This is a genomic window from Sphingomonas sp. SphC10 (assembly GCF_057004845.1).
Genome location: NZ_CM168044.1, coordinates 56254 through 113924 on the forward strand (window position 1 = coordinate 56254; position 57671 = coordinate 113924).

Annotated in this window: 41 protein-coding genes (2 of these 41 only partly in view); 23 read left to right on the forward strand and 18 right to left on the reverse strand. The window is 67.1% G+C overall.

Annotation, left to right across the window (positions count from 1 at the left end; all coding sequences use genetic code 11):
* Positions 1-1102 carry the 5' portion of a tryptophan halogenase family protein gene (locus ACWKSV_RS00290; protein ID WP_076715386.1) on the reverse strand. 368 nt of this gene lie to the left of the window's left edge, so the window shows 1102 of its 1470 coding nt (coding positions 1-1102); its start codon is at positions 1100-1102; the stop codon falls past the left edge of the window.
* The gene (locus tag ACWKSV_RS00295) at positions 1099-2616 is read right to left on the reverse strand and encodes a tryptophan halogenase family protein (RefSeq protein WP_076715388.1); all 1518 of its coding nucleotides are present in this window, start codon (positions 2614-2616) and stop codon (positions 1099-1101) included. The genes ACWKSV_RS00290 and ACWKSV_RS00295 overlap by 4 nt, the downstream gene beginning before the upstream one ends.
* A 253-nt stretch (positions 2617-2869) precedes the next feature.
* On the opposite strand from ACWKSV_RS00295, the gene ACWKSV_RS00300 reads away from it, so the two are divergent.
* Positions 2870-6307: a TonB-dependent receptor gene (locus ACWKSV_RS00300; protein ID WP_076717984.1), complete on the forward strand. Its 3438-nt coding sequence runs from the start codon at positions 2870-2872 to the stop codon at positions 6305-6307.
* Between the two features lie 253 nt (positions 6308-6560).
* Here ACWKSV_RS00300 and ACWKSV_RS00305 read toward each other — a convergent pair whose 3' ends face one another.
* The 3 genes from ACWKSV_RS00305 to ACWKSV_RS00315 all read right to left on the reverse strand — a co-directional run bounded on the left by ACWKSV_RS00305 (position 6561) and on the right by ACWKSV_RS00315 (position 11734).
* A complete protein-coding gene (locus ACWKSV_RS00305; RefSeq protein ID WP_076715389.1) occupies positions 6561-7139 on the reverse strand; it encodes a carbohydrate binding domain-containing protein in 579 nt (192 codons plus the stop codon).
* Positions 7140-7244: 105 nt separating this feature from the next.
* Entirely contained in the window at positions 7245-9602 is a 2358-nt protein-coding gene (locus tag ACWKSV_RS00310) for a glycoside hydrolase family 31 protein (RefSeq protein ID WP_083706576.1), read from the reverse strand.
* An 83-nt stretch (positions 9603-9685) separates the two neighbouring features.
* A complete protein-coding gene (locus ACWKSV_RS00315; protein WP_076715391.1) occupies positions 9686-11734 on the reverse strand; it encodes a phosphocholine-specific phospholipase C in 2049 nt (682 codons plus the stop codon).
* Positions 11735-12033: 299 nt separating this feature from the next.
* Here ACWKSV_RS00315 and ACWKSV_RS00320 point away from each other — a divergent pair, with 299 nt between their 5' ends.
* From ACWKSV_RS00320 to ACWKSV_RS00350, 7 genes are all read left to right on the forward strand, one after another.
* Positions 12034-12885 carry a TorF family putative porin gene (locus tag ACWKSV_RS00320; RefSeq protein WP_076715392.1) on the forward strand — a complete coding sequence of 284 codons (852 nt, stop codon included), beginning with the start codon at positions 12034-12036 and terminating at the stop codon, positions 12883-12885.
* A gap of 109 nt (positions 12886-12994) precedes the next feature.
* Positions 12995-13084, forward strand: coding sequence for a K(+)-transporting ATPase subunit F (gene kdpF, locus ACWKSV_RS00325; RefSeq protein WP_037531783.1), 90 nt, complete (start codon positions 12995-12997; stop codon positions 13082-13084).
* Positions 13085-13097: 13 nt separating this feature from the next.
* Positions 13098-14801 carry a potassium-transporting ATPase subunit KdpA gene (kdpA, locus tag ACWKSV_RS00330; RefSeq protein WP_076715394.1) on the forward strand — a complete coding sequence of 568 codons (1704 nt, stop codon included), beginning with the start codon at positions 13098-13100 and terminating at the stop codon, positions 14799-14801.
* A 15-nt stretch (positions 14802-14816) separates the two neighbouring features.
* Complete coding sequence (gene kdpB, locus ACWKSV_RS00335; protein WP_076715395.1) at positions 14817-16853, forward strand: potassium-transporting ATPase subunit KdpB; 2037 nt, start codon at positions 14817-14819, stop codon at positions 16851-16853.
* Between the two features lie 54 nt (positions 16854-16907).
* Positions 16908-17480: a potassium-transporting ATPase subunit KdpC gene (gene kdpC / locus ACWKSV_RS00340; RefSeq protein WP_076715397.1), complete on the forward strand. Its 573-nt coding sequence runs from the start codon at positions 16908-16910 to the stop codon at positions 17478-17480.
* On the forward strand, positions 17477-20158 hold the full coding sequence (locus tag ACWKSV_RS00345) for a DUF4118 domain-containing protein (protein WP_076715398.1): 2682 nt from the start codon (positions 17477-17479) through the stop codon (positions 20156-20158). Before kdpC ends, ACWKSV_RS00345 begins: the two co-directional genes overlap by 4 nt.
* Positions 20158-20841, forward strand: coding sequence for a response regulator transcription factor (locus tag ACWKSV_RS00350; RefSeq protein WP_076715400.1), 684 nt, complete (start codon positions 20158-20160; stop codon positions 20839-20841). Before ACWKSV_RS00345 ends, ACWKSV_RS00350 begins: the two co-directional genes overlap by 1 nt.
* Positions 20842-21011: 170 nt before the next feature.
* Here ACWKSV_RS00350 and map read toward each other — a convergent pair whose 3' ends face one another.
* The 6 genes from map to ACWKSV_RS00380 form a co-directional block, all read right to left on the reverse strand.
* Complete coding sequence (map, locus tag ACWKSV_RS00355) at positions 21012-21776, reverse strand: type I methionyl aminopeptidase (RefSeq protein ID WP_076715401.1); 765 nt, start codon at positions 21774-21776, stop codon at positions 21012-21014.
* 1 nt (position 21777) lies between these two features.
* Positions 21778-21984, reverse strand: coding sequence for a ParD-like family protein (locus ACWKSV_RS00360; RefSeq protein ID WP_056439147.1), 207 nt, complete (start codon positions 21982-21984; stop codon positions 21778-21780).
* Between the two features lie 43 nt (positions 21985-22027).
* A complete protein-coding gene (locus tag ACWKSV_RS00365; protein WP_076715403.1) occupies positions 22028-22387 on the reverse strand; it encodes a YbaN family protein in 360 nt (119 codons plus the stop codon).
* A gap of 204 nt (positions 22388-22591) precedes the next feature.
* The gene (locus tag ACWKSV_RS00370) at positions 22592-24700 is read right to left on the reverse strand and encodes a S9 family peptidase (RefSeq protein WP_076715404.1); all 2109 of its coding nucleotides are present in this window, start codon (positions 24698-24700) and stop codon (positions 22592-22594) included.
* Between the two features lie 60 nt (positions 24701-24760).
* On the reverse strand, positions 24761-25927 hold the full coding sequence (gene nhaA, locus ACWKSV_RS00375; protein WP_076717987.1) for a Na+/H+ antiporter NhaA: 1167 nt from the start codon (positions 25925-25927) through the stop codon (positions 24761-24763).
* Between the two features lie 208 nt (positions 25928-26135).
* The gene (locus tag ACWKSV_RS00380; RefSeq protein ID WP_076715406.1) at positions 26136-27155 is read right to left on the reverse strand and encodes an alpha/beta fold hydrolase; all 1020 of its coding nucleotides are present in this window, start codon (positions 27153-27155) and stop codon (positions 26136-26138) included.
* Positions 27156-27450: 295 nt separating this feature from the next.
* Between ACWKSV_RS00380 and ACWKSV_RS00385 the strand changes: the two genes are divergently transcribed.
* From ACWKSV_RS00385 to ACWKSV_RS00435, 11 genes are all read left to right on the forward strand, one after another.
* Entirely contained in the window at positions 27451-28935 is a 1485-nt protein-coding gene (locus ACWKSV_RS00385; RefSeq protein ID WP_076715407.1) for an MFS transporter, read from the forward strand.
* An 82-nt stretch (positions 28936-29017) separates the two neighbouring features.
* Entirely contained in the window at positions 29018-29785 is a 768-nt protein-coding gene (locus tag ACWKSV_RS00390; RefSeq protein ID WP_237243546.1) for an SDR family oxidoreductase, read from the forward strand.
* Positions 29782-30744 (forward strand): glycoside hydrolase family 130 protein, encoded by a 963-nt coding sequence (locus tag ACWKSV_RS00395; RefSeq protein WP_156884209.1) that lies wholly within the window; start codon positions 29782-29784, stop codon positions 30742-30744. The genes ACWKSV_RS00390 and ACWKSV_RS00395 overlap by 4 nt, the downstream gene beginning before the upstream one ends.
* 38 nt (positions 30745-30782) lie before the next feature.
* On the forward strand, positions 30783-34790 hold the full coding sequence (locus tag ACWKSV_RS00400; RefSeq protein ID WP_076715408.1) for a Pls/PosA family non-ribosomal peptide synthetase: 4008 nt from the start codon (positions 30783-30785) through the stop codon (positions 34788-34790).
* Positions 34787-35344, forward strand: a complete 558-nt coding sequence (locus ACWKSV_RS00405) for a 4'-phosphopantetheinyl transferase superfamily protein (RefSeq protein WP_076715410.1) — start codon at positions 34787-34789, stop codon at positions 35342-35344. Before ACWKSV_RS00400 ends, ACWKSV_RS00405 begins: the two co-directional genes overlap by 4 nt.
* Positions 35341-35895 (forward strand): GNAT family N-acetyltransferase, encoded by a 555-nt coding sequence (locus ACWKSV_RS00410; protein ID WP_076717992.1) that lies wholly within the window; start codon positions 35341-35343, stop codon positions 35893-35895. Before ACWKSV_RS00405 ends, ACWKSV_RS00410 begins: the two co-directional genes overlap by 4 nt.
* A 261-nt stretch (positions 35896-36156) precedes the next feature.
* Positions 36157-39561 (forward strand): S8 family serine peptidase, encoded by a 3405-nt coding sequence (locus ACWKSV_RS00415; RefSeq protein ID WP_216637082.1) that lies wholly within the window; start codon positions 36157-36159, stop codon positions 39559-39561.
* Between the two features lie 19 nt (positions 39562-39580).
* A complete protein-coding gene (locus ACWKSV_RS00420; protein WP_076715413.1) occupies positions 39581-39934 on the forward strand; it encodes a hypothetical protein in 354 nt (117 codons plus the stop codon).
* Positions 39935-40195: 261 nt separating this feature from the next.
* Positions 40196-40561: a hypothetical protein gene (locus ACWKSV_RS00425; protein ID WP_076715415.1), complete on the forward strand. Its 366-nt coding sequence runs from the start codon at positions 40196-40198 to the stop codon at positions 40559-40561.
* A 56-nt stretch (positions 40562-40617) separates the two neighbouring features.
* Positions 40618-40782, forward strand: coding sequence for a hypothetical protein (locus ACWKSV_RS00430; RefSeq protein ID WP_338469005.1), 165 nt, complete (start codon positions 40618-40620; stop codon positions 40780-40782).
* Positions 40783-40849: 67 nt separating this feature from the next.
* Complete coding sequence (locus ACWKSV_RS00435) at positions 40850-43054, forward strand: hypothetical protein (protein ID WP_191864756.1); 2205 nt, start codon at positions 40850-40852, stop codon at positions 43052-43054.
* Here the strand turns inward: ACWKSV_RS00435 and ACWKSV_RS00440 are convergent.
* The gene (locus ACWKSV_RS00440) at positions 43051-43914 is read right to left on the reverse strand and encodes an alpha/beta hydrolase (RefSeq protein ID WP_076715417.1); all 864 of its coding nucleotides are present in this window, start codon (positions 43912-43914) and stop codon (positions 43051-43053) included. The two genes, ACWKSV_RS00435 and ACWKSV_RS00440, sit on opposite strands and share 4 nt — an antisense overlap.
* Before the next feature lie 266 nt (positions 43915-44180).
* Between ACWKSV_RS00440 and ACWKSV_RS00445 the strand changes: the two genes are divergently transcribed.
* On the forward strand, positions 44181-46715 hold the full coding sequence (locus tag ACWKSV_RS00445; RefSeq protein WP_191864757.1) for a putative bifunctional diguanylate cyclase/phosphodiesterase: 2535 nt from the start codon (positions 44181-44183) through the stop codon (positions 46713-46715).
* A gap of 239 nt (positions 46716-46954) precedes the next feature.
* Here the strand turns inward: ACWKSV_RS00445 and ACWKSV_RS00450 are convergent, their stop codons facing one another.
* The 3 genes from ACWKSV_RS00450 to ACWKSV_RS00460 are packed head-to-tail and all read right to left on the reverse strand — an operon-like array spanning position 46955 to position 51148.
* Positions 46955-48406, reverse strand: coding sequence for a TolC family protein (locus ACWKSV_RS00450; RefSeq protein WP_156884212.1), 1452 nt, complete (start codon positions 48404-48406; stop codon positions 46955-46957).
* Positions 48403-49479 carry an efflux RND transporter periplasmic adaptor subunit gene (locus ACWKSV_RS00455; protein WP_056439184.1) on the reverse strand — a complete coding sequence of 359 codons (1077 nt, stop codon included), beginning with the start codon at positions 49477-49479 and terminating at the stop codon, positions 48403-48405. Before ACWKSV_RS00455 ends, ACWKSV_RS00450 begins: the two co-directional genes overlap by 4 nt.
* On the reverse strand, positions 49469-51148 hold the full coding sequence (locus ACWKSV_RS00460; RefSeq protein WP_076715420.1) for an ABC transporter transmembrane domain-containing protein: 1680 nt from the start codon (positions 51146-51148) through the stop codon (positions 49469-49471). The genes ACWKSV_RS00455 and ACWKSV_RS00460 overlap by 11 nt, the downstream gene beginning before the upstream one ends.
* A 198-nt stretch (positions 51149-51346) precedes the next feature.
* Between ACWKSV_RS00460 and ACWKSV_RS00465 the strand changes: the two genes are divergently transcribed.
* Positions 51347-52252: a hydrogen peroxide-inducible genes activator gene (locus ACWKSV_RS00465; protein ID WP_076715421.1), complete on the forward strand. Its 906-nt coding sequence runs from the start codon at positions 51347-51349 to the stop codon at positions 52250-52252.
* A 190-nt stretch (positions 52253-52442) separates the two neighbouring features.
* Here ACWKSV_RS00465 and ACWKSV_RS00470 read toward each other — a convergent pair whose 3' ends face one another.
* Both ACWKSV_RS00470 and ACWKSV_RS00475 read right to left on the reverse strand, forming a co-directional pair.
* Complete coding sequence (locus ACWKSV_RS00470; protein ID WP_483666826.1) at positions 52443-54251, reverse strand: methyl-accepting chemotaxis protein; 1809 nt, start codon at positions 54249-54251, stop codon at positions 52443-52445.
* Positions 54252-54792: 541 nt separating this feature from the next.
* Positions 54793-55854 (reverse strand): NAD-dependent epimerase/dehydratase family protein, encoded by a 1062-nt coding sequence (locus tag ACWKSV_RS00475; protein WP_191864758.1) that lies wholly within the window; start codon positions 55852-55854, stop codon positions 54793-54795.
* A 94-nt stretch (positions 55855-55948) separates the two neighbouring features.
* On the opposite strand from ACWKSV_RS00475, the gene ACWKSV_RS00480 reads away from it, so the two are divergent.
* Positions 55949-56329 (forward strand): winged helix-turn-helix transcriptional regulator, encoded by a 381-nt coding sequence (locus ACWKSV_RS00480; RefSeq protein WP_056439196.1) that lies wholly within the window; start codon positions 55949-55951, stop codon positions 56327-56329.
* 50 nt (positions 56330-56379) lie between these two features.
* Positions 56380-56652 carry a hypothetical protein gene (locus tag ACWKSV_RS00485; RefSeq protein WP_056439199.1) on the forward strand — a complete coding sequence of 91 codons (273 nt, stop codon included), beginning with the start codon at positions 56380-56382 and terminating at the stop codon, positions 56650-56652.
* Between the two features lie 14 nt (positions 56653-56666).
* On the opposite strand, the gene ACWKSV_RS00490 is transcribed toward ACWKSV_RS00485, so the two are convergent.
* On the reverse strand, positions 56667-57671 hold the end of the coding sequence (locus tag ACWKSV_RS00490; RefSeq protein WP_083706579.1) for a PAS domain S-box protein. 2346 nt of this gene lie beyond the right edge of the window; the window shows 1005 of its 3351 coding nt (coding positions 2347-3351); the start codon falls outside the window, past its right edge; its stop codon occupies positions 56667-56669.

Below are 57671 nucleotides of genomic sequence, written 5' to 3' on the forward strand. Positions count from 1 at the left end.
CCAGGGTCTGGCGGTTGAAGTCCGCGGCCTCGACCTCGGCCATGGCGGTGTCGGGCAGCATGGTGACGAGCCGGTCGATCGCACTCAGCGCCAGATGCAGATTGCACCATTCCAGCGGCTCGACCTGCGTTGCCGCGTCGCCGATCGCGATGCAGTTGCCGCGCCAGGCCCGGGCCCGCGTGCCGGGGCGGATGACGATGGGGGCGTCGACCACGGCCTGGTCACGTGCCAGCATCGCGGCGGCCTCGGCATTGGACAGAAGCGCGCTGCCATAGGCCATGCCGACCTGCTCGCCGCTCGACCAGCGCCAGCCTGCGGCATGGGCAGTCGCGGGCGTCAGCACCGGTGCCCCTTCGCCCGACACCTGCGTGCCCAGCAGCACGCGGTCGCAGGGCAGCCAGTCGCGCCAATCCTGCCACGCATCGTCGATGCTGCCACGCAGCAGCGCGGCGGGGCCGGTCGCGTCGATATAGAGATGCGCGGTTAGAGCCGCGCCATGCTGCACTGCGATAGCGGTCACATGGCCGGTCGCATCGACCTGCACCTGAGCGATCGAATCCGTGACCTCGCGGACCCCGACATGCAGAGCAAAAGCGCGCATCATCGCCACCTGGCGGGGGAGGTCGAGCGTCAGGCCATAGTCATGCCCGGCAAAGGGCGTGCCCGGTGACGGCGGCACGAAGCCGCCCGCTCGCGCCAGCTGCGCCGCCGGGCAATAGGCGTCGAACGGGGCTGCTCGGCCGTCGCGCATCGCGCGGACCCAATGGAGGTGAAACGCCGCCGGACCGATGGCATGGCCATAGCCGCCATAGGCATGGACATAGTCGGGCAGCCCCTCCGCCCAGCCGAAAAAGCGCGTGCCCAGCCGATAGCCCGCGCCGGTGCGCGTCACCCCGTTATCCTCGCTGATGCCCAGATCGGCATGGAAACCGGGCAGCGAGGGCAGGGTGCAGGCGATCCGGTCGGCGAGTGCGTCATGGGCAGCCGGGGTGGCGAGCAGCGTGACGTCCAGGAACGGTGCGCGGCGTTTCAGCGCGGCGGCGGCGCTCCAGGCGGTCAGACCGCTGCCCGCGACCAGCACATGGCGGATCGGCGCGCTCATGCTGCCGCCATCGGGCAATAGCGTTCCAGAAAGGCGCGGTGGTCGGGCCGCACGGCGACTTCGGCAGCGATCTCGCTGCGAAGCGATTGGACGGCCTGAACCAGATCGCCGGTCCCCGCCACATCGGCACGCGGGTCCCAGCCTTCGGGGACGATGCCCTGGCCCAGATACACCGCGATCCAGCTGGCATCCAGGAATACGCCCTCGCGATACTTCACCACCCGTCCGCGACGGCGCCACAGCTCCAGCTTTTCGCCCAGACTGTCGGGGATCGCCATGGTGCGGACATAGTCCCAGAAGGGTGAATCGTCGCGCGACGTGGCGTGGTAATGCAGGATCAGGAAGTCCCGGATCCGGTCATATTCCAGATCGATGACCCGGTTGAATTCGTCGCGGTCGGACGCATCCATCTGGCGGCCGGGGAACAGCTCGATCAGCGCGGTGATCGCCTGTTGCACCAGATAGATGCTGGTCGATTCGAGCGGTTCCAGGAAACCGCTGGCCAGCCCGATCGCGACGCAATTGCCGACCCAACTCCGCCGCCGTCGCCCCGCCTTGAAGCGCAGCAGGCGCGGCTCCGCCAGCTTCTCGCCCTCCACCGCTTCTTCCAGCGCGCGGGCGGCATCGCCGTCGCTGATGAAGTCGCTGGCATAGACATAGCCATTGCCGGTGCGGTGCTGGAGCGGGATGCGCCAGCGCCAGCCCGCAGGCATGGCGATTGCGCTGGTATAGGGGGTTACGGCCGTTTCGGTCCGGCACGGCATGGCGACGGCGCGGTCGGTCGGCAGCCATTTCGACCAGTCCTCGAACGGCTCGTCCAGCGTCTGGCCCAGCAGCAGCGAGCGGAAACCCGAGCAGTCGATGAACAGGTCGCCCTCGACCCGCTCGCCATCGGCCAGCGTGACCGAACGGATCAGCCCGCTCTCGCCGTCGCGCTCGACATCGACGACCATGCCCTCGGTGCGCACCGCACCCGCTTCCTCGGCCAGGCTGCGCAGATAGGGGGCGAACAACAGCGCATCAAATTGATAGGCATAGCCGAAAGTGGAAGTCAGGCCGCCCCGGCCCTGATCGGGGTGCTCGAACCGCGCCTCGCGCGCCAGGGTACAGGCATAGGATAGCTGGTCCAGCGGCGGCAGATCCTGTCCCTCGCCCGCCAGCCGCGACCAGTAATGGTGGAAATCGATCGCCCCCGCGCCGCGTCCGAACGTGCCGAAGGGGTGGATATAGCTGTCGCCGATCCGGCCCCAATCGCGAAACTCGATGCCCAGTTTGAAGGTGGCCCGGGTGCGCGCCATGAACTCCGCCTCGGGGATTCCCAGGCGTTCGTTGAAGGAGCGGATATGGGGCAGCGTCGCCTCGCCGACGCCGACGACACCGATCGCCTCGGACTCGATCAGGCGGACCGTGCATTGTCCCGAAAGAAGGCGAGTCAGGGCCGCGCCGGCCATCCAGCCCGCCGTACCGCCGCCCACAATGACGACCCGCACCACGTCGTTTGTCACTTTCGTCATCCACCCCCGACCCGGTGATTCCCGGGCCAATTTCTCATTTCATGCCGTGCGTTGGGTCCTGCCGCAATCCACCGACAGGGGGAGCGTGGCAGGAATGTCGCACCTTGTCCCGGATCGGACATTCTTTAAGTTAAACATCTTGTCGAAATGTTGCTGGTAGCGCAATCATGAGTCTGTGAAACGTGTCGAAAGGCACGATCGCGACCGAACCAAGCGACGCCATGGGGCGCGCGACAAGGGGGGGATGACCATCATGCGCAGCGCTGCGCCGCTCACTGCCAATGCCAATCGTTTTAATCGGCTCCTGCTCGGCGCTTCGGCCGGTGCTTTGTGCATCGCCGCGCTGACCACGCCCGCCTTCGCGCAGACGACCACCGATCCCGACCAGAGCGCCAGCTCGCCGACCGGCGCGGTCGCGGGCCAGGGTACGGCCGGCTCGGCCACGCCGCGCACCAGCGCCAGCGTCGAGGCCCCCGGCGCGCAGCCGCCCGCGGGCGATGACATCGACAGCGGCAAGGAAGTCGTCGTCACCGGCATCCGCCAGAGCCTGGCGAATGCGCAGTCGATCAAGCGCAACTCCGACACCGTCGTCGACGCGATCACCGCGTCCGATATCGGCGCGCTGCCCGACCGTTCGGTCACCGAAGCGCTCCAGCGCGTGCCCGGCGTGTCGATCAGCCGCTTCGCCGCCGCCAACGATCCCGACCACTTCTCGGTCGAAGGCTCGGGCGTCGCGGTGCGCGGCCTGACCTTCGTCCGTTCCGAGTTCAACGGGCGCGACACCTTCTCGGCCGGTATCGGCGGCCAGGCGATCAACTTCTCGGACGTCCCCGCCGAACTGCTCGGCTCGGTCGAGGTGTACAAGAACGCCACCGCCGAACTGATCGAGGGCGGCCTGGCCGGTACGGTCAACCTGAACACCCGCAAGCCCTTCGACAACAAGGGCTTCCACCTGGGCTTCACCGCCGAGGGCAATTACGGCGACTTCAAGAAGAAGTGGTCGCCGACCGGCTCGCTGTTCGTCAGCGATACCTGGGACACCGGTATCGGCCGTTTCGGCCTGCTCGGCAACGTGTCGTACTCGCGCGTGCAGAGCCGCGCGGACAGCATCCGCATCACCAACATCCAGACCCGCGACAACACGCTGGCGCTGGCGGCCAACTCGACCACGGCGCAGAATTGCCGCAACCCGCTGCCCGGCACGGTCGACCAGACCACGCTGCCCGTCGGCGGCGCGACCGGCTTTGCGTGCGGCGCGGCCAGCACGGCTGGCGCGGACGGCTTCCTCGACCCTGCCTCGCTGCGTTACGCCCCGATCGGTGGCCAGTTCGCGACGCAGGAATTCGATCGCAAGCGTGACGGCGTCGCGCTGGCCGGTCAGTGGCAGAGCACCGACGAGCGCACTGTACTGACCGCGCAGTTCCTGCGCACCCACACGGTCAACAACACCTCGGAGCGTACCTTCGAAACCGCGCCCGATCTGGCCGAATACAACACCTATCCGGTCGGCTGTCTCCAGAACAATTTGGGGCCTGCCAACTCGACGATCGCGCAGTGCCCGACCGGCTCGACGAAGAACTACACCTATGACGCGGGTGGCCTGTTCCAGTCGGGCTACATCACCGCGCCGGGCAACGGCTATCGTGCATCGTGCAGCGGCCAGGCGACCTGCTGGGTCCCCACCGGCGGCACGCAGCAGTCGCTGGCGCGTGGCATGACGCGTGACGAGAACACCGTCACCGACTTCGGCCTGAACCTGAAGACCGAGCTGAACGATCATCTGTCGATCAACCTGGACGGCGACTATACCCGCGCCAAGAAGACCAGCACCGATTTCCGTGTGTTCGGTTCGACCTTTGCCGACTCCGAGCTCGACCTGACGGGCAACCTGCCGGTCGTGATTCCGCACAAGCCCTCGACGCTCCAGGCGAGCTGGGCGACGCCGAACCCGACGCTGAACCAGCAGAACGACGCGCAGTATTTCGCCAACCGCAACGTCCAGTTCTGGCGTGCGGCGATGGATCACCTCGAAGAGAGCGTGGGTCGTGAATATGCGTTCAAGGCGGACGCCGATTACAAGTTCGACGATGGCAGCTTCTTCACGCACGTGAAGTTCGGTGCACGTTATGCCGACCGTTCGTCCGAAGTGCGCTACACCACCTATAACTGGGGTGCGCTGTCGGAAGTCTGGTCGGGCACGAACCCGGTGTCGTTCGCCCAGGCCCCCGGCCAGACCGAGCTCTACACCTTCCCGAACTTCTTCCGCGGCGCGACGAACGGCTCGCCCTCTGCCTATTATTATACCGGCGACTTGACCGGCAATTATCAGCAGTCGGCCGCCTATCTGCAGTCGATCGGCAATCTGTGGAAGACCGCCAACGGCTCGACCGCGACGACCTGGTCGCCGCTGGCGCAGCGTGCGGGCGTCGTTGCGGGTACGCCGTACCTGCCGTCCGAAATCCAGCTGGTGAAGCAGCAGGACAAGAACGCCTATGCGCAGCTGAACTTCGCCACGCCGGGCAACCTGTTCGGCAACGTGCGGATGAGCGGCAATGTCGGCGTGCGTTATGTCCTGACCGACGTCACCTCGGCCGGTTCGATCGGTGCACCGACGCAGCAGCAGACGGGTACGACGGACGCCTTCGCCACCCGCTGTGCGATCACGACCACGACCCGTCCGGACGGCACGGTCGTCACGGGTCGTCCGGCTGGTATCTGTCAGCTGGGTGAGGCCGCCTACAACAACATCGCCGCCTTCTCGACCGGCGTGACCTTGCCCGATACGGCGCGCAGCCAGTATCATTACTTCCTGCCCAGCGCGAACCTGAAGTTCGGCATCGGGCGCGACGTGGTGCTGCGTCTGGCGGCGTCGAAGGTCATGACCCGTCCGGACTTTGCGAACATCCGCAACTTCCTGCAGCTGGGCTTCGACGCCAATAGCGGTCAGATCACGGCGACGGCGGGCAACCCGTACCTCAAGCCCGCGACCGCGTGGCAGTTCGACGCCACCGTCGAGTGGTATTTCGCCCGCGTCGGTCAGCTGTCGGTCGACGTCTTCTACAAGTCGGTGAAGAACTTCTTCTACCAGTCGGTCACCAATCGGAACATCACCAGCAACGGAATCACCCAGTCGGTGCTGGTCCGCGGGCCCTCCAACTTTGACGGCACCGGCAAGATCAAGGGCGTCGAGGTTGCCTATCAGCAGACCTTCGACTTCCTGCCGGGTCTGCTCAGCGGGTTCGGTGCCAGCGGCAGCTACACCTATATCGACAGCTCGGGCCTGCCCAACTCGTTCCTGAACGGTGGCGCGCCAGCCAGCACGTCGAACATCAAGCCGGGCAACATCCCGCTTGAAGGTCTGTCGAAGCACACGGTCAACGCCGCGTTGTTCTACGAAAAGGGCCCGATCTCGCTGCGTGCGGCGTATAACTGGCGTTCCAAGTATCTGTTGACCCCGGCGGACGTGATCTTCCCGTACACCTCCATCTACCAGGATGCGGGCGGGCAGCTGGACGCGTCGGCGTTCATCAACCTGAACAAGTATCTGAAGATCGGCGTGCAGGGCGTGAACCTGGCCAATCAGGTCGTCCGGACCGAGCAGGCCTATATCAGCGGCTCGACCGCCACCGCGCCACGCTCGTACATCGTCAACGACCGCCGCTTCTCGTTCGCGCTTCGCGGCACCTTCTGATCGGGTTTACCGGCCGGACTCTTCGGGGTTCGGCCGGGATGGCCGACCAAAATACCGCCCGCTTCCATTTTGGAGGCGGGCGGTTTTTTTGATCGGGAAACCCCATCATCCGTTCAGCCTGAGCGAAGTCGAAGGCCAAGGGAGCACATCCGCCAAGAGGCGCGTCTGGGACGTGCACTTCGACTTCGCTCAGTGCGAACGGAGTGAGGAGCGGGAGCGGGTGGGGACGTACGCGCGCCGCCCGACCACCCGATCAGTTACGCGGCAGCCTCGACCGGTCGAACCCCGGCCCCAGGTCGATCAGGAACGCCGGTCCTACCTCGATCACCTGCTTGGCCCCGGCCAACTGCACCGAGATGTTCGCCTTGCCCGCCGCATAGGCCTGGGTCGCTACGCCCGAGACATAATAACGCTTCCAGCTCGGCCCGACCTGCACCGGTTCGGTCGCGATCGGAGTATAGGGCGCCTCGGAGCCGCCCGCGCCGACGGGGATCGTCACCGGCGCGGCGTCGGTGGCACCCGGCGCGCGCAGGAAGACCATGACCAGCATCGTGTCGCCCGCCGCGATCGGCTTGATCGTGGGATAGGCCGCACCGCTGTTCCAGGGATTAGCGCCCGCCTTGCTGACCTTGATCTGCACCGCATTGCCGCCGGGAACCTCGGGGGCAGGGACCTGCCTGGCGGTCTGGTTGGGGCCATAGGGGGCCCAGCCGATGCCGGGCGCATTGACCGCCTTGTCGAAGATACTGGGCTGAGCCGCCGCGCTGGGGGCCGTCTGAACGGCCAATCCCGCTGGCAGGGCCGCGATCAGCAGCGCCACACATCCGATCATGATCCTTCTCCTCCTCTTTCGGCCGGTTTGTCCGGTCCGTCCACAAAAACGATTGTATCCGATGGGTTAGGAAAAGCCCGGCCCCCTGGGGAGCCGGGCCTGATCTTACTGTCCGACGATCTTGACCAGGGGGTCGAGCGACTGGCCCGTGGGCAGTCGACCGCTGGCGGTCAGGCGGCGGGCGCTATCGTCCCAGCGCAATGTCGCGCTGCGTCCGCCCGTCTTGCGCCAGGCGTTGGTGGTGCCGTCATCGTCATAGAGGGTGAAGCTGGCATCGCGGCCCGGATAGACGCGGATGCTTTCCAGGTTTTGCGCGGTCGCGGTGCTGGGCACGGCCACGCCCATCGGCACGATCGAGCCTGCTCGCACGAACAGCGGAATATGGTCGATCGGGGCCGCCGCCTCGATCCACTGGCCGCCGCTGTAACGCTTGTCGGTCCACCAGTCATACCAGTCCGTGCCCGAGGGCAGATAGACGCGGCGCGACGTCTGGCCCTGTTCGGTGACGGGCGCGACCAGGAAGGCGGGGCCGAACATATATTCGTCGCCCAGATCCTTCACCGCCGGATCGTTGGGGAAGTCCATGAACAGCGCGCGCATGAAGGGCGCGCCGGTCTGGCTGGTCTGCCGCCCCAGCGCATAGAGATAGGGCATCAACGCGTAACGCAGCCGCAGCGTGTTCGCGAGAATGGGCTCGGCGGCGGTGCCATAATCCCACAGCGCGGTGCCCGGCCGCTGGCCATGGATGCGCAGCGTGGGCGTGAAGGCGTTATACTGGAACCAGCGGACGAACAGCTCCGGATAGTCGCGGTAGGACGGTGCCATCGCGGTCGCGCCTGTCGGGTCGACCAGCACCTGCGCTCGCGCCTCCGGCCCATTGGGCCATTGCCAGCCGCCCGTATCGCTGGACCAGTATGCGATGCCGCTGGCCGTCATGCCCAGGCCTGCGGGCACCTGCCGACGCAGCGCTTCCCAGTTGGACTGCACGTCCGACGACCAGAACAGGCAGCCATTGGCCTGCGTGCCCAGATAGGCGGCGCGGCACAGGATCATGTTGCGCTTGTCCGGCCGGTCGCGCGCCGATCCTTCGGCGACGCTGGAGGTATGGAGCAGCGGATAGACGTTGCGATAGCGATCGCCCGACCCGATGGCATAGAAATGCCCTTCCGGCACCAGGTCCGGCTCGGTCTCGTCCAGCCAGGCATAGTCGAAGCCCTGGGAAAAGATGTTGTCGCGGATCTTGCCCCAGAACCAGGCGCGCGCCTCCGGATTGGTGCTGTCGATCAGCGCGCCCGCGCGGTCGGACCGGATCGGCAGGCCGTCGACCGGATTGCCGTCCTTGTCCTTCATCAGCCAGCCCTTGGCGGCCAGCGTGTCGAACCAGCGGCTCTCGCGCTCGAAACGCGGCCAGATGCTGATGATGCTTTGCATCCCCATCGACTTGAGATGCGCGTTCATGCCCGCCGGATCGGGGAAGGCGGTGCGGTCGATGTCCAACTGCCCCATCCGCGTCCAGTAGAACCAGTCGAGCACCATGATGTCGAGCGGCAGGCCGCGCTTGCGATAGCCGTCGGCGATCTCGGTCAGCTGGCCTTGTGTCTCGTAGCGCGCCTTGCTCTGGATCAGGCCAAAGGCGGCCTTGGGCGGCAGCGGCGTCGCGCCGGTCAGGCGGGCGTAACCGGCGTACAGCTCGTCGGTGGTCTTGCCCGCGATCACGAAGAAGGACACACGCTCGCCGACATTCGAAGCGAATTTGGTTGCGTTCAATAGCCCCGGCGAGACGGTCGTGGCGGACGGATTGTCCCACAGGATCGCATAGCCCTTGTCCGTCACCATGAACGGCACGCAGACCGACTCGCCGCCAGGGCGGTCATAGTCGTGGCGGCAATCGATGGTCCGGCCGCGAAGGTCGAGAACGCCGTCCTGATATTGGCCCAGGCCGTAATAATGGGTGTCGGGCGTGTCGGAAAAGCTGGCGCCGACGCGGAAGGTCTTTTCGTCCGAGACGGTGTGCGGCGCCTTCTCCCAGCCGTTCATCCGAGTCAGCGGCTTGCCGTCGGCCCCTGCGAAGCTGATCGAAACGGGGGGCAGCGAGGGGGCGAAATAGCGCTCCATCTGGCTGGGCGGCTTGGGCCAGGGCTGGGCGGCGATGGTGACGGTCATGCCGGGCGCAGAGAAGACGTCGCCGCTGGCATCGGCGCGGTGCGACCAGCCGCTCGCGTCGGTTTTGGCGATCAGGCCATAGCCGGGCTTGGCCTCCGCCTCGGCGCGGTCGGTGGCGATGGTGACGCGGACGATGCCAGGGGCGTAAGGCTCGACCGAGACGAGCGCGCCGTTACGCTCGACGGTGGCAATCGGATCGGCCGCCAGGGCGACAGGCGCGACGCCCGCGAGCAGCGCGGATGCGGCGCAGGCCCACCGCCAACGACCGCCGGACACCGTGGCGCGCGCTTTGCCCCGCATGAAACATCCCCCCAATAACGAAAATCATTTGTGTGATCGCTACCCTATCGCTGCTCCATCGGGCGGGGAAGAGGAAATGGAGGTCAGGCGCGGAACGGGTCGCTGACCGTTGCACGGCCGGGCCGGTCATGGCGTCCGGCCAGCCGCAGGCGATAATGCGGGTCGCTGGCGCGGGTCAGCGTCACATCGTACCAGCCAAGATCGGCGTCGAGCGACCAGCGATGGCGACCGGGCCTGAGCGGGCGGTGTGAGGGCGGCGCCTTGCCGGGTTCGAGGCGGAGGATCGACAGGTCGTCCAGGCCGGGCGGGACGGTCAGGATCAGGCCATCGTCGCCGACGACGTGCTGCACATTGGCGGTTTCATCACGTCCGGCAAAATGACGGTGGAAGCCGTTCGGGCCGAGCACCCACAGGTCATGGGCGGTCGGCCACACATCCTCGATCTGCGTGCCTGCGGCCAGCACATAGCGGCGTGGCACCCGGTCGAGCGCGTGCCGGTCATAGACATGGAAGACCGCCCCCGCGCCCTCCGCCCGAAAGCGCAGCCGAGCGCCCGCCGGATCGACGATCCGTCGCACCTCAAGGCGATAGGGCAGGGGACGGGCGCGGCGGATACCGGGTTCCTGGGCAGGCGCACCGGGCGAGGCGGGAGCTTGCGGGCTGACCTGCCCCTTGATCGCGGCGGCGCGGTTGGCCTGCTCGCGCGGATCGGGCAGGCTGGGCGTCGCGGTATCGCTCCCGGCAAAGTCGAACGCACTGGTCAGGTCGCCGCACACCGCGCGCCGCCAGGCCGCGATATTGGGTTCGTGAAAGCCGAAGCGTGTCTCCAGGAAACGGATGACGCTGCTGTGGTCGAACGCTTCCGAATTGACCCAGCCGCCCCGGCTCCAGGGCGAGACGACATACATGGGCACGCGCGGGCCCAGGCCATAGGGGCGGCCGCGATAGGCGGGCTTGTCGACATCCGCGTCTCCGGTTGAGGCCATGTCATGATAAGCCCCCGCCAGATCGACGGTCGACCCGCCCAGCGCTTTGCCATCGGGCCCGCGCGACGGCGGGGCGGGCGGCGGGACATGGTCGAAAAAGCCGTCATTCTCGTCGAACATTACGAACAGCGCGGTGCGCGCCCACACCTTCGGATCGGCGGTCAGCGCGTCGAGCAGTTCGGCGGTATAGGCCGCGCCTTGCGCCGGACTGGAGGGGTTGGGATGCTCCGACCCGGCGGCGGTGGCGATGACATAGGACACCTGTGGCAAGCGCCCGGCCAGCACATCGGCCTTCAACGCGTCCAGCCCGCGCGTGGTCAGCGCCCGGTCCTTCAGCGCCGGATCGCCGCGCCCATGATACGCCTCGCGATAGGCGTGAAAGCCGACCAGCGGATTGTCGGTGAAATTGTCGGCCATGTCCTGATAGATGCGCCAGTCGATCCCCGCCGCCTGCATCCGTTCCGGCACGGTGGTCCAGCGATAGGGATCGGCCGCACCGCCATTCTCGGCAAAGCTGTCATGCGAATTGCCGATCGCCGGGCCGCCCGCCTGGCCGCCAGGGTCGTTGGTGCCGGTCCACAGGAACAGCCGGTTGGTATTGGTCCCCGTCTGCACCGCGCAGTGATAGGCGTCGCAGAGGGTGAAGGCCTCGGCCAGTGCGAATTGGAAGGGCAGGTCGGCACGGGCGTAATGACCCATGGCGCGCTGGTGCTTGGCTTCGGGCCAGTGCGCCATGCGGCCCTCGTCCCAGGCGGCCTGCGCGTCGGGCCAGGTGTGCGGTGTGCCCTCCATGCGCATCAAGGCGAATTCTCTCTCGGTGTCGAGGTGGAAGGGCGAGACGAGGCGGGGGCCGCCTTCGGCCTTGCGGTCGAGTTGCTGCCAGACGCTGCGGGGTTCGCCGTCCGATGACGCCACCGGGATGGGAAAGCGGTCCCCGAACCCACGCACGCCGCGCATCGTGCCGAAATAATGATCGAAGCCGCGATTTTCCTGCATCAGGATGACGACATGCTCGACGTCGCGGATCGTGCCGGTCCGCCGGTCGGGCGCGATGGCGGCGGCGCGGGCGATCGCGGGGGGCAGGGCGGCGGCACCGGTCAGGGCGGCACCGGCGGAGAGCAGGGAACGACGGGAGAAGGTGACCATGTCCCGCCATGGCCGAGATCGTTGACGTTTTGGTGACGTCCCATTCCTCCCCGGCACGGGGAGGTGGCAGTGCGGAGCACTGACGGAGGGGGGCTTCCTCATAGGACGTCCCTAGCGGCGATCCCCCTCCACCATGCTTCGCATTGTCCCCCTCCCCGTGCCGGGGAGGATATTCGCACTATATGCCGTCTATATGCGAAACCGGGGGATCGCCCTCGAATTGCTACGCCCCTCGGGCCTAATTGCTCGGCCCTGGAGGTCGCCTCACTCATCCCGGCGGCCTGTCCATAGGGGCATATATGAAGACCATCACCTTTTGCGCCGCCACGGCGCTGTTCGTGCTTCCGGGCGCCGCATCGGCGCAGACCGCCGAGACCGCGCCGCCGCCGCCCGTCACCGTCAGCGGATCGGCCGCGATCGTCTCCGACTATCGCCTGCGCGGCATCTCGCAGTCGGACGAGCATATGGCGGTTCAGGCGGGCATCACGGCGACCCATGAGAGCGGCATCTATGTCGGCACCTGGGCGTCGAACCTGGCGGGGTGGGGCACGTTCGGCGGCGCAAATATGGAGCTGGACCTGATCGGCGGGTACAAGACGAAGATCAGCCCGACCGGCACGCTGGACGTCGGGCTGACCTGGTACATGTATCCGGGCGGCGCGAACAAGACCGACTATGCCGAACCCTTCGCCAAGCTGTCGGGCACGACCGGTCCGGTCTCGCTGACCGCCGGTGTCGCCTACGCCCCCAAGCAGCAGGCGATCGGCAAGTGGTATAACAACGGCGCCAGCGCAGCGGCGGGCGTCTATGACCGTCCCGGCGCCAAGAGCGACAACCTCTATGTCTGGGGCGACGGCGCGGCGGCGATCACCGGTACGCCGTTCACCGCCAAGGCGCATATCGGCCATAGCTGGGGCATGGACGGCCTCGGCCCCAACGCCACCGCCCCGACGCCGACCGGCGACTATTGGGACTGGTCGCTGGGCGCGGACACGAGCTGGCATAACCTGACGCTGGGTCTGGCCTGGGTCGACACCAGCATTTCCGATCGCAAAGCCGCTTATCTGCGGCCGAGCTTCAGCAAGGGCCAGGACGGCACCGGCAATATCGCGGGCAGCACCTTCCTCGCCACCCTCACCGCCGGTTTCTGAGGAGCATCGCACATGGACGATCTGATCTGGCTGTTGGTCATGGCGGGGCTGGTGGCGGCGACGCTCGCCTATGCCCGCCTGTGCGACCATGCGTGAGGAGGGCTGAGCCATGACCCTCGACCTCTGGCTGGCGGCGCTGACCGCGCTCGGCCTTCTCGTCTATCTGGTGGCGGTGCTGATCCGTCCCGAACGCTTCTGAAGGAGGCGGCATCATGACGCTTCAAGGATGGGCCCTGATATTGGGCTTCGTCGCGATCCTGCTCGCGCTGACCAAGCCGGTCGGCGCGTGGCTGTTCGCGCTCTATGAGGGGCGGCGCACGCCCCTGCATGTCGTGCTCGGCCCCGTCGAGCGCGGTTTCTACAAGATGGCGGGCATCGACCCGAAGGCGCAGCAGGGCTGGCGCCGCTATGCGCTGCACATGCTGATCTTCAACGTCGCGTTGATGGTCTTCACCTATGCGGTGCTGCGCCTGCAATTCTACCTGCCCGGCAATCCGCAGGGGCTGGCCGGACTGACCCCGCATCTGGCGTTCAACACCGCGATCAGCTTCACCACCAACACCAACTGGCAGAGCTATGGCGGCGAGTCCACCATGTCGAACCTCAGCCAGATGCTCGGCCTGACCATCCACAACTTCCTGTCGGCGGCGACCGGCATCGCGCTGGCCTTTGCGCTGTTCCGGGGTTTTGCGGGGCGCGAGACGAAGCATCTCGGCAATTTCTGGGCCGATGTCACGCGCATCACCCTGTACCTGCTGCTGCCGCTCTGCATCGTCTACACGGTGTTCCTGATCGCCAGCGGCGTGCCGCAGACCATGGCGGGCGTCGTCAATGTCGACACGCTGGAGGGCGTGCGCCAGTCGATCCTGCTGGGTCCCGTGGCGAGCCAGGAAGCGATCAAGATGCTCGGCACCAATGGTGGCGGCTTCTTCAACGCCAACAGCGCGCATCCGTTCGAGAACCCGACCGCGCTGGTGAACTTCGTCCAGATGCTGTCGATCTTCGTCATCGGCTTCGGCCTGACCTGGTGCTTCGGCAAGGCGGTCGGCAATACGCGGCAGGGCTGGGCGATTCTGTCCGCGATGATCCTGCTGTTCCTGGGCGGCGCGGCGGTCTGCTACTGGGCGGAAGCGGCGGGCAACCCCGTGCTGCACCAACTGGGCGTCGCGGGCGGCAATATGGAGGGCAAGGAGGTACGCTTCGGCGTCACTGCTTCCGCCCTGTTCGCGGCCGTCACCACGGCGGCGTCGTGCGGCGCGGTCAATGCGATGCATGACAGCTTCACCGCGCTGGGCGGCATGATCCCGCTGTTCAACATGCAGTTGGGCGAGGTCGTCATCGGCGGCGTTGGTGCTGGCATCTACGGCTTCCTGCTGTTCGCCATCCTGGCGGTGTTCGTCGCAGGGCTCATGGTCGGGCGCACACCCGAATATGTCGGCAAGAAGATCGAGAGCCGCGAGGTGAAACTCGCCGTCCTCGCCATCGCCGTGCTGCCGCTGTTCATCCTGGGGCTGACCGCTTTGTCGTGCGTCACGGGGCAGGGGCTGGCGGGGCCGCTCAACAAGGGACCGCATGGTTTCGGCGAGATCCTCTACGCCTTCACCAGCGCGGTCGCGAACAACGGTTCGGCCTTTGGTGGCCTGACCGCCGCGACCCCTTGGTATGATGGCCTGCTGGGCGTCGCCATGTGGGTGGGCCGCTTCTTCATCATCGTGCCGATGCTCGCCATTGCCGGAAGCCTTGCCGCGAAAAAGCATGTCCCCGCCTCGGCCGGGTCCTTCCCGACCACGGGCGTGCTGTGGGTCGGTCTGCTCGTCGGCATCGTGCTGGTGCTGGGCGGCCTGACCTTCCTGCCGAGCCTCGCCCTCGGTCCCATCGCCGATCATCTCGCGATGATCCGCGGTCAACTCTTCTGATCGGGAGCGCCATTCATGGCCAATTCCCCTACCAAGAGCCTGTTCACCGCCGAGCTCGTGCTCCCGGCGATCAAGGCCTCGTTCGTCAAACTCAATCCCCGCGAGTTGATCCGCAACCCGGTGATGTTCGTGACCGCGGTGGTTGCCGCGCTGCTGACCGTCCTGCTCGTCGTCGGGCATGACGGGCTGACCACCGGCTTCAAGCTGCAACTGGTCGTCTGGCTGTGGCTGACCGTGTTGTTCGGCACCTTTGCCGAAGCCCTGGCGGAAGGGCGCGGCAAGGCGCAGGCGGCCTCGCTTCGCGCCGCCAAGGCCGAACTCACTGCCAAGCGGCTGAAGGGCGCTGGCCATGAGTGGGAGAATGTTCCCGCCAGCGCGCTCAAGATCGGCGACGTGGTGCTGGTCGAGACCGGCGACCTGATCCCCTCGGACGGCGAAGTCGTCGCGGGTGTGGCGAGCGTCAACGAAGCCGCGATCACCGGCGAGAGCGCGCCCGTCATCCGCGAGGCGGGCGGCGACCGTTCGGCGGTGACGGCGGGCACGCGCGTCATCTCTGATGAAATTCGCGTCAAGGTGACGGTCAATCCGGGCCAGGGTTTCCTCGACCGCATGATCGCGCTGGTCGAGGGCGCCGAACGGCAGAAGACCCCGAACGAGGTGGCGCTAACCATATTGCTCGTCGGCCTGACCATCATCTTCCTGATCGCGGTCGGCACCATTCCGGGCTTTGCCTCCTTCGCGGGGGGCAGCATCCCGGTGGCGATCCTGGCGGCTTTGCTCATCACCCTGATCCCCACGACCATCGCAGCGTTGCTGTCGGCGATCGGTATTGCGGGCATGGACCGGCTCGTCCGCTTCAACGTGCTCGCCAAGTCGGGTCGTGCGGTCGAGGCGGCGGGCGACGTCGACGTGCTGTTGCTCGACAAGACGGGCACCATCACCATCGGCGACCGCCAGGCGAGCGAGTTCCGCGCCGTCGGTGGCTCGGATGTCGATGCGCTGGCCGAGGCGGCGCTGATGGCGAGCCTGGCCGACGAGACGCCCGAAGGCCGCTCGATCGTCGTCCTGGCGCGCGAGCAGTTCAAGGTGTCGGTCGCCAGCCTGCCAGCGAACGCCGAGATCATCCCCTTCACCGCCCAGACCCGTATCTCGGGCGTGAGGATTGGTGATCGGCTGATCCAGAAGGGTGCGGTCGACTCGATCTTGCGCGCCCATCCGGGTGTGGGTGAGACAGCGGCGGCGACGCAGCTACGTCGCATCAGCGACGAGATCGCGCGGGCGGGCGGCACCCCGCTGGCGGTGGCGGAAAATGGCCGGTTGCTCGGCGCCATCTTCCTGAAGGATGTGGTCAAGGCGGGCATTCGCGAGCGCTTCGGCGAACTCCGTCGCATGGGCATCCGCACGGTGATGATCACGGGCGACAACCCCCTGACCGCCGCCGCCATCGCCGCCGAGGCGGGCGTGGACGACTTCCTCGCCCAGGCAACGCCGGAGGACAAGCTGGCGCTGATCCGTCAGGAACAGCAGGGCGGCAAGCTGGTCGCGATGTGCGGCGACGGCACCAACGATGCGCCGGCACTGGCGCAGGCGGATGTCGGCGTCGCGATGAACACCGGCACCCAGGCCGCGCGCGAGGCGGGCAACATGGTCGATCTGGACAGCGATCCGACCAAGCTGATCGAGGTCGTCGGCCTCGGCAAGCAGTTGCTGATGACGCGCGGCGCGCTGACGACCTTCTCGGTCGCCAATGACGTGGCGAAGTATTTCGCGATCATCCCGGCGATGTTCGTGGCGCTCTATCCGGGTCTCGGCGTGCTGAACGTCATGGGTCTGGCGACGCCGCAATCGGCGATCCTGAGCGCGATCATCTTCAACGCGCTGATCATCCCGCTGCTCGTGCCGCTGGCGCTGAAGGGCGTCGCCTACAAGCCGATGGGGGCGGGGCCGCTGCTCGCCCGCAACCTCGCCGTCTATGGCCTGGGCGGCCTGATCGCGCCGTTCGTCGGCATCAAGATCATCGACCTTGTGGTCGGTGGCCTCGGCCTCGCGTGAGTTGAGGATAACAGTCCCTCCCCTGAAGGGGAGGGGCTTGAGGAAGGAAATATCATGAACACGGACATTACCTCCGCATTTCGGCCCGCGATCGTCATGACGATCCTGTTCGCGATCCTGCTCGGCTTGGTCTATCCTCTGGCGATGACCGGCATCGGACAGGCGATCTTCCCGCATCAGGCGAATGGCAGTTTGGTCAAGGCGAATGGCCGGGTGATCGGCTCCGAGGTCGTCGGGCAGGCATTCACCAGCAACCGTTACTTCCAGACGCGACCCTCGGCGGCGGGCAAGGGCTATGATGGGCTGGCCTCGTCGGGTTCCAACCTCGGGCCGACCTCGCAGGCATTGGCCGACCGGGTGAAGGCCGATGTCGCCAAGCGTCGCGCCGAGGGTGTGATGGGCGGGATACCCGCCGACCTCGTCACCACCAGCGGTTCGGGTCTCGACCCCGATCTGTCGCCCGAAGCCGCACTGGCGCAGGCCGCCCGCATCGCCCGCGTCCGGGGCCTGGGTGTCGAGCAGGTTCGCGCGCTGGTCGTCGCGAAGACCGAGGACTCGGTGCTGGGTGACCCGCATGTCAACGTCCTCGCCCTCAATCGCGCACTGGACGCCGCTTCCAAGCCATGACGGCAGGCGAGCCGCGCCCCGACCCCGATGCCCTGCTGCGCGCCGCCGAGCGTGAGGGGCGCGGCCGCCTGAAAATCTTTCTCGGGGCGGCACCCGGCGTCGGCAAGACGTTCGAGATGCTGTCCGAGGGCGCCGCCCGCCGTCGCGACGGCGTCGATGTCGTCGTGGCGGTCGTGGAAACCCATGGCCGCGTCGAGACCGAGGCGCTGGTCCGGGGGCAGGAGGTCATGCCGCGCCGTGCCGTCCCCTATGAGGGGCGGACGCTGCACGAGATGGACATCGACGCGGTCCTGGATCGCGCACCCCGTCTCGCACTGGTCGACGAACTGGCGCACACCAATGCGCCGGGCAGCCGCCATCCCAAACGCTATCAGGATGTCGAGGAACTGCTGGCGGCGGGGATCGACGTCTATTCCACCGTCAACATCCAGCACGTCGAGAGCCTGAACGACGTCGTCGCCAGCTTCACCCGCGTCCGCGTGCGCGAGACGGTGCCCGACCGCATATTGGAGGCCGCCGAGATCGAGGTGGTCGACATCCCCCCCGACGAACTGATCGAGCGGTTGAAGGCGGGCAAGGTCTATCTGCCGCAGGAAGCGACGCGCGCGCTGTCGCATTTCTTCTCCAAGTCCAACCTGTCGGCCTTGCGCGAACTGGCACTGCGAAGGGCGGCGCAGGCGGTCGATGCGCAGATGCTCGACCATGTCCGGTCGCTGGGTGTCGGCGGACAATGGGCGGCGGGCGAGCGGCTGGTCGTCGCGGTCAGCGAACTGCCCGGTGCCGACGAACTGGTCCGCGCCGCCAAGCGCGCGGCGGATGCGCTCCGCGCGCCATGGACCGCCTTGTTCATCGACACGCCGCGCACCGCGACGTTGGGCGAGGCGCAGCATCGGCGGCTGGCCGCGACCATGACGCTGGCGACACAGCTGGGCGCGGCGGTGGCGACCGTGCCCGCGCCCAGCGTGGTCGAGGGTATCCGCGCCTTCCTTACCGACGCCCGCGCCACGCAGCTGGTCGTCGGCAAGGCCAAGCGCTCGCGCTGGTTCGAGCTGAGGCACGGCTCGGTTGTCGACCGGCTGGTGCGCGAGACGCCCGGCGTCACCGTCCATGTCCTACCGGTCGGCGAAGTGCCGGTCGAGCGCGAGCGGACCCGCCGGCGCGGGCAATGGGGCTCACCCACCGGCTATGCGCTGACGCTGGCGGGGGTGACGGGCGTCACCGGGCTGGCGAGCGCGCTGTTCCACATCCTGAACCTCGGCAATGTCGCGCTGCTCTATCTGTTGCCGGTCATGGCGGCGGCGAGCCTCTATGGCCTGCGCACGGGCTTGTTCGCGGGACTCGCGTCGAGCTTGGCCTATAACTTCTTCTTCCTGCCCCCCGTCGGCACGCTGAGCGTCAGCAATCCTGAAAACGTCATCTCGATCTTCGTCCTGCTGGGCGTCGCCGTCGCGACCAGCCAGTTGACCTCGCGCGTGCGGGCGCAGGCCGATCTCGCAGCGGCGAGTGCGCGGGACAATGCGACGTTGGCAGGTTTCCTCCACCGCCTAAGTGGCCTGGCCGACCCGGCCGAGGCGTCGCGTGTCATTTGCGAAGACATCGCCAGGCTGTTCGACGTGCAGGCGGTGTTGCTCACCCCGTCGCCCGCCGGGCTGGCGGTACAGGCGGCGACCAAACCCGATTACCGGCTGGAGACCATGGAGATGGCCGCCGCCCACTGGGCTTTCGACACCGGCACGCCCGCGGGCAAGGGATCGGCGACGCTGGCCGCGTCCGAATGGCTGTTCCAGCCGCTCAAGGCAGGAAATCGGACGCTCGCCGTGTTGGGGCTGGCGCGGGAGGCCGGGGGTGAGCCGGTGCGCGCCGACCGCCTGCCTTTGTTGACAGGGTTGATCGACCAGGCCGCGCTGATCCTCGAACGGCTGCGGCTGGAGGCTGAGGTGCGCGACGTCGATGCGGTGCGTACTCGCGACCGGCTTCGTGCGGCGTTACTGTCCTCGGTCAGCCATGATCTGCGCACGCCGCTGACCGCCGTGATGGCCGCCGCCGCGCAACTGCGGCAGGGCGCCACGTTCGAGCTGATTTCGACCATCGAGGGGGAGGCGGCGCGGCTCAACCGCTTCGTCGCCAATCTGCTCGACATGGCGCGAGTCGAGGCAGGGGCGCTCAAGCTGAGGATCGAGGCGATCGACCTGAGCGATGCGGTGACCGGCGCGGCGCATGACGCCCGCCGTGCGCTGGAGGGGCATTCGGTACGTCTCGACGTGCCGCCCGACCTGCCTTTGGTCCGCGCTGATCCGCAACTGCTGCATCATTGCCTGCTCAACCTGCTCGACAATGCCGGGCGCTATGGCGATCCGGGGACCGAGATCGTGATCGAGGGGCGGCACCGCCACGGCACCTTGCGCCTGTCGGTGCTCGACCATGGCCCCGGCCTGCCGCCCGGCCGTGAAGCGGAAGTGTTCGAGACGTTCCGGCGGCTGGAAGGCTCGGACCGGGTGGCGGGCGGCACGGGTCTCGGCCTCGCCATCGTCAAGGCCTTTGCCGAGGCCATGGGTCTGGGCGTAGAGGCGGGCAACCGCGAGGATGGCGAGGGCGCGGCCTTCGCGCTCTGCTTCCCGCGCGACCATATTATGCGCGACCTTATCATGTGTGATGGGGCGCCGGAGGGAATGGCCTGATGCCCGCGACGATCCTGGTGGTGGATGATGAAGTTGCGATCCGTCGCCTGCTGCGCAACACGCTGGAGCAAGCAGGGCATCTGGTGGTCGAGGCGCGCGACGGGCGCGAGGCGCTTACGCGCGCGGCGGCGGACCATCCCGATGCGGTGCTGCTCGACCTGGGGCTGCCCGACCGCGACGGGCTGAGCCTGATCCCGCTGTTGCGCGGGGCGGAACGGGTGATCCTGGTCGTCTCGGCGCGCGAGGCGACCGAGGAGAAGGTCGCCGCGCTCGATCTGGGCGCGGACGATTATGTCACCAAGCCGTTCGACACGGACGAATTGCTGGCGCGGCTGCGCGTGGCGTTGCGGCACCGGCGGGCGGCGGAGGCGGCGCCGAGCGTGGTGAAGACCGGCGATCTGGCGATCGATCTTGACCGGCGCATCGTGACGCGCGGTGGTGAGGAACAGCATCTGACGCGCAAGGAATATGACGTGCTGGCCGTGTTGGCGCGCCATCCCGGCCGGGTGGTGACGCATGACAAGATCATCGACGCCGCCTGGGGCGGGGACGAGGACCCGCGTATCGATTACCTGCGCATCGTGGTGCGCAACCTGCGCCAGAAGCTGGAGGCGCCACAGCCGGTCGGGAGTGTCATCGCGAACGAGCTGGGGGTGGGGTATCGGTTGCGGGTCGAGGGGTAAGAGCGCCTTGTTCCCCGGCGAAGGCCGGGGCCCAGTTGCCACGAAAGTCGAAGCGCGCGAGACAATGCGGGGGAGGCCATAGCGAGCGCTCGGCATAGGCCCCCCACGCATCGCCCCGCGCGCCTCATGCTTCACCGAAACTAGGCCCCGGCCTTCGCCGGGGAGCGGATTTAGCCCGCCTTCTCCCCCGCCCGCAGGGTCAGCACCTCGACCCCCGTCTTCGTCACCGCAACCGTATGCTCGAACTGGGCGGACAGTTTTCCGTCATCGGTCACCACCGTCCAGCCATCGTCGCTGGTCGATACCTTGCGCGTGCCCTGGTTGATCATCGGCTCGATGGTGAAGGTCATGCCTTCGCGCAGCGGCACGCCCGTGCCCGGCCGCCCGAAATGCATCACGTCCGGGGCCTCGTGCATCTCGCGCCCGATGCCGTGGCCGCAATAGTCGCGGACCACCGAATAGCCGTTCGCCTTGGCATGTTTCTCGATCGCCGCGCCGATATCGCCCAGTCGCGCGCCGGGGCGCACCTGGCGGATGCCTTTCCACATCGCTTCCTGCGTCACGCGGACCAGCCGCCTCGCGCCCGGCGACACCTCGCCGACCATATAGGTCTTGCTCGAATCCGCGATGAAGCCGTTCTTTTCCAGCGTGATGTCCAGATTGACGATGTCGCCGTCCTTGATCACGTCCTCCGCGCTCGGCACGCCGTGGCAGACGACCTGGTTGATCGAGCTGTTGAGCACATAGGCAAAGCCGTACTGCCCCTTGCTCGCGGGCCGCGCCGACAGGTCGTGGGTGATATAACGCTCGACCAGATCGTTGATCGCCAGCGTCGACATGCCGGACAGGCTCACCCCGTCGAGCATCTCGAACACCTGCGCCAGCAAGCGCCCGGAGACGCGCATCAGCGCCAGTTCCTCTGTTGTCTTCACCATGTCAGGCGACCAGCGGTTGCGGCAGGGGGAAATCGGCGGCGGCCATCTGCGCCTTCACGATCTCGTGGAAGGTCAGCGTCGGATTGGCCTCGGCCAGCATGCCCATCTTCATCCAGAATTCCGCCTGTGCGTTGATCGAGCGGCACATGACCGTGCTGGCGCGGCGGATTTCTTCGTGAAGCTGGTCGTCGATTTTTACGATACCCATATATGAAGCATATATGGTCCGTATATTGATCGCGCAAGCCGGTTCAGGCGGTCGGGCGGGTCAGGACGAAGGTCGCGCAGCTTGCCATGACGGCGGCGACCAGCAGCGCCAATGGCCAGTGCGGGCGTGCCCCCAGCAGGAACAGTCCATAACCCAGCGTCATGCCCCCGCACGCCATGGCCTTGCCCCGGCGTCCGATCGCGCCGTCCTGCCGCCACGCGCGCAGGGTCGGGCCGAAGCGGGGATGGTCGAGCAACCACGCCTCCAGCCGGGGCGAGGACCGCGCGAAACAGCCTGCCGCCAGGATCAGGAAGATCGTCGTCGGCATCAGCGGAAGGATCGCCCCGATCACGCCGAGCGCGACGAACAGGCACCCCAGGATGAGCCAGCCGAGCCGTATCATATGTGATGCGTAGCGGGGTGTGGGGGTGGGGGGAAGGGCCTCACCATCAGCGACTTTGCTTGGGGCCTTTCCCTCCCCCAGCCCCTCCCGCCTGCGGGAGGGGAGCTTGGCGCGGCACGTTGCGAATGAATGCTTTTCTTACGCCCCTCCCGCAGGCGGGAGGGGCTGGGGGAGGGCAGGCCGCACGGGCTGAAACCTCGGAAATTACGAACCAGCCACCCCCAATTGCGACAGCATGAACGCCTGCCACTCCGCATTCTGCCGTATCCGCTCGAACCGTCCCGACTTGCCGCCATGCCCGGCCTCCATGTTGACCCGGAACAGCAGCGGATTAGTATCGGTCTTCCTGGCGCGCAGCCGGGCGACCCATTTGGCGGGCTCGTAATATTGCACCTGGCTGTCCCACAGGCCGGTCCCGACATAGAGCGCCGGATAGGCTTTGCCTGCGACATTGTCGTAGGGCGAGTAGCTGAGCATATAGTCGTAATAGGGCTTGTTGGCGGGATTGCCCCATTCGTCATATTCGAAGGTCGTCAGCGGGATCGAGGCGTCGAGCATCGTCGTGACCACATCGACGAATGGCACCTGCGCGATGATCAGCTTGTAATCCTGCGGCGCCATGTTCGCGACGCCGCCCATCAGCAGACCGCCCGCGCTGCCGCCCATTGCCGCAACCCGGCCGGGCGCGGCATATTTCTGCGCGACCAGATAGCGGGTCACGTCGATGAAGTCGGTGAAGCTGTTCTTCTTGTTGAGCAGATGGCCGTCATCATACCAGCCGCGCCCCATTTCCTGCCCGCCCCGGATATGCGCGATGGCATAGACCACGCCCCGGTCGAGCAACCCGATCCGCCCCGCATCGACCGAGGGATCGGTCGAGATGCCGTAACTGCCATAGGCATATTGGAAGAGCGGCGCGGTGCCGTCGCGCTTCACGCCCTTGCGGTACACGATTGACACCGGGATGCGCGTCCCGTCGCGGGCGGGTGCCCAGACCCGTTCGGTGACATAGTGCGCCGGGTCATAGCCGGGGACCGGCGTCACCTTCAGCGTCCGGCGCTCGCCGGTGCGGGCGTTGATCTCATAGGTCGTGGTCGGCGTGACCAGCGAGCCATAGGTATAGCGGACCCAAAGCGTGTCCGGCTCTTCGTTGATCGACAGGCCCATGCGATAGGCGGGCTCGTCCGCCTTGACGGGCACGGACTTGCCCGCATCGGTCAGCAGGCGGATCATGCGGTTGCCGCCCTCGCGCTGGTCGATCGCGACGAAGCCGTCGAACGGCTTGAACGCCTCGATGAACACGGCGTCGCTGCCGGGCACCAGGTCGCGCCAGGCGGCGGCCCCCCTGGCCATGTCGGCATCGGCCAGCGTCACCAGCTTGTAGTTCTTCGCGCCGCGATTGGTGCGGATGATCCAGCGATGACCCAGATGGTCGGCGCTATAACGGAACTCGCGCTCACGCGGCGCGATGACGGTGAAGGCGGTCGGTCGGGCGGCGGGGGCACAGCGTTGCTCGTCGCTGACCGTGCTCTGGACGCCGATACAGATATAGCGGTCGTCGGTCGTCCGGCCGACGCCGATGCTGAAGGTGTCGTCCTTTTCCTCGTACAGCATCCGATCGGCGCTGACCGGCGTGCCCAGCACATGGGCCATCGCACGATAGCCGCGCAGCGTCGTGGGGTCCTTGGCGATGTAGAGGATGGTGCGATTGTCCGCCGCCCAGACGATGTTCGGCTCGATATTCGTGATCGTGTCTTCGTAAATGCGCCCGGTCGCGATATCCTTGACCTTCAGCACATATTGCCGCCGCCCGACCGTGTCCTCGGCCCAGGCGACCAGCCTGTTGTCGGGGCTGACCGCCCAGTCGGACAGCGCGAAGAAATTGTGGCCCTTCGCCATGGCGGGCTGATCGAACAAGATGGTGGCGGGGGCGGTGGCGCTGCCCTGGCGGCGTTCGATCAGAGGATAGTCGGCACCGGTCGCGAAGCGCGACGAATACCAATATCCGTTCTGGCGGTACGGAACGCTGCTGTCATCCTGTTTGATATGGGCGACCGTCTCGGCGTAAAGTTTCGCCTCGAGCGGTTTCAGCGCGGCCAGTTGCGCATCGGCATAGGCATTCTCGGCGTTCAGATAGGCGAGCATCTCCGGGTTCTTCCGGGTATCGTCGCGCAGCCAGTAATATTCGTCCTCCCGCGCGCCATGGGGCGAGGGGACCTGATAGGGCTTCTTGGCCGCGACCGGCGGCGTCATCTGTTGCGCCATCGCCGGGCTTGCCAGCGCCATCAAACCCGTTGCCGCCAGCCACCGCATCGCCGTGCCCCCTCGTTCCGAAGTCGGCAGGATGGCGGTCCGGCTCGGCTCACGCAAGCGTCATCGGGCGGCCCGGCGCAGAAGCCCGTAACCGAGCAGCCCCGCCACCAGCGATCCCGCCAGCACACCCAGCTTGGCCTCCGCCTGGAGCAGCGGATCGCCGGGAAAGGCGAGCAGCGTGATGAAGATGCTCATCGTAAAGCCGATGCCGCAAAGGAGCGCCGTGCCCAGCATCTGGGTCGTCGTGGCATGGGCGGGCGCGTCGGCGATTCCGATGCGTACCGCCAGCATCGTCATGCCGAACACGCCGACGACCTTGCCGAGCAACAGCCCCAGCCCGACGCCCAGCGTGACCGGCGCGGCAAAGGCGCTCACCGGCAATCCCAGCACCGGCACACCGGCATTGGCCAGCCCGAAGATCGGTACGATCAGGAAACCCACCGGCTTGTGCAGCGCATGTTCCAGCCGGTGGAGCGGGCTGTCGCGCGTATCGTCCTCGCAATCGGGGCGGGCCGGGGTACGGGTCATCGGGATGGTGAAGGCCAGCAGGACACCCGCAATGGTGGCGTGGATGCCTGACCGGATCATGAAGACCCACAGGACCAGCCCGACGAGCAGATAGGGCGACAGCCGCTTCACACCCGTCCGGTTGAACGCCACCAGCAACGCGAGCATCGCGGCCGCCCCGCCCAGATCGACCAGCGACAGCGATGAGGAGTAAAAGGCCGCGATCACCGCGACCGCGCCCAGATCGTCGATGATCGCCAGCGCCGCCAGAAAGACGCGCAGCGATGCCGGAACCCTGTCGCCGACCAGCCGGATGACGGCCAGCGCAAAGGCGATGTCGGTCGCCGCCGGGATCGCCCAGCCGGACGCGGTGCCGCCGCGATTGAAGGCGAGATAGATCAACGCTGGCACCACCATGCCCCCCAGCGCGGCCAGCCCCGGCAGGATTCGGCGCGGCCAGGTGGACAGCTGCCCGTCCAGCACCTCGCGCTTGATCTCCAGCCCGACCAGCAGGAAGAACACCGCCATCAGGCCGTCATTGATCCAATGCTCGACGGACAGCGGCCCCCAATGCCGGTGAAGCAGTCCGGCATATCCGGCGGATAGCGGCGAATTGGCGAGGACCAGCGCGACGGCGGCGGCGGCCATCAGCACCAGTCCGGCCGAGGTCTGGGAGTCGAGGAAACGACGGATCGCGCTGATGCGCGTCGGGTGTGACATGGCCATGGCTCCGGCAGGACTTATCCTCGCTGGCGGCCCGACCAACGATCATCCTGCCCGTGACTTGTCCACGAACACCCTGGGGAGCGATGTCGCATGACGCAGGGAGTGGGGCAAGATTAATCCTCCCCAGTACGGGGAGGGGGACCAGCGAAGCTGGTGGAGGGGGCGTGCCGCTAGGGGCGTCCCATGGGGAAGCCCCCCTCCGTCAGCGCTCCGCGCTGCCACCTCCCCGTTCCGGGGAGGATTGTTCGTCCTCCCCGCGCCGAGTGCAGGCAAAGCCAATCGCCGCCGCCAACAGCCCTGCTGCCGCGACCCCGGCGGCGATCTTCCAATGGCTCTGATCCCCCTCGGCATCGACGAACAGCTCGATCAGGTGCCGCGTCACCGCCTCGGGATTCTCGCGCTGCGGGAAATGGCCGACGCCGGGCAGTTCGACCATCGTGAACGGCCCGCTGAACTTGCCCGGCACGTCGCGCGCCGTGGAGTGCGGGTTCACCCCGTCGACCTCTCCGTGCAGATAGAGCGTCGGCAGCGCCAGCGTCTTCGTCGCCTTTATCCGGTCGGCCAGCCATGTCCCGCGCGGGTCGGGCTGGGCCTCGTCCCAGCGGGCGCGATAGCTGTGGATCGTCACGGCAGGCCAGTCGGGATTGTCGAAGGACTTGGCGACGCCGTCGAACGTTGCCTCGTCGAACCAGCCGGGCGGCGACCAATTGATCCAGTGGATATGGGCAAAGCCGCGCCGGTCGTCGCGCACTGCCTGCGCACCGCGCCGGGTCGCCATGAACCAGTGATACCATTGGCGCTGCGCCTGGTCGAAGGACGGGGTCGGCATGCCCCCCAGGCGCGGCGGCGTGCTGAGCATCGCCAGCCTGCGCACCCGCTCGGGCCAGCCCACGGCCAGCGCCTCGGCGATGTTGCTGCCCCAGTCATGGCCGGCGACCATGAACCGGTCGATGCCCAGCGCATCCATCAACGCGATCGCATCCAATGCCAGGATCGCGCTGTCGCCGGTGCGGGGCGTATGGTCATGGCGGAACCGCGTCGCCCCGAACCCGCGCAAGGTGGGCACGACGACGCGCAGGCCCGCCTGTGCCAGACGCGGCGCGACCCGGTCCCAGGTGGTCGCATCGTCCGGCCAGCCATGGAGCAGCAGGACGACGGGCGACTCTTCCGATCCGTACAGGTCGCAAGCGATGGAAAGATGGTCGGTGGTGATCGTCGGCATCAGCGGACAAGACCCTTTGCGTGGACCGTTCCCAAACTCGGGTGATTTGGCGCCGTTCCGTTCCTGTCCTGGCGACCGAGGCAATCCGGGCGGCGGGCGGGGCAGGTGGCGTACGAGAATGGCAGAAGAGTTCATTCCTCCTGTGCAAGGCGAGGAATGCGAAAATATTGGCCAGCATGGGCAAAACTTCGTCACGGGCCTTGATCGCAGGGGGCGCTATCGCGTTTTAGGACATTGGGGGTGCGCGATTGACGAATGGAATGACATGCGGTGGCGACGGCGTAACCTGGCTTCGATGAGTGCGGATGTGAATGATGGGCTGGCCCCCGGTGTCGAGGCGGTGACCAGCGGCGCCCCCCGTTCGGAAGAGCCGGTGCAGACCCGTGGCTACCGTGTCATCGCGCTCGTCGTCGCCTCCGCGCTGTTCATGCAGCAACTCGACGGCACCGTCCTGACCGTCGCGCTTCCCACCATGGCGCGCGATCTGGCGACCCCCGCCACCAGCCTCAGCCTGGCGCTGACCAGCTATCTGCTCGCGCTGGCGCTGTTCATTCCCGCCAGCGGGACGCTGGCCGACAAATTCGGGTCGCGCACCATCTTCTGCTCGGCGATCGGGGTGTTCCTGCTCGGATCGATCCTGTGCGCGCAGTCGGGGTCGCTGCCGACTTTGGTCGCCGCGCGTTTCCTGCAAGGCATTGGCGGCGCGATGATGGTGCCGGTCGGGCGGCTAGTCCTGCTGCGCAGCGTCGCCAAGGCGGACATGGTGCAGGCGCTGTCCTGGCTGGTCATGCCCGCGCTGATCGGGCCGATCCTGGGGCCGCCGCTGGGCGGGTTCATCGTGACGTGGCTCGACTGGCGCTGGATCTTCTATCTCAACATTCCGATCGGCATCATCGGCATGATCGGTGCGTGGATGCTGGTGCCCGAGGTGCGCGGCGATGCGCGGTTGCGGTTCGACGTGTCGGGCTTCTTCCTGTCGGGTATCTCGCTCGGCTGCCTGTTGTTCGGGTTCGAACTGGCCAGTCGCCCCGGCACCGGCCTGGTCGCGCTTGGCCTGTTGGTGATCGGCGCGGTCTTCGGATGGCTCTATATCCGCCATGCGCGGCATACGACCGACCCGATCCTCGACCCGACGCTGATGCGGGTGCCGACCTTTCGCCTGTCGGTGATCGGCGGTTCGCTGACCCGGATCACGCAGGGGGCGCAGCCCTTTCTGCTGCCGCTGATGTTCCAGCTCGGCTTCGGCCTCAGTGCTGCCAAGACGGGCACGATCACCATGGCGGGTGCGGTCGGTGCGCTGGCGATGAAGGCGCTCGCGCCGCGCGTCCTGCGTCGCTGGGGCTTTCGCCGCAGCCTGATCGTGTCGGGTCTGGCAAGCAGTGCGGGCTATGCCACCTGTGCGTTCTTCCGCCCCGACTGGTCGATCCCGCTCATCACCTTCATCCTGGCGCTGTCGGGCTTCTTCACCTCGTTCCAGTTCACGGGCTTCAACGCGATCGCCTATGCCGATGTGGACAAGGACCGGATGAGTGCGGCGACCAGCTTCTACGCGACCTTCCAGCAACTGACCCTGTCGCTGGGCATCTGCACCGCCGCGACCGTGCTGGAGCTGGGTTCGCTGGTCGAGGGGAAGGGCGGGCCGACGCTGAACAGCTTCTCGGCGGCGTTCATCGTGGTGGCAATCATCTCGGCCTCGGCGGTCATCTGGAACCGGCGCTTCGCCCCCGATGCGGGCGCGGCGATGAGCGGGCATCATGGACATGGGGATAGCGATGAATGACGGATTTTTAATGTCATTCCCGTTCAGCAACGATCCAGCATAGAAATCGTTACCGGCGTTCATCCCATATAGGAGAAGGCCGGTGGCAGCGCAGACGGTAATCGTGACGGGAGCCGAGTCCGGGATCGGCGCGGCCTGTGCCGAGGCGTTCGGCGCGACCGGGGCCAGGGTCGCGATCCTGTTCCACAGCGATCAGGGCGCCGCCGACATTTCCGCCGAGGCGGTGCGCAAGGCAGGCGGCGAGGCGATGACGGTGCAGGTCGGCGTCGATGACGAAGCCTCGGTCGACCAAGCCTTTGCCACCGTCGAGAAGGCGTGGGGCGCGGCCGACGTGCTGGTCAATTCCGCCGGGGTCAACATGGCGGGCGTTGCCGTCCGCGACATGACGCTGGCGCATTGGCAGCGGATGATCGACACCGACCTGACCGGTGCCTTCCTGACCTCGCGCCGCTTCCTGACCGGGCGGGGCGAGGCGAAGGGGGATGCGACGATCCTTCAGATTTCGTCGATCCACGCCTATGCGGTGCGCGCGGGCGGTGCGGATTATTGCGCGGCCAAGGGCGGGCTGACCACGCTGGTCGAGACGCTGGCCATCGAGGAGGCACCGCGCGGTGTCCGGGTGAACGCGATCGAGCCGGGCATGATCCTGACCCCGATGAACGCCAAGGCGCAGGCCGATCCGGCCTATCGCGCCAGTCTGGAGAAGAACATCCCGATGGGCCGCGCGGGCAAGGCGTCGGAGGTCGCGGATCTGGCCGTCTTCCTCGCCTCCGACAAGGCACGCTACATCACCGGCGCGCGCATCGTCATCGACGGCGGTCTGTCGCTGATGCAGGCGCTCGGCGCATGACGGGGGCCGATGTGAACCGCTCGGTCGCCGATCCGCATCGCAAGGACCAGGTGGCCGATACGCCGCTCGACCTCGACTTCAACGTCAAGCGTATCGAGGAGGTGACGCTCGACGGCCCGCCGGAGCTGATGGCCCGCGACTTGATGAGCCCCTATGTCTGGCGCGAGGCCGATGGCCGCTGGGGCATGATGGTCCGCGCCGTCGTGCCGCAGGGTGAGACGCTGACCGATACCGGCGTGATCTGGGCCGGGTGGAGCGAGGACGGGCGGCATTTCACGATGCTCGACACGCCGTCCATCGCGCCGGGGCCGGGTGAGCATGATGCGGGTGGGGTCGAGGATCCGACGGTCGTGCGCACCGAGGACGGCTATATCGTCTATTATTCGGGCGTGCTGGCCGATCACGCGCATGGCGAGCTGTCCTATGCCGCCGGGCCGTCGATCGACCGGCTGGAGAAGAGCGGCGTCGCGCTCGCATCCTCCAAGTCGGAGGGCAATACCAAGGAGGCGACGGTCGACCGGACGGCGGACGGGCGCTGGCGGCTGTTCTACGAATATGCCGCGGACGAGGCATCGCGCATCGGCCTGGCCATCGGCGAGGATGTGGCGGGGCCATGGACCGAGCAACCGACGCCCTTCATGCCGCGCGAGAAGAGCTGGGACGACTGGCACCTGTCGACCGGCCCGCTGCTGACCGACGACAAGAGCTGCCCGGTGATGTTCTATAACGGCGCGACCCGCGATGCGCGCTGGCGGATCGGCTGGGTCGCGTTCGACGAGCATTATACCCGCGTCGTCGCGCGCGGGATCGAGCCGCTGATCCTGCCGCCGCCGGCCGATGATCGCGGCGCGACCGACATCGCCTTCGCCGCCTCCGTCGTGGTCGCCGAGGATGGCATCTGGCTCTATTATTCGCTGGAGGACCGGCGATTGTCGCGAGCGCTGATCCGGCGCAGCTGAGCCGCCCCGTAAATATCCTTGCGCAAGAAAGTCCGTCGATGCTCGGAGATACCGAAGCCCCCGCCGTCCCGAGCATCCACGCCGCGATCGCCCCGGCCCCGGCGCTGCGTCCCGACCGGCCCTATGCCCGTGACGAGCTGCTGCACGAGCTGTTCGGCGCGACATGCCGGACGCGCGGCTGGACGACCGCGCTGAAGCTGATCGGCGCGGACGAGGAGTTCGGCCGCTCGACCGAATGGACCTATGACATGCTGGCGCAGCGCAGCCTGTCGCTGGCGCACCGGCTGCGGGCGCAGGGCGTGGGGAAGGGCGACCGCGTCGTCCTGTGCCTGCCGCGCGGGCTGGACCAGTATATGGCGATCCTGGGCGTGCTGCGTTCGGGCGCGGCCTATGTGCCGGTCGACTGGGGTTATCCGCAGGACCGCATCGCCTTCATCATCGAGGATAGCGGCGCCGCGCTGACCATTACCACCGGCGCACGGGCGGCGGAGATACCGGGCGCGACGCTCGCGCTGGATGCCGAGCTGGGCGACCTGGCTGCCGAGCCGCCGGTGCCGATGGGGCGCGAGGTGACGGGATCGGACCGCCACGATCTGGCCTATATCATCTATACCTCGGGCACCACCGGGCGGCCCAAGGGGGTGATGATCACCCATGCCAATGCCTGTCACCTGGTCCGTTCCGAAAGCGCGATCCTGGCGCTGGAGCCCGACGACATCGTGTTCGGCGGGTTCAGCCTGGCCTTCGACATGTCGGTCGAGACGATGTGGAGCGCGTTCTTCGTCGGCGCCAAGCTGCTCGTCGCGACCGAGCCGCTGGCCGCGAGCGGCCCCGACGTCGCCGTCACGCTGGCGGCGGAAAAGACGACCATCTGGCATGTCGTTCCCTCGCTGATCGCGCTGGTCGAGCATCCGGTGCCGACGCTTCGCCTGATCAACATGGGCGGTGAGGCGTGCCCCGCCGACCTGCCGCGCCGTCTGGCGCGGCCCGGCCTGCGGTTGCTCAACACCTATGGCCCGACCGAAACCTCGGTGACGGCGACCTGGACCGAGGTGCAGCCGGGCAAGCGCATCACCATCGGCAAGCCGCTGCCCGGCTATACCGCCTGGATCGTCGACGAGGCGTTGCAGCCGGTCGAGGCGGGGCAGGAGGGCGAACTGGTCATCGGCGGCCCCGGCGTCGGCGTCGGTTACGTCAACCGCCCAGACCTGACGGCCGAGAAGTTCACCATGACCCCGTTCGACACCGTGTCGGGCGCGCCGGAGCGTATCTATCGTTCGGGCGACCTGGTTCGGCTCGACGCGGCGGGGGACATCGATTTCGTCGGGCGCATCGACACCCAGGTGAAAATTCGCGGCTTCCGCGTCGAACTTGCCGAGATCGAGGCAGTGATCGGCGAGGCGCCGGGCGTCGCGCAGGCGGTCGTCCACCTGTTCACCGACGCCGATGGTTCGGAGTTTCTGGCCGCCTTCTTCGTGGCGCGCAGCGGTGAGACGATCGACATCGCCGACATCAAGGCACGCGTCACCGAACGCCTGCCCAATTATATGCGCCCCGCCGCCTATCAGCAGCTGGCGGCGCTGCCGACCTTGCCCGCCTCGGGCAAAGTCGATCGCAAGGCGCTAATAAAACCGGAAATTACCGTCGACACCGGCCGCAAGCTCGAAGCGCCCGCCACATCGATGGAGGAAAAGCTCCACGCCATCTGGACCGAAGCCTTCGCGCCGCAGCCGGTGTCCGTTACCGACGATCTGTTCGAGGATTTGGGCGGTCACTCTCTGAAGGCCGCGCGCCTCGTCTCGGCGGCGCGCAAGGTCGCGGGGCTGGAGGGGCTGTCGCTGGAAGACCTCTATGCCGCGCCGACCATCCGAGCGCTGGCGACCCGGATCGGCGGCACCCCGCCCGTGGCGGTGGCGACCGAAGACAGCTTCCACCGCGTCCCCGAATGGAAGCGCTGGCTCTGTGTCGCGGCGCAGACGGTCGCGCTGTTGCCCGTCTATACCATTGCCGGGCTGCAATGGTTCTTCCCCTATGTGGCCTATACCCATCTGGCCGGGCGGATGCCGCGCATCGATGCGCTGGTCCTGAGTGCGCTGTTCTTCACCATCGTGCCGGTCGCCTCGATGCTGTTCTCGATCGCCGCCAAGTGGCTGATCGCCGGGCGGTTCAAGGCGGGAGACTATCCGCTGTGGGGCGGCACCTATTTCCGCTGGTGGCTGGTGCGGCGGATCATCGCGGTGACGGCGACGCCCTATCTGGCGGGTACGCCGATGATCGGGGGCTATTACCGGATGCTGGGCGCCAAGATCGGCAAGCGCGCCTATATCGGCAATGGCGTCATCGACACCGCCGACCTGTTCGCCTGCGGCGACGATGCCATCGTCAGCGACCAGGCGGTGATGGCGACCAGCTCGGTCGAGCGCGGTCTGCTGCGGTTGGGCACGGTGACGCTGGGCGACCGCGCGTTCGTCGGCGGCCAGTCGGTGGTCGGCCGCAATTCGGCTCTAGAGGATGATGCGATCCTCGACGACATGGCCGCGCTTCCCGCCGAGACGGTGATCCCCGCGCGGCAACGCTGGACCGGTTCGCCCGCCGCCTTCGACCGGATGGTCGAGCCGGGCGAGGTCGTCACGACGGGCAAGCGGGCCGGGCCGTCGCTGGCGATCTTCATCGGCGCGCTGCTGCTGCCGATCATCGCCATCCTGCCGATCGCGCCGGGCCTGATCGCGTTGATCGAGCTGGACTGGGCGACGACCGGTTACGGGTACATGCTCGTCTCGCCGCTGCTCGCCGCGACCTATATCGTCATGATGTGCGTGCTGACGGTGCTCGCCAAGCGGCTGATCCTGGGCCGGGTGAAGCCGGGCGTCTATCGCCTCGATAGCTGGTTCTATGTCCGCTACTGGATGGTCCGGCAGATCAACGACCTGGCGCTGCGGCTGCTCCACCCGATCTTCGCCACGCTCTATGTCATCCCCTGGTACCGGGCGCTGGGCGTGAAGGTCGGGCGGCGGGCGGAGATTTCGACCGCCAGCGCCATCGTCCCCGACCTGGTCGAGATCGGACCGGAGAGCTTCATCGCGGACTCGGTCATCTTCGGCGCGGCCAAGATCGGCCATGGCACCATCGAACTGGCGCATACCAAGATCGGCCGTCGCAGCTTCATCGGCAACTCCGCGCTGCTGCCCACCGGCGCGCAGATCGGTGACGAGGTGCTGATCGGCGTCCTCTCCAAGCCGCCCGAGGACCCCAACCTGGCGACCGAGGCGGGCAGCACCTGGTTCGGCTCGCCCGCCATCAAGCTGCCGGTGCGGCAGGTGGCGACGATGTTCGACGAGGGCGCGCGCTTCAATCCGTCGCGCGGCCTGATCGCGACACGCCTGTCGATCGAGGCGATCCGCACCACCCTGTCGCTTACCGCCTTTCTGGTGTTCTTCAGCGCGCTCTTGTCGGTGGTCGGCGATCTCGACGATCTGGAGCGCGGCGGGCTGGTCATCATCTCGGCCTTTCCGTTCCTTTATGTCGGCTTCTGCCTGGCCTGCGGTGCGTTTGTGCTGGCGCTGAAGTGGCTGGTGGTCGGGCGCTACCGGGCCCGGACTGCGCCCTTGTGGAGCACCTTCGTCTGGCGCACCGAACTGGTCACAGCGACCTATGAGAACCTCGCCGTCGCCAACCTGCTGGAGCCGTTGCGGGGCACGCCCTGGATCGGCCTCTATCTCCGGCTGATGGGCGCCAAGGTCGGCAAGCGCTGCTATATCGACACCACCGACCTGACCGAGCATGACCTGGTCACGATCGGCGACGATGTCGCGCTGAACGATTATGCCGGGCTCCAGACCCATCTGTTCGAGGACCGGGTGATGAAGGTCGGTGCGATCAAGGTCGGCGACCGTGCCACCATCGGCTCGCTGGCGATCGTGCTGTACGATGCCGAAGTGGGTGCGGATGCGCAGCTGGGCGACCTGTCGGTCGTCATGAAGGGCGAGACGTTGCCCGACGGTACCAATTGGGAGGGCAGCCCGGCCCGGATCGTCACCGAGGCATGATGCCGCTGCGCCATGACGGGCCGCTCGACCGGCTGGAATGGGATGGCCAAGCCCCCGTCATCTGGCGCACGGCCGATCCGGGGCGAGGGAAGCGCGCGCCGCTGGTCGAAGCGTTGCTTTCTCGGCTGGCGGGCGGACCGGTCCGGCTGGCGCGGAGTGCGACCGGGCAGCCGCAGGTCGCGGCCCCGCAAGGCTGGTATATCGGCCTTGCCGGACGGGGGGAGGCCTGCCTGATCGCGGCGGCGCGGCGGCCGATAGCGGTGGATCGCGAGATCATCGACAGTGCCCCGCCGCTCTGGGACATGCTGACCCCGGCGGAGGCGCGTGCCGTGCGTGACGCGACCGATCCGTCGCGCCAATGGCTGCGCCGGTGGACGATCAAGGAGGCCTATGCCAAGCTGATCGGCGACCCCCGGCATATCGCCGCCGAGACGATCGAGACGCGACTGATCGACGACCGGCAGGCGACCGCGCACCGGCAGGGAGAGCGAGACGCGCATTGCTGGACCCGCGATGACGACAGCGCGATTGAGACGGTGGCGCTATGGGCATGAGGGACGTCGTCGTCCGCCCCTATGCGGAGACCGACCGCGACGACGTGCTGACGATCTTCGACGCCAACCGCGCCGACTATTTCGGGGCAGGGGACCGCGACTGGCTGATCGAGACGCTGGACGAGCCCGATGGCCCCGCCTTTGTCGTTGCGATCGACGGACGCGCGGCGGCGTTCGGCGGTTATGAGGTCTGGGAGCATTACAACAAGGCGCTGCTCTATTGGGGCATGGCGGCGCCAGCCTGGCATGGTGGCGGCCTGGGGCGGCTGTTGCTGCTGGCACGGTTGCACCATGTCTCGGTCCATGCGCGGCCGGTGACGCGCTATGTCACGGTCGACACCTCGCCTCGGGTGGCGCTCTTCTTCCTGCGCTGCGGCTTCGAGCAGACCGCCGTCTGGCCCGAAGGTTATCGCTCCGGCATGACCATGCACGAGCTGCGCTTCGACCTGGCGAAGGTGTCGGCGGACGAACTGGCGGCCCGCCGCGACGACGCGCTGGCGACGGTCGTTCGCAACCTGTCTTCACCCGAACGGGAAGGTGGCAGGCCTTAGGGCCGACCGAGCGTATTGCGACGAGCGATTCGCTCGCTGCGCCGTCTGCATCGATAAGGAGCAGGAGGACCCGCAACGCCGCCGGAGCCCGCCTTATCCATTCCCCTACGTTATCCGCCATTGTTGCGGAGTCGAAACAGGAAAACTTTACAAACCTTTGTAATTCATCCGTTATCGGAGTTGACAGGCCGGTGGCACCATGAAAACCGTGTCACCGATAAGTCGATGTTATTAATCGGAATTAAGGGGAATAGCGTGGGGGTGGGCGTTTCTCGCGTATCGCTGTTGGCGATCGCGTCCTTTTGCCTGGTTCAGGCGGGCTCGGCAGCCGCGCAGAGCCAATATGTGCCGCCTGCACCGACCGGCGGCTATGTGATGGCCAATGGCCAGCGAACGGCGGACTATAACGCGGCGCTGGCGTCGTGGCGGCAGGACAAGCAATTCTCGGTCGATTACACCAAGGGCTATCTGGGCCTGGAATATGCCTATGTGCTGGGCCTGTCGGGCAAGGGTCAGACGATCGGGATCAACGATGCGGGCGTGGTGATGAGCCATCCGTCCTTTGCGGGATCGGGCAAGATTGCGGGGCTGCGCACGCCCGTCCCCGCGGCCTACGGCAATGACGGCATGGTCAATCCGCGACGGCCCTGGGAAATCCATGGTACCCATGTCGCGGGCACGGCGGCGGGCGACCGGCTGGCGAACGGGGTGATGTTCGGCAACGCGTTCGGCGCGAACATCCTGTCGGCGACGACCAATTTTGCGGCGGGCGATTTCCTGTGGTGGCGCGACCAGATCCTCGACAACGTCATGGTCGCCACCGCGCAGGAGAATATCCCGGCGCTCGCCAATACCGGGCGGGTTCGGATCATCAACAACAGCTGGGGCTCGACCTCGACCCAGCCCTATACGCTGACCTCGTCCCAGGCGCGCGGTGCGTTTCAGCAGACGCTGAACGGCCTCTATGATCCGGTCCTGAAGAATGACGTGCTGGTCGTCTTCTCGGCGGGCAATGGCGGCGGCGTCCATGCCAGTGTCGATGCGGTGACGCCGCTCAACGACCTGCGGCTGCGTTCCAACTGGTTGTCCGTCACCAACTATCTGGCGAACGGCACGGCGGCGTCCAGCACCAGCCTGTGCGGCCAGACCGCGACCTGGTGCGTGTCGGGGCCGGGCAGTTCGGTCGTGTCCGCGGCGCAGACCTATCTGGTCGACGGCACCGCGATCCGGGCGAAGTACACCCGCGCCATGTACCCGACCATCTATGCCGCGACGACGTTGGCCCAGTTGCAGACGGCGGCGGTCAATGCTTGGCTGGGCGTGTTGACCGACTATCTTGTTCGACGCGACATCGCCCAGACACTCGGCCGCCCCTTCGACGAGGAGGCCGAGCGGACCAAGGCGGCACAACAGGCGGTCGGCATCTCGCTGGCGTACGGCGCGCGGTTCATGACGCCCGATCCCGATGGCTATACCAGCCGTCTGGCGCAGATCCTGACCATTCCCGGCAACGTCACGTTGCTCGGGCGGGACTTTTCCACCTCGGTGCTGACTCAGGCCAATACGCTGATCACCGCCGAACTTCAAAAATACATCACCTTCACCGGGCCGGGCTATGCCGCGCTGACCGGCACGTCGATGGCGGCACCCAATGTCTCGGGCTTCGCCGCGCTGCTGATGGAGTATTTTCCCGAATACAATACCGGGCTGATCTCCGACATCCTCGTGTCCAGTTCCAGGGACCTCGACACGCCGGGCGTCGACCTGCGCTCGGGCTGGGGCGCGCCGCAGATGGCGGTGGCGCTGCGCGGGCCGACCGCACTGCGCGACACGCGCGAAGTCACGGTCGCATCGGGCACGACCGATATCTGGAGCAACCCGATCACCGACGCGCGCGACCGTTATTCGGCCGAAGTGCTGGCGGGCTTCCCCAACGATATTGGAGGCCTGGTCAAGCGCGGCGGCGGCGAGTTGATCCTGACCGCCGCCAACAGCTATAGCGGCCCGACCCGTGTCGAGCAGGGGCAGCTGACCGTGGACGGCAGCCTGACCCGATCGGCGGTGACGGCGGTGTCGGGCGGCATCGTCGCAGGCAATGGCAGCGTCGCATCGCTGACCGCCGGGTCGGGCGGCATCGTCTCGCCGGGCAGCACCGGCGCGTTCGGGACGCTGACCGTGGCGGGCACCGCCAGTCTGGGATCGGGCAGCCAGTTCGTCGCGGATATCGGCTCCGCCGGCACCTCCGACCAACTGGCGGCGCGCAGCATCGTGCTGGGCGGCGGCAACCTGACCCTGCGCCCCGTCAACTATGTGCCGCGCTATGGCGACAGCTATACGCTCCTCACCGCATCGAACGGCATCACCGGCAGCTTTGGCAGCACCACCGCCTTCAGTGCGATCCTCTATCCCGAACTGAGCTATGGCGCAGGCCGGGTGACGGCGGCGGTGGGCGCGCGGCCCTATGCCAGTGTCGTCGCGGCGACGCCGGTGCAGACCGCCTATGCGCGTCTGCTCGACGCCAACCGCTCCGCCTATGCGAGCTTGCGCGGGACCTACGGCCTGCTCGACCTGCAGGATGTCGGGACGATCCGCAGCAGCCTGGAGGCGATCGCGCCGCGCAGCCAGACGACCCGCCGGGCGATCGGGACCACCGCGACCGACAATATCGCGCGCTTCTATCGCGATCGCCTGACCGCGATGACGCCGGACGGCTTTGCGGGCGGCACGGTCGCGATGATCGGCAAGCCGCTGGAGTTCGCCGCCAACGCCATCGCCGCACCCGGTCGTCCCCAGACGGTCAGCGATACGCCGACCAGCATCGTCCGCGAAAACATGCTGCCCGACAATGTCTCGGCCTATCTGGCGGGCGGCTATATTGACGGCTCGGGCGCGGCGATGCCCGGCACGGTCGGCGGTCGCGATCCGTTCGACGGCTTCTACATCGCGGGCGGTGTCGAAGCGCGGGTGTCGGACACGGGCGCGCTGGGCTTCGGCCTGTCCTATTCGGATATCGATGGCGACCAGCGTTTCGGCCAGTCGGCCAAAGGCGAGCTGATCCAGGGCACGCTCTACGGACGGCTCGGCGGTACGCTCGGCCCGGCGCTGGATGCACAGTTCGGCGCGGGCGTGTACCAGTCCTCGACCCGGCGGCAGGGCAGCTTTGTCGGCACGCCCTTCGACCTGCGCTCGCGCGACAATGCGCTGGCGCTGTCGAGCGAAGTGGGGGCGAGCTATATGAAGGGCAGCGGGGCGCTGCGTTTCGGCCCGCGCGTGGCGATCCGTACCAGCAGCATCGACTTCACCCCCACGGGCGAGACGGGCAGCGGCCCGGCGCTGACCTATGGCCGCGACCGATTCCTGAGCGTGCAGGGCCGTGCGGGGCTTCAGATCGACGCGACGCAAGGCGGCTTCCGCCCCTTCGCCTCGGCCTATTATGTCCATGATTTCGAGGGGCGGCCGGGCTATTTCAACGCCGGATTGGTCGGCGGCACGCGGACTCAGGCCCGCTTCGTGACCGCACAGCAGGACCGCGACTGGGGCGAGATCAGCGCGGGAGTGGCCTATCGTTCGGGCCGTGCGACCGTCTCGCTGGCGGCGGACTCGACGGTCGGACGCGACGATGTGCGCAACCAGTCCTATCGTGCCGGGCTGAAGCTGTCCTTCTGATGGAGCGGGCGGGGTCGTCATGGTGGTGATGGCGGCCCTGCTGGCGATGGCAGCGGTGGCGGCCGATCCGGTGCCGCTGGTCGTTTATCATCAGCCAGGAGCGACACTGACGCAGGTCGAAGCCGATCTCCGGCGTTGCCGCATCATCACCACCGGCCCGGCGGCGGGTGGTGAGCGCCCGGACGGGGCGGCGCTGCTCGACAATGGAACGCCGGGCCGGGTGTCCGGAGATACGATCGAGGCGTGCATGGCGGCCTATGGCTGGCAGGCGCGCAGCTTGTCGAAGCGCGAGCGACGCGTGCTGTCCCGCCTCGATCCCGCCGCCCGTCGGAAAGCCTTGGAGCGGCTGGCAGGGCAGTCCTGGAAACCGTAAGCCGCGATCAACTTCCCTCAGAATGCGTGGTCTTTGGCGATATCTGATGGGACGAAAGATGCTTCGGTGCTCTTACGATCCTTCAAGCCAAAGACGGCCATTTCCCGCCCCTGATGGTTGGGCGTAGGACCAGCCGTAGGTGCGGTGGAAATTTCATTCAATCGGCGACATGCGTTCCCGGCGAGGGACCATCCCTGCGGGTGCGGGGGAACCGCTATATCCTCAATCTGGTCAAATACGGCCGACGGACCGTCCCCGCAGGTGCAAGGGGGGCGGCGCGAGCGGCACGGGCTGGGCAATGTCTATCCGAACCTGGTGCAGCTGGAGGCGACGCTGCGCCTGCTGGAAGAGCGTGCCGACATCGTCATTCCGCGCGACAACCGCCTGCTGGTCGAACGCGCGCTGCACCCGCAAGCGCTGGCGGTGATCCAGCGAGAGGGCGGGGTGGTGTGGATCAATCATGGCAACATGTTGGCGGGCAGCATCGTCGCGGACGGCGAGCGGGCCGGCACGGTGGCGCTGGACCTGTCGCGGCGTTTCGATGAGCTGATCTTTCCCGATGACATGACGGACGTCACCACCCGGCTGGGGACGCGAGATCCGCTGCTCGATCTGGATACACCTTGAACGGGGGGAAGATCGCCGCGGTCCGATCCGCCTTAACGACGAGGCCATTGTCCTTTATGTTGGTGGTCCATCGTCCGTACGACGCCAGCCTGCTCGCGATCGCCATCGCGGTGCCGACCATGTCGGGCCGGTCGCTGACGGCCAGCCTCGCCACGTTCGCCTGGGCGCTGCGTCGCGACGGAAGGGCAAGGCCTATGGAAAGCGACGTGGATCGACCATAGACCAAGGCGAAACCATGGAGCCGATCTTGAATCATACCCCGTCCCTTACCGCCCCTGGTGTGGCGGCATGATCTTCGTTGCCACTGCATTGGCGGCATCCTGCGCGACGGCCGGGGCAGGGGGGGACGTTGCGGCGGATCTGCTGAACCGCCGGATCGCCGAGCGGGTCGTGCGGTGCGGCGACGTCCGGGTGCTGGTCGCGCCGCCGGGGGCGGTGGCGGCGGCGCTTCCCGTCGCGCTGCGGAGCCGGTGGCGGGCACCCACCAAGCTGGGCCGCGAAGGCTTTGCGATCCGGCGGGTGGGGCCGGTGACGGTCGTCACCGCTAGAGACACGCGGGGACTGGTCTATGGCGCGGGCTGGGTGCTGCGCCATCTCGACGTTGCGGGCGGGACCGCGCGTCTGACCGTGAGGGGACCGGTTGACGAGCAGCCGACTTATGCCACGCGGCTGACCCAGATCGGCTATCGCCCCAAGAACAACAGCTACGATGCCTGGACCCTGCCGATGTTTCAGCGGCGGATCGAGGATTTCGCGCTCTGGGGGGCCAGCGGGGTGCAGATCATCGCGCCGGTGTCCGACGATGATGCGACCGGGCCGCTTTTCCCCGCCCCGCCGCGCGAGACGCTGGCGGGGATTTCCCGCATCACCCACCGGCTGGGACTGGATGTCGCGCTCTATTATCCCGAGCTTGGCGATTACGACAAACCCGGCGCGGTGGCCGCCGAGGTCGCGGCGTTCCGGCGGGTGCTGGCCGATCTGCCCTATGTCGATGCGCTCTATGTGCCCGGCGGCGATCCAGGGCATACGCCGCCCGCGCGGTTGTTTCCGCTCGTGGCGCAACAGGCGGCATTGCTTCGCGCGCGCCGTCCCACGGCGCCCGTCTATATCTCGTCACAAGGATTCGACGCGGCGGGGTTCGAGGCGTTCTACCGCGAACTGGACAAACAGCCCGACTGGCTGACCGGCGTCTTCGTCGGTCCGCAGACGCGCGATCCGCTGTCGGTCGAGCGGGCGCGGATACCGGCGCGCTATCCGCTGATCCTCTATCCCGACATCGCGCACACCATGCATGCGCAGTTTCCGGTGCCGCGCTGGTGGCCCGAATTCGCGCTGACCGAGGGGCGCGAGCCGATCAATCCGCGCCCCGCCGCCTATGCACATATCTTCGCCCGCTTCGCTCCCCTGACCGCCGGGTTCATCACCTATTCCGAAGGGGTGAATGACGATTTCAACCAATTCCTCTGGTTTCGACTGGGTTGGAACCCGAAGACCGACACACGCGCCTTTGCGAAAGACTATGCGCGGGTGTTCGTCGGCGATGACCGGGCGGCAGCACTTCCGGCGGCGCTGGAGGCCAATTGGGTCGGCGACCCTGCCACCAATACGACGATCGATGCCACGTTGCGCCTCGCCGAACAGGTCCGGCCCGCCGCGTTCGCCGACTGGCGGATCGACTCGCTGCGCTATCGTGCGGTGTATGATGCGCTGGTCCGCCGCCGCACCATCGCCGCCCGTGCGCGGCGAGCGGCGGCCCTGGCCGCACCCGATCCCGAACGCGCGCGCGCCATCCTGGTGACGGGCGACGGACCCGAGGTCGCCGCATTGCTCGACCGGCTGAACGCGCTGGCCGAACGGCTGTGGCAGGCGGCGCGACTGCAACTCAGCGTGAAGCGCTACGGCGCGTCGAATATCGAGCGGGGCGCCAATCTCGACCGCGCCGATGTCGACCTGACCGGCCGCGCGTGGATCGAGGCGCAGATGGCCAGGGGCTGGCCGATCCCCGACCGGAGCCGCCGGGCGGAGGGTGCACTCTATGACGATCTGGGCCGCCCGGATGCCGAGCCGCATCTGGTGCGCGGGCCCGGTTTCCAGGCCGATCCGCAATTCTTCACCACCGCCATAGACGGCATCGCCGACCGGACCCCGGCGGACGGCTGGTGGCCGGGCGAACTCGACTATGCCGAGACGCTCTACGACAGCCCGCTGCGGTTGCATTATGACGGGCTCGACCCGCGCCGGGGTTACAGCCTGACGATCACCTATGCGGGGGAGGACTATACGCTGCCGATGCGGCTGGTCGCGAACGGGACGACGGTGTTGCAGGAGCATTTCGTCCGTGCTTCCAACCCCAGCCAGGTCACGGTCGCCATCCCGCGCGAGGCGACAGCGGGCGGTACGCTGGACCTCGCCTGGACCCGGCCGCCCGGCATGGGCGGCAGCGGGCGCGGCAAGCAGGTCGCGGAAACCTGGCTGATCCCCGACGGACGTTAGCGCGTCACCTGCCGGACGAAGGCGGCGACATCGGCCACCACCGGGGCACGGCCGCGAAAGGGGCGGGCGACCGACAGGATCATCCCGACATGGCCGAGCTTGGGATAGGCGCGCAGCGTCACCGCCACGCCGCCCGCGCGCAGCCGGGCGGCCAGCGCCTCGCTGTTGCGCGGCAGGACCGTCTTGTCCTCGGCACCGACCATTAGCAGCGAAGGCGGATCGCCTGCTCCGGCCCAATGGACCGGCTGGGTTTCCTCCGGGCGCGGCCAGGCCCCGAAGGCCGCCCGGCTGACATCCACGTCGAAGGGCGGGAAGTCATAGGGACCGGCCAACCCGACCAGCCCGCGTACCGCCTGTCGGTCACGGCCCAGCCAGCGATCGTCGACCGCCAGCATCGCGGCGATATAGGCACCCGCCGAATGCCCCATCAGCACAAGCTTCGCGGGATCGCCGCCGAACCCGGCGATATGCCCCTTCGTCCAGCGCACCGCCGCCGCGCCGTCTTCGACAAAGGCAGGATAGCGGATGGCGGGGACCAGCCGGTAATCGGGGATCACCACGACAAAGCCCTGCGCCGCCAATGCCCGCCCGACAAAGGCATAGCCGCTGCGCGTCCCGCTGTTCCAACTGCCGCCATAGAAGAAGACGACCACCGGTCGGTCACCCGCTCCCGCACTGCGCGGGGCGTAGATGTCGAGCCGCTGACGTGTATCGGAACCATAGGCCAGCGCCTCGGCCACCCGCCTGCCGCCGCCATCCTTGGGCACCAGATGGTCGAAGGTCGCCAGCGGCGAACAGGCCGCGACGAGCAGCGACAGGGAGGCGGGGAGCGACCGGGCGATCCGATGGAACAGCGTCATGGCTCTTCCATGCCCAAAGCCTGTGCCTGCCGCCAGAGAGGGCGCGGTCCGAAATGGGAAATGCGATATTCCAGCGCCGCGATCCGGCCGATCCTGCGATTGTCCAGAAAAAAGTCACCGTACTTCAAGGGCCTGAAATACGGAGATTGACGAAAGCGTAAAAAGGCGGTCAGGGCGCAAGTGGGGAAAGCGGCGGGAGCGGGGGCGCTCTGCGGGATTGGCCGTCTTGTTTCCGTCACATTAATGCGGGTTGGGGACGGGTCGGCATGAAGGCCGCGAAGCGGGTTTGGGACGTCAGGGCATGGGGCCTTTTATGGCTGCTGCTGCTGGCCGCGATGACGCCGGGTGCGGCCTCCGCCAAGGCGGTCGATCTGTATCCGACCGTCTGCAGCGCCGCGTTGCCGGACGGCGCCAGCGACGCCGGGATCGTCGAGGCACCCTATCGCTGCGGCGCGGAGGCCCCGACGCGGGGGGCGGACTGGCTGTGGTTGCGGCTGGACACGTCCCGATTGGGCAGCTTGCCCCCCTACTGGGATTTGTTGATCGACCAGACCCGGTTCGACCGCCTCGGCCTGCTGGTCGTCACGCATGACGGCAGGGCGACGCGTCGGGTGCTGTCCTATGATGAATTGCGGGGCCATTGGACGCCCGGGGGCCTCCTGAAGTTCGTGGTTGGGCCACCGGGGCGCGACGTGGGCAAGCTTTATGTCGGCTTCCGGCAGATCGACGACCTGTCGCTGATGCGCAAGGTCGTCGCCCGGCCGGGCAGCAGGATGAACGGTGCGGATGTCGGCTGGCTGGTGCTGACCGGTCTGTTCGCCGGGACCCTGTTGTCGGCCTTTCTCTACAATCTGGTGATCCATGCCGGGCGGCGGCCCGCCTTTCAGCGCTGGTATCTGCTCTGGGTGGCGGTTGCGCTGGTCTATGGCCTGATCTGGACCAATACGGCGGCGTTGCTCGTGCCGTGGCTGGTCGGGCCGATCGCGGTGCGGATCTGGTTCGTGCTCGTCGGTCTGATGGTCGCGGCGTGCAACATGTTCTTCTTCTCGGTCATCGAGGACGGGGTGCTGTCCCCCGGCGTGATCCGGGCGGGACGCTGGCTGGCGATCGGTGGGGCGGTGTTCGGCGCGCTGGCCGCCGCCGATACCTGGTTTCCCCCGGTGCTCACCGACCGGCTGCTCAACTACGACATCGCCGCGACATCGGCGCTGATCGCCTGGTCCTGCGTCGTGGCAGCACGGCGGGGCAGCCGGGTCGTCTGGTTCTACATGATCGGATGGAGCCCGGTCATCACGCTGTTCGTCCTGCGGCTGGCGCGCAATCTGGGTTTCGTGCGGCAGAATGACGCGGTGGACATGGCGACCTTCCTGGCGCTGGCGTTCGAGGCGCTGGTCCTCTCGCTCGCGATCGCCGACCGTTTCCGCCGCATCCGCCGCGAACTCGACGAGTCGCGGCAGCGGCGCGAGATCGACATGGCCGAGACCAAGACGCTGCGGCTGGCCGCGCATACCGACTTCCTGACCGGCCTGGGCAACCGCGCCGCCTTTCAGCAGCAGGCCAATGCCCTGATGAAGGCGTCCATTCCGTTCAGCCTGTTCCTGATCGACGTCGATTATCTGAAGGACGTCAACGACCGACTGGGCCATGCCAGCGGCGACATGCTGCTCTGCCATGTCGGCACCGCGCTGGGCGGCGTCGTACGCTCGATGGCGGATGTGCGGGTGTCGCGCATCGGCGGCGACGAGTTCGCGATCCTGTGCCCCGGCTCGCTGCATGACGAGGCCGCCCTGGCCGAACGCATCGCCGGCATCCAGGGCGAGCAATGGCATGGCCGCGATCGCAGCCGGACCATGTCGCTCAGCATCGGGTCGGCACGCTACCCGGACGATGCCGAAGCGCTCGACCTGCTGTACCATAATGCCGATCTGGCGCTCTACACCGCCAAGCGGCTGGGCCGCGCGCGCTATGTCCGATATGATCCACTGCAAAGCAGCCTGCGCGAACTTCAGGTCGCCTTTGCCGGGGAGGCCGAGCAGGCGCTGGATCAGGGCGAATTCGTCCTATACCTGCAACCCATCGTCTCGCTGGAGACCGAAACGGTGTGCGGGCATGAGGCGCTGCTCCGCTGGGACCATCCGGTCCATGGGCTGATGACCCCGGACCGCTTCGCCGATGTGCTGGTCGCCGAGCGGATCGGCCTGCGCATCCAGGATCATGTCCTCGAACTGGCATTGATCGCGCTGCGCGATCGCGGCGAAGCGCTGGGTGTGGTGTGCGTCAACTTCACCTCGGCGCAGCTTGGCGGACCGCGTTCGGCGCGCACCGTGCTGGAACGGCTGGCGCATTATGGCGTCGCGCCATCGCGGCTGTGCGTCGAGGTGACCGAGGGCGTGATGCTCGACCGCGGCGCCGACAGCATCCTGTCCAGCCTGCGCACGTTGCACGAGGCGGGTGTGTGCATTGCGCTGGACGATTTCGGCACCGGCTATGCCTCGCTGGTCCATCTGCGCGACTTGCCGGTGGACCGGATCAAGATCGACCAGTCCTTCGTCGCCGGGTTCGACGAAACCGATGGCGGCACCTTCCCGATCGTCAGCGCGATCGTGGGCCTGGGGATCGGCCTGGGCAAGGTCGTGATCGCCGAAGGGATCGAAACCGAATGGCAGGCCGAGCGTCTGCGCCAGCTCGGCTGTCGGCTTGGGCAAGGCTATCTCTACGGCCACCCCGTCGCGCTCGCGCCGATCACCGATGGGGCGCCGGTCGTTCCCGCCGGCAATGCCCCGTTGGCGGATCGGGTGTAGAGCGGGATGACCTGAGATGGGTTCACCCCTCCCCTTCAGGGGAGGGGCAGGGGGTGGGGCGCCTCCGCAAGTACGCCGCCTGTGGCGAGGCCCCACCCCAACCCAGCACCAGGTCGATCAGGCTCCCAGCCTGATCTGAACCGCGCGGGGCGCGGTTTGCCTGATGCTCCTGAAGGGGAGGGGCTCGGCTTGGTTCAACGCAATGTCATCACGGTCTAGAGCCTCGCTCAGCCGCCCGTTCAGGGCTCCAGCCCCAGCGCCGCGCGGTCGGCGGTGGCGGCGGCCAGTTCGGCGCGGGCGGCCGCGATCCGGGCCTGCGCGTCGATCAGGCGGACACGCGCGTCGTTCGCGGTTTCCTCGCGCTGGTTGACCAGGAAAAAGTCGCTCGACCCCAGTTCGAACCGTCGCCGCTCAGCCGCTGCGAGCCGTTCGGCCAGTTGGCGTTCCTGCTCGGCGATGGTCGCGAGCTTTTCGGCGGCATCGACGCCGATGGTGATCCCCTCGACCTCGACCGCGATCTGGTCGCGCAGGAAGCGGCTGCGCGCCGACAGCGCATCCATTTCGGCCTGTGCCTCGACCATGCGGCCCTTCGCCGCGCGGTTCTGGAGCGGCATCGAGAAGCGAAAGCCGACCGCCGCCTCCAATGGCGTGCGATTGGGGCCGCCCAGGCCGATGGGACCGACATCCTTGCCCATCTCGCCGCGCAGGTCGAAGCGGGGACGCAGGTCGTTCTGCGCCAGCGCCAGGCGCGCCGAACCCTGGTCGATCCGCGCCAGCAGCACCTGGAGATCGGGGCGGCGCTGTTCGAAATTCTGGCGCGCCGCCACCGCGACGCCGGACAGCGCCTCGGCCCCGCCGGGCAGGCGCTCCGGCCCGACCTGCACCGGATTGCCTTCGGCATCGCGGTAATAAAGCGACAGGGCATTGGCGGCGGCCTGGAAATCCCCCTCGGCCCGCACGACCAGCGCCCGGCGGCGGACGACATTCTGGTCGTTCTCCGCCAGCAGGATATCCGGACGCGCGCCCAGTTCGACCTGCCGGGCGAGGCCACCCCGCCGGTTGAGCGAGAGGTCCAGCAGCTCGCGATAAGCCCGCAGGCGCAGGCCCGCCGCGACCCAGTTCTGATACGCATCGACCGCACGCCGTTGCACGCCGATCGCCACGGCCTCGCGCTCGAACTTGGCGATGTCGATATCGCCCGACGCCAGGGTACGGCGGGTGCGACGCTCGTCGACCAGCCGGTCGCGCAACAGCGAATAGAGCGCCCCGACCTTCACCTCGCCCAGACGGTTGGTGTAATTCTGGTCCTCATAGACCGGAAAACTGCCGCGACTGACCCGGTAGCCGCCATAGACGTAACCGCCATTGTTGCTCAGCGGCCGGTTCGCGCTCGCCGAGGCGACGGTGCCGTCATAATAGCCGAGCGTGCGGGAGCGGCCCTCGGCCTCGAACACCGTGTCGAACGCGCCGTCGGCGGTGATCGCCTTGCCTTCCGCCGAGCGGATCTTGGCCAGCGCCTCGATGATCTGCGGCGCGGCGCGGGCGGAGGAGCGCAGCACCTCGTCCAGCGTCAATGGCCCCGTGCGGGATACAGGCGCGGGCGCGGGGATCGCCTCGATCCGCTGGGCCATGACGGGTGCCGACAGGACAGGGAGGGCGAGCGCGGAGATCAGCAGCAGCGAGCGCATCATTTCGGCTTGCCCGCCTTGGCCGCGATCTTCTTGTCGTCGTCCTTCGCGCCCTTGTCGTCCTGCTTGTCGTTCACCGTTTGGCCGAATTCGAGCGGGAAGTCGTTCAGCTGACGCCACAGTTCGTAACCGACCGTGACCGTCTCTCCCTGGACCCAGCCCTGCACCTTGCCGCCCAGCCGGACGAAGCGGCGCTCGGGCCAGGCGGGTTTGCCGGGCGCGGGCTCGACCAGGATGCGGAACAGCCCTTGCGCATTGGCATTGGGATCGATCGTGCGGACGCGGCCGTCGAAAAAGCCGTAGGCGACCGAGGGCCAGCCGCTGAACTGGATCGCGGGCCAGCCCTCGAACTCCAGACGCACCGGGCGACCGGGGCGGAGCAGCGGCACGTCGCGACCGTCGATCAGCAGCTCGACTGCGCGCTGCACCTCTTCCGGCGCGACCACCGCCAGCGCGGTGCCCGCCGAGACATAGGCACCGCCCGCCGCGGCGTTCAGGTTCTGGATACGGCCGTCGCGCGGGGCGCGGACCAGCTGTGCCGACTGGCGGTTCAGCTGCACGTCGATGCGGTTCAGCTTGGCGCGCGACTCCGCCAGCTTGGCGCCGGAATCCGCCACCTTGATCTGCGCCTGTTCATAATCGCGGCGGGAGGCGAGGCCTTCGGCATAGAGCTGGCGCGTGCGGCTGACGTCGATCTGGGCGACCGCCTGCGACTGGCGGACCGAGGCGATCTCGGCCTCCACCTGTGCGCGTTCGGCGGCGAGGCGGGACAGCAGATTGGGATCGAGGTCGATGATCCGCGCGATCGGATCGCCGCGCTTCACATGCTGGCCGTCATGGACATACCAGCGCTCGACGCGGCCGGGCACCAGTGCGGTCACGTCCTGCGCGCGGTCGGTGGGATCGAGCGAGACGACCTGGCCGCGCCCTTGCGCGGTCTGCAACCACGGCACGAAGAACAGGATGAAGATGACCGCCGCGATGCCGACCGTCAGGATCCAGGCGATGGCGACCGTGACCCGTGGCGGGCGCAGCGATGAGAGGGTGCGGAAATGCGCGAGCTGATCAGGCGACATCGGCGTCCTCCCGGCGATAGGCGTTCTGGAGGTCGGCAAGCTGGTCGAAGCGACGCTGCTCGGTCAGGCCGAGATAGAGATAGCCGTCGAGTTGCATGTCCTCGGGGCGGCCGGTGCACAGCAGCACGGTCGTGCCATGCGCCCGCAACAGGTGTAGCGCGGCGCGCAGCCGTTCGGGCGGCAACAGGTCGTAGAGCTGCCCGAGCAGCAGCAGCTTGGGGCCGACCAGCAGCGCATTGGCGAGCTTCAGGGCCATCGTCTCGCCGACGCTCAGCGGATAGCCGGTCGAACCCAGCGGCGTGTCCAGCCCCTGCGGCAGGCTGGCCAGACGGCGTTCCAGCCCGACCAGCGCCAGCGCCTCCATCGCCTTTTCGGCCAGTTCACCCGAGGCGAGGCGGAGATATTCGCGGATCGTCACCTCGACGATGGTCGAGCGGTCGAGCACCGTCACGTCCGAGCGCAGGCGGTACATGTCGAACGAGCCCAGATCGGCATTGCCGATCCGCACCAGCCCGCGATCGGGCAAGGCATGGCGCTTGAGCAGCATCGCCAGCGTGCGCTCGGCCCCCGGCTCGGCCACCGTCACCAGCTGTTCCCCGGCCGCCAGCGTCAGATTGTAGCGCGCATCGTTGAACGCCACGTCGGTCAGCTTGACCGACCCATCGCGCGGGCCATTGTCGCCGCGCACCATCGGCTCCTGCGGAATGGCGAAGAGCAGCGACAGCTCTTCCGAGCTGGCGACCAGATCGTAGAAGGTGTCGAGATAGGTGCCGAGCTGCGAGATGCCGTAGAACACACCCGACAGGATCAGCTCGGCCGCGACCAGCTGGCCCAGCGATAGCTGTCCGCGCAGGATCAGCATCCCGCCCAGCAGCAGCAATCCGGCGCTGGCGAAGGCGTAGATCAGCAGGAAGGCGATGGTCTGCGCGAACTGATAGCGGAAATAGCGGCGATGCGTGTTGACATAGTTCGCCGTCATCGCCTCCGACCGGTTCATCGCGAAGTCGAGATGACGGAGCGACTTGTAGAAGCCGTTGGACCCGCCGACGCTCTCCAGCCAGCGCGCGGCATTGTGCTTGGCATGGCTGAGCGCCACCGCGCCGCTGATCGCGCCGCGCCGCCAGAGCAGCCAGACGACCAGGATCGCCGTGACCAGCACCGCGTTGAAGGCAAGGAAGACCGGGTGGTAGAAGCTGGTGATGCTGAGCCCGATTACCGCCTGCAACACGATGGTGAAGGCGCCGATGACCAGGCTGGGCACCGATTTCTGGACGACGACCAGATCGAAATAGCGGTTAAACAGGTCGCCGCGATTGCCATCGGCGAAGAAGGGGTCCTGTGCATGGACCGCACGTATTGTGACCTCGGCGACCACGCGCGAGAACAGGCGACGCTCGAACGCGGCCATGATCCACACCCGGAGCGCGCTGAGCCCGGCGACCATCAGCAACAGCATCAGCAACACGCCCGACAGCGCCCAGAGCGGGGCGGGCATGGCGGTATTGGCGACGCTGTTGATCAGCAACTGGACTGAGATGGGCGTCGCCAGTGCCAACAGGCTGATCGCGATGGTATAGACGATGCCAAGGCGGACATAAGCCGAATCAGGGCCTATGATCTGCGACAGCCAGCCCACCGCATCCCGAAAACCCAATCGTTGTCCCGCCAAAACGCGCCCCTTTTTCCGTATCTTGGCCAAGCCGGAGCGGGCAGCCGACGGCCACCGTCACTCCGCGACACCCTCATGTTCCCCTCCATGAAAGTTACGCTTCGGCCTGATCCTAGTGAAGTCGGTGTAACGACATATCATGATCGTGGCCAATCGGAATTGCCGTGTCCGGGGTATAGAAAGCCGCTATAGGGCCCTATGCTCACCCTGCGTCAGCTCGAATATCTGGTCACCATCGCGGACACGGGCTCCTTCGCGCTGGCGGCACGGGTCGCCAATGTCTCGCAACCGACGCTCAGCCAGCAGGTTCGGACGCTGGAGGAGCGGCTGGGCGCCAAGCTGCTGGAGCGGAGCGCGACGGGCGCGATCCTGACGCCGGTCGGGCGCAGCATCGTGGCGACCGCGCGGCGCATGTTGAGCGACGCCAGCGATATCGTGGCACTGGCGGCGGGCTCGGCCGACAGCCTGACCGGCACCCTGAAGCTGGGGACCACGCCGACGCTGGGGCCGTATCTTCTCTCGCCGATCATCGCCGAACTCCACCGCATGGCCCCGCGCCTGCGCCTGCATGTGCGCGAGGGGATACCCGACGAACAGGTGCGCGAGCTGTCGCGCGGCGATATCGACGTGCTGCTCGGCCCGCTGCCCATGACCGGCGAAGACCTGACCGTCGAACCCCTGTTTCGCGAGCCGCTGCATCTGGTCGCGGCGCTCGACCACCCGATCGATGCCGCCATCGAGGCGGATCGCGAGGTGCTGAGCGGCAGTCCGCTTCTGACGCTGGACCCGCGCCATCATCTGGCCCGGCAGGCGGCCGAGGTCGCGGACCATTATGGCATGACCATCGCGCCGGACTATTACGGCACCAGCCTGGAAAGCCTGCATCAGATGGTCGCGAGCGGGCTGGGCCTGACGCTGTTGCCCAGCCTGTATCTGCGATCGGAAGTGGGCGGGGCAACGGGATTGAAGATCCTGCCCGTCCAGGGATGGCGTGCGCATCGGTCGATCGCCATCGCCTGGCGCCGCCAGTCGCCGATGAGCGCGGCGTTCAAGCTGATCGCCGATCATGTGCAAGGATGTGCACGGACCCTGCTGGCGGGGTGAGGGGGGCGAGCGCTAGGCCTGCTTGGTGATGGCTCGCCATCCCCTGCACGCCGTCCTTGGCGGTAGCCGGGGTCAAGTGACGGGACGGCTCGATCGAGCTGCTGGCGCCCTCCCCAAATGGATCCCGGCCTCCGCCGGGATCGCGTGCAGGATGGTGAGAGGTCTCTCTTTACAGGATATGCCTCGCCGGTCAGGCGGCCCGACCAAAATCGGCGTCTTCGCCGTCCGGGCCGCCGGTCGACATATCCAGCGCGAAGCCGCGAATGCGGGCCTGCTGGTCGGCGACCACGTTCGTCCGGGCGGCGGGCTTGGCCTTTTTGGCGGGTGTCGTCGCCCGTGCCGGGGCCGGCGTGCGGCTTGCGCGGCCCGTACCGTTGTCGATGCGGAAGAAGGCGATATTCTCCTCCAGCTCCTCGGCCTGGCTGGCGAGTTCCTCCGAGGTGGCGGAAATCTGTTCGGAGGCAGCCGCGTTCTGCTGGGTGACCTGATCGAGCTGCTGGATCGCGGCGTTGATCTGGGTGGCGCCGATATCCTGTTCGCGGCACGCGGCGCTGATCTCGGCGACCAGCTCGGCGGTACGGCGGATGTCGGGCACCAGCGAGCCGAGCATCTCCCCGGCCTGCTGCGCCGCCGCCACCGTGTCGGACGACATGCCGCTGATCTCACCCGCCGCAATCTGGCTCCGTTCGGCCAGCTTGCGGACCTCGGCGGCCACCACCGCAAAGCCGCGACCATGCTCGCCCGCGCGGGCCGCCTCGACCGCCGCGTTCAGCGCCAGCAGGTCGGTCTGGCGCGCGATTTCCTGCACGATGCCGATCTTCTCGGCGATGGTGCGCATCGCGCCGACGGCCTTCTGCACCGCCGCGCCGCTGATCTCGGCATCCTGCGAGGACTGGCGGGCGATCTTTTCGGTCTGGCTGGCATTGTCGGCATTCTGTTTGATGTTCGCCGCCATCTGCTCCATCGACGCCGAGGCTTCCTCGGCCGCCGCCGCCTGCTCGGTTGCGCCCTGCGACATCTGCTCCGACGACGAGGACAGCTGCTGGCTGCCCGCGGCGACATTCTTGGCGGCCAGCGTGGCGTCGCCGACGACACCACGCAGTCGCTCGACCATCATGACCAGCGCCTGGCCCAGCGAGTCCCGGTCCGACAGCGGCCGGTGGTTGACGGTCAGGTCGCCGCCCGCAATCGTCTCGGCCAGTTCCGCCGACTTGCGCAGGTTGGTGGTCATGCGGATCAGGGCATGACCCAGAAGGTCCTTGTCCGACAGTGCCTGGTGATCGATGCTCAGGTCACCCTCGGCGATGGTATCGGCCAGCCGCGCGCTCTGGCGCAGATTGGCAGTCATGTGGTTCACCGTGTCAACCAGGTCCTTGATCTCGTCATTGGTGACGACCGACACTTCCTGTTCGATATCGCCGATCGCCACCGCCTCGATCGCGACAGAGATTTTCTTCAGCCCCTGCGACACGATCCGCGCAATCCAGACCGCACCGGCCAGAGCGATCGCCAGCGCCAGGCCCGAGATGACGAACAGCGCGTTGCGCGAACTGTCGTAGATCGCGTCGGCATTCTGCTGCGCGGCCTCCATGTCGGCCTTGGCGTTCTTCACGAGTTGCTGCGTTCCCTGGCTGATCTGCACGGCCAGTTCGCGCGACTTGGTCATCGACAATGCGCCAGCTTCCTCATTGCGATTGGCCAGTCCGAAACGGCGGACCATATCGTTGACGGGCAGCCAAGCCGTGTAACTCTCGCTGATCCCGGTCCAGATCTGGCGGCCCGCAGGCGTCGCATTCGCAAGGCCGGTTTCGACCAGCGCCTTTATGTCGGACCGGGCGTGCATCAGCTCGCCGTCAAAGACCCGCATCTGTTCGTCGTCGTTCGTCAGCGCGAGGTTCTTTTCCACGCGGATCGCGTAGCTGATGCGCTCGTTCAGGGTTTCGGCACGGTCCAACCGGGCCACCGGGCCAGCGACGATCTGGGTCGTGACACTGTTCATTTCGCTCAGTTTTGACGCGGCAAGCGCCGCCATGCCCAACAGCAATGTGAGCATTATCGCGAATGTTGCACCCAGTTTGAATTTGATCGTGGCCCGCATGATTTCCCCGTTTCCGATATTGACCTGGGTCAAGGTCGGCACGGGTCACACGGAAAATTCTAACAGTTTATAAACTGGAGTGACATCAATCTGTCACAATTCGGCGCGTTACATGAGAGACGATCACGTCCGATAGATTCCGCCGGACCGAAGGGGCTTGGTATTATATTGGTTACTATTTGGTCTAAATGGCGCTAACATGCTGAAAATTACGCCACGGCTCGGCATCGGCCAATGATAGCGGTATCATGAAATTATAGTTAATGGTTGCGACGACAGCATCCATCAAATCTCGGGTGGCCGATCAAAAATATTTTGCGCCTGTCGTCGGCAGACCGTTTGAAGGGAGGGGAGAGGCGTTTGCCAACCCTGTCGAGGGTCGCGACTCGCGTGGCGAATCCCTCGACGTTGCCGGGTCCGATGGCTGCTTTTATATCCTCGCTTACGGGATCAGGCGGTCGGCACGGAGCCGTTCGAACAGTGTAAAGAACGCATCGTCGGTCGGCTGATAGCCGGTGAAACCCAGCCGTCGGCTCTTGGACATGTCGGTCACCACCTCGATCGGGCGGCCCAGATCGGCATCGGTGTGCCAGGGCGAGGCGAGGCGGTTCAGATCGGGTTCGGCCAGTCCATCGCGCATGGCGATCTCGCGCCACAATGCGCCATCGTCCGCCATCTGCTGCTCCAGCGGCCGCACGACGCCGTCGAACGGTGCGGCCTCGACGCCGAACCAGTCGGCGATGCGACCCCACATCCATTGCCAGCGGAAGACATCGCCATTGACGACGTTGAACGCCTCGTCATGCGCCGCCTCGGTTTCCGTCGCCCAGAGGAGATGGCGGGCGAGTTGCCCGGCATCGGTCATGTCGGTCAGCCCCGACCATTGCGCGGCCGAGCCGGGAAAGGTGAAGGGCCGCCCCGTCTCGCGGCACAAGGTCGCATAGACCGCCAGTGTCGTGCCCATGTTCATGGCATTGCCGACCGCCAGCCCGATCACGGTATGCGGGCGGTGCACGCTCCAGGTGAAGCCGTCGCGCTTGGCGGCGGCGAACACCTCGTCCTCCTGCGCATAATAGAAATTCTCGATGTCCAGCCGACCCTGTTCCTCGCGGAACGGCGTCTGCGGCAGGGTGCCCTTGCCATAGGCCTCGAACGGCCCGAGATAATGTTTGAGGCCGGTGACCAGGGCGACATGGCGCGGGCCGGTACCCCCGCGCAGTCCGTCGAGCAGGTTGCGCACCATCGCGGCGTTGACGCGGATATTCTCCGCCTCGCTGTCCTGCCGGGCCCAGGTGGTGATGAAGACCGCATCGGGGTTCACGTCACGCAGCGCCGCCGCCGTCGCGTCCGGGTCCTGAAGGTCGGCGGCGACCGGATGCACGCCCGCCTGCTCGGTCGGTCGGCGGGCCAGGCCATGGACGGTCCAGCCCTGTTCCACCAGGAGCGCCGTCGTCGCGCTGCCGACGATCCCGCTCGCGCCCACCACCAATGCCGTCTTCGCCATAAAAGCCTCCGTTATCAGGGATTTCAGCTAGGTATGGGTGGACAGCACTTCCAGACGGCACCATCTGGGCCCCCAGGCACCAGAAGGTAACCATATGCAGCCGGGATCACGCGACGAGGAATGGCGGGAGGATTGCGCCCCGCGCCGCGTGCTGGAATTGTTCGCGACGAAATGGACCAGCATGGTGCTGCATACACTGCACGCCCGCCATGGCGGCGTCGCACGGACGGGCGTCCTCCAGCGCAGCCTGCCGGGCATATCGAAGAAGATGCTGACCCAGACGCTGCGCGACATGGAGGGTAGCGGGCTGCTGACCCGCCATGTCCAGAGCATCATGCCGCCGATGGTCGAGTATCGCCTGAGCGATCTGGGTCAGCGCTTCGTCGAGCCGGTCGAGTTGCTGTATGGCTGGGGCCGCGACAATGCCGATGCGCTGGACCGGTTGGTGCCGCGCCCGCGTTCGCGTCGGGCCTGACCTGACCGCCGACTTGCCTCGGACCCGGATCGGGGGCAGCGTGCAGGGTGATGGAGAAAGCAGAGAAATCCGACGATTATGCACGCGGACGGCGCGACGGCCTGCGACTGGCGCTGTCGATCCTGGAGGCGGAGGAGGCCAAGTGGGAGGCGCTGCTCGGCGAGAGTTCGTCCTGGCGAACGAATGCGACCCGCTCGATCCGGCACAAGGCGTATCAGGTCGCACGCAAGCGGGTGCAGACGGCCCTCAATCGGCTGCTCCCCAAGGGCGAGACCGCGCTTCCGGTCGAACTCGCAACGATGATCGACCGGGTCGGGCTATAGGGGCGGGGCGCGCTTCAGCCCGACAGCATTTCGCCGACGCGGCGTTCCAGTTCCAATATGTTGAACGGCTTGGTCAGTACCTCCATGCCCTCATCCAAATGGCCTGCGCCGACCGCGGCATTGGCGGCATAGCCGGTGACGAACAGGATTTTGAGCGCAGGGCGAACCGCCCGGCCCGCATCGGCGACCTGACGACCGTTCAATCCGCCGGGTAAGCCGACATCGGTGACGAGCAGGTCGATCCGTTCGGCCGATTGCAGCAGCGAGACGCCCATCGGGCCGTTGCTGGCGGTCAGCACGCGGTATCCGGCATCGCGCAGCACTTCGCCGACCAGATCGCGGATCGCGCTTTCATCCTCCACCAGAAGGACCGTCTCCCCCTCATGCGCGCGGTGCCGGTTCGCGGAGGTTTCGTGCGGATCCGCCAGTTCATGCTCACCGGGCAGGCGGGGCAGGTATAGCCGCATCGTGGTGCCAGTGCCGACTTCCGAATAGATGCGGACCTGGCCGCCCGACTGGCGGACGAAACCATAGATCATCGACAGGCCCAGCCCGGTGCCCTCGCCGATCGGCTTGGTGGTGAAGAAGGGGTCGAAGACGCGCTCCATCACCTCGGGCGTCATGCCGGTGCCGGTATCGGTGACGCACAGCGAGACATAGTCGCCTGCGGGCAGGTCCTGCGCCGCCGCTGCGCGGGTGTCGAGCGTCTTGTTGGCGGTCTCGATGGTCAGCTTGCCGCCCTCGGGCATGGCGTCGCGTGCGTTGATGCACAGGTTCAGCAGCGCGCTTTCCAGCTGCGGCGCGTCGACCAGGATCGGCCACAGGCCCGGCGCGGAGGCGAACGTCACCTCTATGGCGGGACCGATGGTGCGGACGATGATGTCCTCCATCCCCGCGATCAGGCGGTCGACATCGGTGGGCTTGGGCGCCAGCGTCTGTCGTCGCGAAAAGGCGAGCAGCCGCTGGGTCAGCGCGGCGGCCCGGTGCGCCCCATTCTGCGCCATGGAGATGTAGCGGTC

Coding starts and splice junctions, on each gene's coding strand:
- ACWKSV_RS00295 (WP_076715388.1), bottom strand. CDS start 2,616: ATGACGAAAGTGACAAACGACGTGGTGCGGGTCGTCATTGTGGGCGGC.
- ACWKSV_RS00300 (WP_076717984.1), top strand. CDS start 2,870: ATGCGCAGCGCTGCGCCGCTCACTGCCAATGCCAATCGTTTTAATCGG.
- ACWKSV_RS00305 (WP_076715389.1), bottom strand. CDS start 7,139: ATGATCGGATGTGTGGCGCTGCTGATCGCGGCCCTGCCAGCGGGATTG.
- ACWKSV_RS00310 (WP_083706576.1), bottom strand. CDS start 9,602: ATGCGGGGCAAAGCGCGCGCCACGGTGTCCGGCGGTCGTTGGCGGTGG.
- ACWKSV_RS00315 (WP_076715391.1), bottom strand. CDS start 11,734: ATGGTCACCTTCTCCCGTCGTTCCCTGCTCTCCGCCGGTGCCGCCCTG.
- ACWKSV_RS00320 (WP_076715392.1), top strand. CDS start 12,034: ATGAAGACCATCACCTTTTGCGCCGCCACGGCGCTGTTCGTGCTTCCG.
- kdpF (WP_037531783.1), top strand. CDS start 12,995: ATGACCCTCGACCTCTGGCTGGCGGCGCTGACCGCGCTCGGCCTTCTC.
- kdpA (WP_076715394.1), top strand. CDS start 13,098: ATGACGCTTCAAGGATGGGCCCTGATATTGGGCTTCGTCGCGATCCTG.
- kdpB (WP_076715395.1), top strand. CDS start 14,817: ATGGCCAATTCCCCTACCAAGAGCCTGTTCACCGCCGAGCTCGTGCTC.
- kdpC (WP_076715397.1), top strand. CDS start 16,908: ATGAACACGGACATTACCTCCGCATTTCGGCCCGCGATCGTCATGACG.
- ACWKSV_RS00345 (WP_076715398.1), top strand. CDS start 17,477: ATGACGGCAGGCGAGCCGCGCCCCGACCCCGATGCCCTGCTGCGCGCC.
- ACWKSV_RS00350 (WP_076715400.1), top strand. CDS start 20,158: ATGCCCGCGACGATCCTGGTGGTGGATGATGAAGTTGCGATCCGTCGC.
- map (WP_076715401.1), bottom strand. CDS start 21,776: ATGGTGAAGACAACAGAGGAACTGGCGCTGATGCGCGTCTCCGGGCGC.
- ACWKSV_RS00360 (WP_056439147.1), bottom strand. CDS start 21,984: ATGGGTATCGTAAAAATCGACGACCAGCTTCACGAAGAAATCCGCCGC.
- ACWKSV_RS00365 (WP_076715403.1), bottom strand. CDS start 22,387: ATGATACGGCTCGGCTGGCTCATCCTGGGGTGCCTGTTCGTCGCGCTC.
- ACWKSV_RS00370 (WP_076715404.1), bottom strand. CDS start 24,700: ATGCGGTGGCTGGCGGCAACGGGTTTGATGGCGCTGGCAAGCCCGGCG.
- nhaA (WP_076717987.1), bottom strand. CDS start 25,927: ATGTCACACCCGACGCGCATCAGCGCGATCCGTCGTTTCCTCGACTCC.
- ACWKSV_RS00380 (WP_076715406.1), bottom strand. CDS start 27,155: ATGCCGACGATCACCACCGACCATCTTTCCATCGCTTGCGACCTGTAC.
- ACWKSV_RS00385 (WP_076715407.1), top strand. CDS start 27,451: ATGAGTGCGGATGTGAATGATGGGCTGGCCCCCGGTGTCGAGGCGGTG.
- ACWKSV_RS00395 (WP_156884209.1), top strand. CDS start 29,782: ATGACGGGGGCCGATGTGAACCGCTCGGTCGCCGATCCGCATCGCAAG.
- ACWKSV_RS00400 (WP_076715408.1), top strand. CDS start 30,783: ATGCTCGGAGATACCGAAGCCCCCGCCGTCCCGAGCATCCACGCCGCG.
- ACWKSV_RS00405 (WP_076715410.1), top strand. CDS start 34,787: ATGATGCCGCTGCGCCATGACGGGCCGCTCGACCGGCTGGAATGGGAT.
- ACWKSV_RS00410 (WP_076717992.1), top strand. CDS start 35,341: ATGAGGGACGTCGTCGTCCGCCCCTATGCGGAGACCGACCGCGACGAC.
- ACWKSV_RS00420 (WP_076715413.1), top strand. CDS start 39,581: ATGGTGGTGATGGCGGCCCTGCTGGCGATGGCAGCGGTGGCGGCCGAT.
- ACWKSV_RS00430 (WP_338469005.1), top strand. CDS start 40,618: ATGTTGGTGGTCCATCGTCCGTACGACGCCAGCCTGCTCGCGATCGCC.
- ACWKSV_RS00435 (WP_191864756.1), top strand. CDS start 40,850: ATGATCTTCGTTGCCACTGCATTGGCGGCATCCTGCGCGACGGCCGGG.
- ACWKSV_RS00440 (WP_076715417.1), bottom strand. CDS start 43,914: ATGACGCTGTTCCATCGGATCGCCCGGTCGCTCCCCGCCTCCCTGTCG.
- ACWKSV_RS00445 (WP_191864757.1), top strand. CDS start 44,181: ATGAAGGCCGCGAAGCGGGTTTGGGACGTCAGGGCATGGGGCCTTTTA.
- ACWKSV_RS00450 (WP_156884212.1), bottom strand. CDS start 48,406: ATGATGCGCTCGCTGCTGCTGATCTCCGCGCTCGCCCTCCCTGTCCTG.
- ACWKSV_RS00455 (WP_056439184.1), bottom strand. CDS start 49,479: ATGTCGCCTGATCAGCTCGCGCATTTCCGCACCCTCTCATCGCTGCGC.
- ACWKSV_RS00465 (WP_076715421.1), top strand. CDS start 51,347: ATGCTCACCCTGCGTCAGCTCGAATATCTGGTCACCATCGCGGACACG.
- ACWKSV_RS00470 (WP_483666826.1), bottom strand. CDS start 54,251: ATGAACAGTGTCACGACCCAGATCGTCGCTGGCCCGGTGGCCCGGTTG.
- ACWKSV_RS00475 (WP_191864758.1), bottom strand. CDS start 55,854: ATGGCGAAGACGGCATTGGTGGTGGGCGCGAGCGGGATCGTCGGCAGC.
- ACWKSV_RS00480 (WP_056439196.1), top strand. CDS start 55,949: ATGCAGCCGGGATCACGCGACGAGGAATGGCGGGAGGATTGCGCCCCG.
- ACWKSV_RS00485 (WP_056439199.1), top strand. CDS start 56,380: ATGGAGAAAGCAGAGAAATCCGACGATTATGCACGCGGACGGCGCGAC.